Origin of the sequence: Flagellimonas ochracea (assembly GCF_009903685.1) — a bacterium.
GTDB lineage: Bacteria > Bacteroidota > Bacteroidia > Flavobacteriales > Flavobacteriaceae > Flagellimonas > Flagellimonas ochracea.
In genome coordinates this window covers 255,135-312,805 of record NZ_JAAABI010000003.1, presented here as the reverse complement: position 1 = coordinate 312,805, position 57,671 = coordinate 255,135, and the positions used below count along the sequence as shown (strand labels likewise).

At 40.8% G+C, this 57,671-nt stretch carries 59 protein-coding genes (1 of these 59 only partly in view); 37 read left to right on the top strand and 22 right to left on the bottom strand.

Features of this window, described 5'->3' with window-relative positions; genetic code table 11:
* The 3 genes in view from trpB to GTQ34_RS11440 are tightly spaced (at most 49 nt apart) and all read left to right on the top strand, a layout consistent with a single transcriptional unit that may run on beyond the window.
* A protein-coding gene (gene trpB, locus GTQ34_RS11450) for a tryptophan synthase subunit beta (protein ID WP_166523940.1) crosses the window boundary here: on the top strand, positions 1–58 show its final stretch. 1,127 nt of this gene lie to the left of the window's left edge; 58 of the gene's 1,185 nt are visible here — the last part of the coding sequence; the start codon falls outside the window, past its left edge; the stop codon is at positions 56–58.
* 49 nt (positions 59–107) lie between these two features.
* On the top strand, positions 108–869 hold the full coding sequence (gene trpA, locus GTQ34_RS11445; RefSeq protein ID WP_166523939.1) for a tryptophan synthase subunit alpha: 762 nt from the start codon (positions 108–110) through the stop codon (positions 867–869).
* Between the two features lie 22 nt (positions 870–891).
* The gene (locus tag GTQ34_RS11440; RefSeq protein WP_166523938.1) at positions 892–2,388 is read left to right on the top strand and encodes a M20/M25/M40 family metallo-hydrolase; all 1,497 of its coding nucleotides are present in this window, start codon (positions 892–894) and stop codon (positions 2,386–2,388) included.
* Here the strand turns inward: GTQ34_RS11440 and GTQ34_RS11435 are convergent.
* From GTQ34_RS11435 to GTQ34_RS11415, 5 genes are all read right to left on the bottom strand, one after another.
* Complete coding sequence (locus tag GTQ34_RS11435; RefSeq protein ID WP_166523937.1) at positions 2,385–3,074, bottom strand: uracil-DNA glycosylase family protein; 690 nt, start codon at positions 3,072–3,074, stop codon at positions 2,385–2,387. The genes GTQ34_RS11440 and GTQ34_RS11435 overlap by 4 nt on opposite strands.
* Before the next feature lie 41 nt (positions 3,075–3,115).
* Positions 3,116–5,662 carry a phosphoenolpyruvate carboxylase gene (locus tag GTQ34_RS11430; protein ID WP_166523936.1) on the bottom strand — a complete coding sequence of 849 codons (2,547 nt, stop codon included), beginning with the start codon at positions 5,660–5,662 and terminating at the stop codon, positions 3,116–3,118.
* 168 nt (positions 5,663–5,830) lie between these two features.
* The gene (yaaA, locus tag GTQ34_RS11425; RefSeq protein WP_166523935.1) at positions 5,831–6,592 is read right to left on the bottom strand and encodes a peroxide stress protein YaaA; all 762 of its coding nucleotides are present in this window, start codon (positions 6,590–6,592) and stop codon (positions 5,831–5,833) included.
* Between the two features lie 88 nt (positions 6,593–6,680).
* Positions 6,681–7,709: an RluA family pseudouridine synthase gene (locus GTQ34_RS11420; protein WP_166523934.1), complete on the bottom strand. Its 1,029-nt coding sequence runs from the start codon at positions 7,707–7,709 to the stop codon at positions 6,681–6,683.
* A gap of 2 nt (positions 7,710–7,711) precedes the next feature.
* Entirely contained in the window at positions 7,712–8,299 is a 588-nt protein-coding gene (locus GTQ34_RS11415; protein WP_166523933.1) for a PASTA domain-containing protein, read from the bottom strand.
* A 79-nt stretch (positions 8,300–8,378) separates the two neighbouring features.
* On the opposite strand from GTQ34_RS11415, the gene GTQ34_RS11410 reads away from it, so the two are divergent.
* The 5 genes from GTQ34_RS11410 (at position 8,379) to GTQ34_RS11390 (ending at position 14,096) form a co-directional block, all read left to right on the top strand.
* Complete coding sequence (locus tag GTQ34_RS11410; protein ID WP_166523932.1) at positions 8,379–9,350, top strand: D-alanine--D-alanine ligase; 972 nt, start codon at positions 8,379–8,381, stop codon at positions 9,348–9,350.
* 32 nt (positions 9,351–9,382) lie between these two features.
* Positions 9,383–9,841 carry a pantetheine-phosphate adenylyltransferase gene (gene coaD / locus GTQ34_RS11405; protein ID WP_166523931.1) on the top strand — a complete coding sequence of 153 codons (459 nt, stop codon included), beginning with the start codon at positions 9,383–9,385 and terminating at the stop codon, positions 9,839–9,841.
* 162 nt (positions 9,842–10,003) lie between these two features.
* Complete coding sequence (locus GTQ34_RS11400) at positions 10,004–11,845, top strand: PAS domain-containing sensor histidine kinase (protein ID WP_208103881.1); 1,842 nt, start codon at positions 10,004–10,006, stop codon at positions 11,843–11,845.
* Positions 11,832–12,245, top strand: a complete 414-nt coding sequence (locus tag GTQ34_RS11395; protein WP_166523930.1) for a response regulator transcription factor — start codon at positions 11,832–11,834, stop codon at positions 12,243–12,245. Before GTQ34_RS11400 ends, GTQ34_RS11395 begins: the two co-directional genes overlap by 14 nt.
* 75 nt (positions 12,246–12,320) lie before the next feature.
* A complete protein-coding gene (locus GTQ34_RS11390; RefSeq protein WP_235915028.1) occupies positions 12,321–14,096 on the top strand; it encodes a M14 family metallopeptidase in 1,776 nt (591 codons plus the stop codon).
* Here GTQ34_RS11390 and GTQ34_RS11385 read toward each other — a convergent pair.
* A complete protein-coding gene (locus GTQ34_RS11385; protein WP_166523928.1) occupies positions 14,086–14,685 on the bottom strand; it encodes an NUDIX hydrolase in 600 nt (199 codons plus the stop codon). The two genes, GTQ34_RS11390 and GTQ34_RS11385, sit on opposite strands and share 11 nt — an antisense overlap.
* A gap of 7 nt (positions 14,686–14,692) precedes the next feature.
* Here GTQ34_RS11385 and pyrE point away from each other — a divergent pair, with 7 nt between their 5' ends.
* Together pyrE and GTQ34_RS11375 are read left to right on the top strand one after the other, a co-directional pair.
* A complete protein-coding gene (gene pyrE, locus GTQ34_RS11380; protein WP_166523927.1) occupies positions 14,693–15,331 on the top strand; it encodes an orotate phosphoribosyltransferase in 639 nt (212 codons plus the stop codon).
* Between the two features lie 9 nt (positions 15,332–15,340).
* On the top strand, positions 15,341–15,733 hold the full coding sequence (locus tag GTQ34_RS11375) for an SRPBCC family protein (protein ID WP_166523926.1): 393 nt from the start codon (positions 15,341–15,343) through the stop codon (positions 15,731–15,733).
* Between the two features lies 1 nt (position 15,734).
* Here the strand turns inward: GTQ34_RS11375 and GTQ34_RS11370 are convergent, their stop codons facing one another.
* On the bottom strand, positions 15,735–16,478 hold the full coding sequence (locus tag GTQ34_RS11370) for a biotin--[acetyl-CoA-carboxylase] ligase (protein ID WP_166523925.1): 744 nt from the start codon (positions 16,476–16,478) through the stop codon (positions 15,735–15,737).
* Positions 16,479–16,560: 82 nt separating this feature from the next.
* On the opposite strand from GTQ34_RS11370, the gene rsfS reads away from it, so the two are divergent.
* From rsfS to GTQ34_RS11340, 6 genes are read left to right on the top strand one after another with little or no spacing between them, the layout of a single operon-like run.
* Complete coding sequence (rsfS, locus tag GTQ34_RS11365; RefSeq protein ID WP_166523924.1) at positions 16,561–16,938, top strand: ribosome silencing factor; 378 nt, start codon at positions 16,561–16,563, stop codon at positions 16,936–16,938.
* A 5-nt stretch (positions 16,939–16,943) separates the two neighbouring features.
* A complete protein-coding gene (gene ftsH / locus GTQ34_RS11360) occupies positions 16,944–18,884 on the top strand; it encodes an ATP-dependent zinc metalloprotease FtsH (protein WP_166523923.1) in 1,941 nt (646 codons plus the stop codon).
* 50 nt (positions 18,885–18,934) lie between these two features.
* A complete protein-coding gene (locus GTQ34_RS11355; protein ID WP_166523922.1) occupies positions 18,935–19,543 on the top strand; it encodes an LUD domain-containing protein in 609 nt (202 codons plus the stop codon).
* Positions 19,544–19,547: 4 nt separating this feature from the next.
* On the top strand, positions 19,548–20,351 hold the full coding sequence (locus GTQ34_RS11350; RefSeq protein WP_166523921.1) for a phosphatidate cytidylyltransferase: 804 nt from the start codon (positions 19,548–19,550) through the stop codon (positions 20,349–20,351).
* The gene (locus GTQ34_RS11345; RefSeq protein ID WP_166523920.1) at positions 20,341–21,006 is read left to right on the top strand and encodes a phosphatidylserine decarboxylase family protein; all 666 of its coding nucleotides are present in this window, start codon (positions 20,341–20,343) and stop codon (positions 21,004–21,006) included. The genes GTQ34_RS11350 and GTQ34_RS11345 overlap by 11 nt, the downstream gene beginning before the upstream one ends.
* On the top strand, positions 20,999–21,262 hold the full coding sequence (locus GTQ34_RS11340) for an acyl-CoA-binding protein (RefSeq protein ID WP_166523919.1): 264 nt from the start codon (positions 20,999–21,001) through the stop codon (positions 21,260–21,262). Before GTQ34_RS11345 ends, GTQ34_RS11340 begins: the two co-directional genes overlap by 8 nt.
* Here GTQ34_RS11340 and GTQ34_RS11335 read toward each other — a convergent pair.
* Both GTQ34_RS11335 and GTQ34_RS11330 read right to left on the bottom strand, forming a co-directional pair.
* Positions 21,259–22,527 carry a sterol desaturase family protein gene (locus tag GTQ34_RS11335; protein ID WP_166523918.1) on the bottom strand — a complete coding sequence of 423 codons (1,269 nt, stop codon included), beginning with the start codon at positions 22,525–22,527 and terminating at the stop codon, positions 21,259–21,261. The genes GTQ34_RS11340 and GTQ34_RS11335 overlap by 4 nt on opposite strands.
* Before the next feature lie 148 nt (positions 22,528–22,675).
* Positions 22,676–25,306, bottom strand: a complete 2,631-nt coding sequence (locus tag GTQ34_RS11330; RefSeq protein ID WP_166523917.1) for a valine--tRNA ligase — start codon at positions 25,304–25,306, stop codon at positions 22,676–22,678.
* Positions 25,307–25,500: 194 nt separating this feature from the next.
* On the opposite strand from GTQ34_RS11330, the gene GTQ34_RS11325 reads away from it, so the two are divergent.
* Positions 25,501–25,890 carry a DUF1573 domain-containing protein gene (locus GTQ34_RS11325; protein WP_166523916.1) on the top strand — a complete coding sequence of 130 codons (390 nt, stop codon included), beginning with the start codon at positions 25,501–25,503 and terminating at the stop codon, positions 25,888–25,890.
* Between the two features lie 51 nt (positions 25,891–25,941).
* Here GTQ34_RS11325 and GTQ34_RS11320 read toward each other — a convergent pair whose 3' ends face one another.
* A complete protein-coding gene (locus tag GTQ34_RS11320; RefSeq protein WP_313790453.1) occupies positions 25,942–27,282 on the bottom strand; it encodes an aspartyl protease family protein in 1,341 nt (446 codons plus the stop codon).
* Between the two features lie 149 nt (positions 27,283–27,431).
* Here GTQ34_RS11320 and GTQ34_RS11315 point away from each other — a divergent pair, with 149 nt between their 5' ends.
* From GTQ34_RS11315 to GTQ34_RS11275, 9 genes are all read left to right on the top strand, one after another.
* Positions 27,432–28,625, top strand: coding sequence for a pyridoxal phosphate-dependent aminotransferase (locus GTQ34_RS11315; protein WP_166523915.1), 1,194 nt, complete (start codon positions 27,432–27,434; stop codon positions 28,623–28,625).
* The gene (gene murB, locus GTQ34_RS11310) at positions 28,622–29,638 is read left to right on the top strand and encodes a UDP-N-acetylmuramate dehydrogenase (protein ID WP_166523914.1); all 1,017 of its coding nucleotides are present in this window, start codon (positions 28,622–28,624) and stop codon (positions 29,636–29,638) included. Before GTQ34_RS11315 ends, murB begins: the two co-directional genes overlap by 4 nt.
* Positions 29,639–29,833: 195 nt before the next feature.
* Positions 29,834–30,400, top strand: a complete 567-nt coding sequence (locus GTQ34_RS11305; RefSeq protein ID WP_166523913.1) for an RNA polymerase sigma factor — start codon at positions 29,834–29,836, stop codon at positions 30,398–30,400.
* Complete coding sequence (locus GTQ34_RS11300) at positions 30,397–31,155, top strand: anti-sigma factor (RefSeq protein WP_166523912.1); 759 nt, start codon at positions 30,397–30,399, stop codon at positions 31,153–31,155. The genes GTQ34_RS11305 and GTQ34_RS11300 overlap by 4 nt, the downstream gene beginning before the upstream one ends.
* A gap of 76 nt (positions 31,156–31,231) precedes the next feature.
* Positions 31,232–31,441, top strand: coding sequence for a membrane or secreted protein (locus GTQ34_RS11295; RefSeq protein WP_166523911.1), 210 nt, complete (start codon positions 31,232–31,234; stop codon positions 31,439–31,441).
* 32 nt (positions 31,442–31,473) lie between these two features.
* Entirely contained in the window at positions 31,474–32,034 is a 561-nt protein-coding gene (locus tag GTQ34_RS11290; protein WP_166523910.1) for an RNA polymerase sigma factor, read from the top strand.
* A 61-nt stretch (positions 32,035–32,095) separates the two neighbouring features.
* Positions 32,096–32,971 (top strand): lipoyl synthase, encoded by an 876-nt coding sequence (gene lipA / locus GTQ34_RS11285; protein ID WP_166523909.1) that lies wholly within the window; start codon positions 32,096–32,098, stop codon positions 32,969–32,971.
* A 21-nt stretch (positions 32,972–32,992) separates the two neighbouring features.
* Positions 32,993–34,003: a type I glyceraldehyde-3-phosphate dehydrogenase gene (gene gap / locus GTQ34_RS11280; protein ID WP_166523908.1), complete on the top strand. Its 1,011-nt coding sequence runs from the start codon at positions 32,993–32,995 to the stop codon at positions 34,001–34,003.
* 53 nt (positions 34,004–34,056) lie between these two features.
* Entirely contained in the window at positions 34,057–36,225 is a 2,169-nt protein-coding gene (locus GTQ34_RS11275; RefSeq protein ID WP_166523907.1) for a response regulator, read from the top strand.
* Here the strand turns inward: GTQ34_RS11275 and lpxK are convergent.
* Positions 36,222–37,223, bottom strand: coding sequence for a tetraacyldisaccharide 4'-kinase (gene lpxK, locus GTQ34_RS11270; protein ID WP_166523906.1), 1,002 nt, complete (start codon positions 37,221–37,223; stop codon positions 36,222–36,224). The two genes, GTQ34_RS11275 and lpxK, sit on opposite strands and share 4 nt — an antisense overlap.
* Positions 37,224–37,271: 48 nt before the next feature.
* Between lpxK and GTQ34_RS11265 the strand changes: the two genes are divergently transcribed.
* From GTQ34_RS11265 to GTQ34_RS11255, 3 genes are all read left to right on the top strand, one after another.
* On the top strand, positions 37,272–38,366 hold the full coding sequence (locus GTQ34_RS11265; protein ID WP_166523905.1) for a Nif3-like dinuclear metal center hexameric protein: 1,095 nt from the start codon (positions 37,272–37,274) through the stop codon (positions 38,364–38,366).
* Positions 38,367–38,371: 5 nt separating this feature from the next.
* Entirely contained in the window at positions 38,372–39,151 is a 780-nt protein-coding gene (locus GTQ34_RS11260) for a zinc ribbon domain-containing protein (RefSeq protein ID WP_166523904.1), read from the top strand.
* Positions 39,152–39,213: 62 nt separating this feature from the next.
* Entirely contained in the window at positions 39,214–39,600 is a 387-nt protein-coding gene (locus tag GTQ34_RS11255; protein ID WP_166523903.1) for a DUF4174 domain-containing protein, read from the top strand.
* Positions 39,601–39,708: 108 nt separating this feature from the next.
* Here GTQ34_RS11255 and GTQ34_RS11250 read toward each other — a convergent pair whose 3' ends face one another.
* Positions 39,709–41,067, bottom strand: coding sequence for an FAD-dependent oxidoreductase (locus tag GTQ34_RS11250; protein ID WP_166523987.1), 1,359 nt, complete (start codon positions 41,065–41,067; stop codon positions 39,709–39,711).
* A gap of 139 nt (positions 41,068–41,206) precedes the next feature.
* On the opposite strand from GTQ34_RS11250, the gene GTQ34_RS11245 reads away from it, so the two are divergent.
* The 4 genes from GTQ34_RS11245 to GTQ34_RS11230 are packed head-to-tail and all read left to right on the top strand — an operon-like array spanning position 41,207 to position 44,812.
* On the top strand, positions 41,207–41,860 hold the full coding sequence (locus GTQ34_RS11245; RefSeq protein ID WP_166523902.1) for a flavin reductase family protein: 654 nt from the start codon (positions 41,207–41,209) through the stop codon (positions 41,858–41,860).
* Positions 41,841–42,002, top strand: a complete 162-nt coding sequence (locus GTQ34_RS11240; protein WP_166523901.1) for a DUF2256 domain-containing protein — start codon at positions 41,841–41,843, stop codon at positions 42,000–42,002. Before GTQ34_RS11245 ends, GTQ34_RS11240 begins: the two co-directional genes overlap by 20 nt.
* Positions 41,977–43,275, top strand: coding sequence for a DASH family cryptochrome (locus GTQ34_RS11235; RefSeq protein WP_166523900.1), 1,299 nt, complete (start codon positions 41,977–41,979; stop codon positions 43,273–43,275). The genes GTQ34_RS11240 and GTQ34_RS11235 overlap by 26 nt, the downstream gene beginning before the upstream one ends.
* Positions 43,276–43,279: 4 nt before the next feature.
* Positions 43,280–44,812 carry a cryptochrome/photolyase family protein gene (locus tag GTQ34_RS11230; protein ID WP_166523899.1) on the top strand — a complete coding sequence of 511 codons (1,533 nt, stop codon included), beginning with the start codon at positions 43,280–43,282 and terminating at the stop codon, positions 44,810–44,812.
* Positions 44,813–44,952: 140 nt separating this feature from the next.
* Here GTQ34_RS11230 and GTQ34_RS11225 read toward each other — a convergent pair whose 3' ends face one another.
* Positions 44,953–45,501 carry a ClpP family protease gene (locus GTQ34_RS11225; protein ID WP_166523898.1) on the bottom strand — a complete coding sequence of 183 codons (549 nt, stop codon included), beginning with the start codon at positions 45,499–45,501 and terminating at the stop codon, positions 44,953–44,955.
* Between the two features lie 185 nt (positions 45,502–45,686).
* On the opposite strand from GTQ34_RS11225, the gene GTQ34_RS11220 reads away from it, so the two are divergent.
* The gene (locus tag GTQ34_RS11220; RefSeq protein ID WP_313790452.1) at positions 45,687–46,367 is read left to right on the top strand and encodes a hypothetical protein; all 681 of its coding nucleotides are present in this window, start codon (positions 45,687–45,689) and stop codon (positions 46,365–46,367) included.
* 5 nt (positions 46,368–46,372) lie between these two features.
* Here the strand turns inward: GTQ34_RS11220 and GTQ34_RS11215 are convergent, their stop codons facing one another.
* Complete coding sequence (locus GTQ34_RS11215) at positions 46,373–47,518, bottom strand: MFS transporter (RefSeq protein ID WP_166523897.1); 1,146 nt, start codon at positions 47,516–47,518, stop codon at positions 46,373–46,375.
* Positions 47,519–47,643: 125 nt separating this feature from the next.
* Between GTQ34_RS11215 and GTQ34_RS11210 the strand changes: the two genes are divergently transcribed.
* Positions 47,644–48,507, top strand: coding sequence for an AraC family transcriptional regulator (locus tag GTQ34_RS11210; protein ID WP_166523896.1), 864 nt, complete (start codon positions 47,644–47,646; stop codon positions 48,505–48,507).
* Here GTQ34_RS11210 and kynU read toward each other — a convergent pair.
* Both kynU and GTQ34_RS11200 read right to left on the bottom strand, forming a co-directional pair.
* The gene (gene kynU / locus GTQ34_RS11205) at positions 48,492–49,766 is read right to left on the bottom strand and encodes a kynureninase (protein ID WP_166523895.1); all 1,275 of its coding nucleotides are present in this window, start codon (positions 49,764–49,766) and stop codon (positions 48,492–48,494) included. The genes GTQ34_RS11210 and kynU overlap by 16 nt on opposite strands.
* 54 nt (positions 49,767–49,820) lie before the next feature.
* Positions 49,821–50,285, bottom strand: a complete 465-nt coding sequence (locus tag GTQ34_RS11200) for a GNAT family N-acetyltransferase (RefSeq protein ID WP_166523894.1) — start codon at positions 50,283–50,285, stop codon at positions 49,821–49,823.
* A 64-nt stretch (positions 50,286–50,349) separates the two neighbouring features.
* Here GTQ34_RS11200 and GTQ34_RS11195 point away from each other — a divergent pair, with 64 nt between their 5' ends.
* The gene (locus GTQ34_RS11195; RefSeq protein ID WP_166523893.1) at positions 50,350–50,991 is read left to right on the top strand and encodes an O-methyltransferase; all 642 of its coding nucleotides are present in this window, start codon (positions 50,350–50,352) and stop codon (positions 50,989–50,991) included.
* Here GTQ34_RS11195 and GTQ34_RS11190 read toward each other — a convergent pair.
* The 6 genes from GTQ34_RS11190 to GTQ34_RS11165 form a co-directional block, all read right to left on the bottom strand.
* A complete protein-coding gene (locus tag GTQ34_RS11190; RefSeq protein ID WP_166523892.1) occupies positions 50,957–51,529 on the bottom strand; it encodes a phosphatase PAP2 family protein in 573 nt (190 codons plus the stop codon). The genes GTQ34_RS11195 and GTQ34_RS11190 overlap by 35 nt on opposite strands.
* A 2-nt stretch (positions 51,530–51,531) precedes the next feature.
* Positions 51,532–51,810, bottom strand: a complete 279-nt coding sequence (locus tag GTQ34_RS11185; protein WP_166523891.1) for a Sec-independent protein translocase subunit TatA/TatB — start codon at positions 51,808–51,810, stop codon at positions 51,532–51,534.
* 82 nt (positions 51,811–51,892) lie between these two features.
* Positions 51,893–54,205 (bottom strand): M1 family metallopeptidase, encoded by a 2,313-nt coding sequence (locus tag GTQ34_RS11180; protein ID WP_166523890.1) that lies wholly within the window; start codon positions 54,203–54,205, stop codon positions 51,893–51,895.
* 59 nt (positions 54,206–54,264) lie between these two features.
* Positions 54,265–54,798: a DUF6702 family protein gene (locus GTQ34_RS11175; protein WP_235915027.1), complete on the bottom strand. Its 534-nt coding sequence runs from the start codon at positions 54,796–54,798 to the stop codon at positions 54,265–54,267.
* Between the two features lie 107 nt (positions 54,799–54,905).
* Positions 54,906–55,718, bottom strand: a complete 813-nt coding sequence (locus GTQ34_RS11170) for a carboxypeptidase-like regulatory domain-containing protein (protein ID WP_235915026.1) — start codon at positions 55,716–55,718, stop codon at positions 54,906–54,908.
* Positions 55,708–56,448: a carboxypeptidase-like regulatory domain-containing protein gene (locus GTQ34_RS11165; protein ID WP_166523889.1), complete on the bottom strand. Its 741-nt coding sequence runs from the start codon at positions 56,446–56,448 to the stop codon at positions 55,708–55,710. The genes GTQ34_RS11170 and GTQ34_RS11165 overlap by 11 nt, the downstream gene beginning before the upstream one ends.
* A gap of 212 nt (positions 56,449–56,660) precedes the next feature.
* Between GTQ34_RS11165 and GTQ34_RS11160 the strand changes: the two genes are divergently transcribed.
* A partial coding sequence (locus GTQ34_RS11160) for a hypothetical protein (protein WP_417936279.1) occupies positions 56,661–57,671 on the top strand: 1,011 nt, incomplete at its 3' end.

Below are 57,671 nucleotides of genomic sequence, written 5' to 3'. Positions count from 1 at the left end.
CCTTTCTGGACGTGGAGATAAAGATTTACGGAATTATATTGATTATTTCAGACTCTAGACGTTGGATGCCACACCCGTACTCATCCTTACACTATAAATTGTTTTTAATGAACAGAATTAATAAAAAACTGCAAGAAGACAAAAAAATGCTTTCCATCTATTTTACGGCCGGGTATCCGAAATTGAACGATACCGTGCCAATAATTGAGGAATTAGAAAAAAATGGGGTGGACCTCATCGAAATCGGATTGCCGTTCAGTGATCCTTTGGCGGATGGCCCGACCATCCAACAAAGTTCTACAGCAGCATTAAAAAATGGCATGCATACGGAATTGCTCTTCCAACAACTAAAGGGCATTCGAAAAACGGTTTCCGTCCCTTTGATTATTATGGGATATTTTAATCCAGTACTTCAATATGGCGTAGAGGCCTTCTGCAAAAAATGTCAGGAAATTGGGATTGATGGGCTTATCCTGCCAGATTTACCCTTGGATGTCTATCAAGAAGAGTATAAATCCATCTTTGAAAAATATGGGTTGATCAATGTCTTTCTGATTACGCCCCAAACAAGTGAAGCACGCATTAAAGCCATTGACGACGCATCAGAAGGTTTCATTTATATGGTAAGCTCTGCAAGTACGACAGGAGCTAAAGAGGGTTTTGGCCCTGAACAAAAGGCTTATTTTGAGCGTATCACAGAAATGAAACTGAAAAACCCACAAATTGTAGGTTTTGGTATCAGCAACTCCGACACATTTCAACAGGCAACACAGAAAACAAAAGGCGCCATTATTGGATCAGCCTTTATTAAACATTTATCTCAAAAAGGAGTTTCGAAAATTGGTCAGTTTGTAAAGGGAATTCGTTAATTTTCAGTCTCAAATTAATACAATGAAAAAAATCATTCTTCTCTTTTCAATCCTATCTGCTCTTGGAATTTCGGCACAAGAAGATATGGTCCTTAAATCCCAAGTGGCCCATGCCATTACTGAGCTTAGGGAATTTATTGCCATACCTAACGATGCTCTGAATCCTGATGATATTGATGATAATATTTTTTGGCTCAAAAAGAAATTTGGGGAGCGGGGTTTTAACACAGCCGAATTGGAGACAGAAAATCTCCCACTTTTTTTCGCGGCCCTTCCCATTGAGGATGGCAAACCAACGATGCTCATCTATATGCATTTTGATGGACAGTCCGTGGACCCTTCCAAGTGGGACCAGCCCAATCCGTACGATGTAGTGCTCAAAACTCCGGAAGGAGATGGTTTCAAGACCATTTCTTTTGATGAGCTTGATACTGACATCAACTATGACTGGCGACTATTCGGGCGTTCCACTTCGGATGATAAATCGCCTATCATTATGTTGTTGAACACCATAGATTTGTTGAAAAAAGAAGGCAAGGAAATCCCGTTTAACATCAAAGTGATTTTAGATGGAGAGGAAGAAAAAAGTAGCAAACCCTTGCCCAAAGCGGTAAAACAATATCGGGAATTGTTGGAAGCTGATTTTTTGGTCATTGCCGATGGGCCTGTTCATCCTTCTGGAAACCCGACCATACTTTACGGGTGTCGAGGCATTACTACATTGACCTTGACAACGTATGGGCCCATTAAACCGCAACACAGTGGGCATTATGGTAACTATGCCCCAAATCCTGGTTTTCAATTGGCGCAACTTTTGGCCAGCATGAAAGATACGAATGGTAGGGTAACCATTCCGGGCTACTATGATGGAATCACTTTGGATGATTCTGTTCTGGAAGTATTAACAAGTGTTCCTGATAGCCACCAAGCTATTTCCGAAAAATTGCAATTCAAAACAGCAGAAAAAGTCGGCGGTTCTTATCAAGAAGCATTGCAATATCCTTCATTGAACATTCGTGGTTTGGGTTCTGGATGGATTGGTGAAAAGGCAAGAACCATTGTGCCTGAAAGTGCAACGGCCGAATTGGATCTCCGTTTAGTGGTCGAGAGCGACGGAAATCGTTTAAAGCGATTGGTTAAGGACCATATCAAGAAACAGGGATTCCATATTGTGGATCATGTTCCATCCAAAGAGGAACGTATGGCGCACAGCAAAATAGTGACGGTTACCGAAGGTAGTGTTACCGATGCTTTTAGAACTGATTTGAACAATTCCTACGGGAAATTCTTAACGGAAACCTTAAAGAGCACTTTCGAAAAAGAGGTCATTCAGATAAGGACCACGGGAGGTACGGTGCCCATTGCAGCATTTATCAATGAGTTGAAAATTCCAGCCTTTATTGTTCCCATGGTCAATGCGGATAACAATCAGCACAGCCCTAATGAAAATCTAAAGATTGGACAATTGGCATATGGCATCCAAGCTTTTTATGGGATTTTGACCAATTCACCCGATTAAAAAAACTCCCGATACTGCATCACCCTGAAATCAAATGTGTTGAATTCAGGGTTTTTGTTTTTAAGATCCTTGTATAGTTGCAGACTTCCAACGGCTCGATTGGCAGCTCCTGATGGGGCGGTCAAAGACACGGTTTTTACCCTTCTGGGTTTCTCAAATGTGCTCGATGTGGCGGGTAATTCAAATTGATGGATTCTAGGCACCACATTGGATATCACATGTAGTTGCAATCCATGTTCTTTCAACTGTCTCCTAAAAAAATATTCTGGACCGTTCTTACTGTTTCCTCCTGTGAACAATAGGGTTGTGATTTTAGGATATTGCTTCAAGTAGCCTATCAAATCCCGAAGTACCACGTTGTGCATACCCAAATCGGATGCATCGATTTTATGTCGTTCTGCACTGTGGACAATGTCACAAACTCCTATTTTCTGCCTTAATAGAAATCTTTTTCGCTGTTCGGCAGCTTCAATTGTTGTTTCGTATTTAAGTCCAAGGTCAAAAATGTGATCCAGTATGGGCCAAAGCATTCCATTGCAGCTGCCGTAACAAAAATCAACATCTTCTTTTTTCAAGTCTCCGGTAGTAAACCTCGGTGGTGGCAATGTGCCAACAATCACCTTTGTGGCCTCTGGAAATAAAAAGGGAGCATAAGGGTGCGTATGTAAAAATGGTTTTGAAAGCAATACCGATATTTTGGAAATTCAAAAATAGGATTTTTCCATTCCTACGCTGAGTTTCTGCTGGCATTGATGTTTCCATACAACGACCTGGTCACAATTTTTTCATACAAATCTTTGTACTTAGAATTCTGCGTAATATGGTATAATGCGTTCTGTTGGATTACCAAAAGTGGCAGTACAATTTTTTCTCTAATGTTAATGGACTCCCTGGAAACCTCTTCGTCCTCCATCAATATTTTATGCCTTGAAATCTGTAGGAGCATTTTCTTCGACAGTTGGTATTCATCATGCAAAATGTTCCAGAAATCCCCAAATTCGGGGTCATTTTTCATGTAGCTGGTCAAATCAAAATTCGTTTTTGCAAGTGACATCATACTATTATGCATCAACGCACGGAAGAAAGGTACTTCGCGGTACAATTTTTTCACTTCAGCAAGTCTTCCTTGTTCCTTTAACTCATTAATGGCCGTACCCAGTCCGAAATAGCCGGGCACATTTTGCTTGAGCTGACTCCATGATCCCACAAACGAAATAGCACGCAAATCTGAAAGTGTCAATTGACTTTTATTGCCCCTCTTTCCTGGTCTACTGCCAATGTTGGCTCTGGTATAATACTTCAAGGTGCTTCGGTGCTCCAAATAGGGCATGAATTTTTTGTGCTGTTTCAGCCTGTCATATTTTTCGAAACTCAACTCAGAAAGTTCCTCAATAAGTTTTCGCTGTGAGACGGAAATCACATGTTCTTTTCCAAAGAGGTTATTACTCAGACCTGCCGTGAGCAACTGTTCGGAATTGTGCATAAACTGTTCCTTGGTGCCATAAGTGCTTGTTATTGTCTGCCCTTGAATGGTAAGCTGTATTTCATGGTTGGCAACATCTTTGGTCTGGGCGGCATAGAAACGGTGCGTTTTGCCTCCTCCCCTTGCCGGTGGTCCGCCCCTTCCATCAAAGAAAATGGCCTTAATCCCATTTTTTCTGCACACTTTGCTCAAGGTCTCCTTAGTCTTCAGGATTGACCAATTGGCCTTTAGATAGCCTCCGTCCTTGGTTCCATCGGAGAAGCCCAGCATAATGGTATGGGTATCGTCCCTACGCTCCAAATGTTTTCTATAAGATGGGGTATCGAACAACGTTTGCATTACCTCCTCGGCAGCATCCATCCCCTTCATGGTTTCGAAAAGTGGGATGATGTCGAAAGTGATTTCTTCTTCATTCCAACCACACCAGCGGAAAAGTCCAAATACAAAGAGTACGGAATGAATATCTTCGGAATTACTTATGATGTACCTATTGCATCCTTCCTCGCCGTTGCTATCTTGAATTTTCTTCAACTGCTTGATGTTGGTAATCGTGTCCTTTACAATCTCCTCATCAAAGTCAGTCGCATTCAATTGTACGTTTTCTTTCAACAACCATTTGAGAAGTTCCTTTTCTTTGAGCTCATCCAGGGATTCTTTGATTATGCCTTTTTGCTTTAATATGGTCTCCACGGCCAATTTGTGCTTTCGATGGTCTTGACGGATATCCAAGGTGGCAAAATGGGTCTTGAAAATGTGAACTTTGTCTATTAAATTATCTAAACGGTCCAAATAGAGTTCGTGATAATTGGCCTCAAGTTTTTCTCGAATGGCCTCTAATCTTTCTACCATTTCCTGATAGCTTATGGGTGCGTTGGGGTCGAACATCGCCACATAAAGTTTGGTGCTCAACGCCAGTAGTTCTTCTTGCAGCCCTTTGAAGGTCAATTTTTTTCGCAACTCTTTAAGCTCGTTGTAATAACACTTCATTAGGGTAAGACGAAGTTCCTCAGCCACTTTTTGGGTAATATCGGCAGTAACGTAAGGGTTGCCATCTCGGTCGCCACCAGGCCAAAACCCAAGTTTAATCAACCTATAATTATCGAAATCCTTGTTGCGTATATTTCTCTTTACATATTGAAAGAGTTCTCCAACGGCATCGTAGTAAGTATTTCGAAGAATATAAATGATGTTCTTGGCCTCATCCAATGGTGTTGGCTTTTTTGAGTTTACCAGGGAGGTTAGCCCCAATTGCTGCAGGGTAAGGTCAATATCATGGATGCGGTCCTGATCAATGAGTGTTCGCAATTCTGAAATAATGTCAAGAATGGCAGGTGTATAAAACTGTGTTGGATGGGCCGTTAAAACGATGCGTGCGCTAAAACTGGACAATTTCTTGGTTACCTTGTCCCAGTTTTTAGTTCTGTTAACCAGGCCAAAATAGTCTTTAATGGACAGTGAATTGGTGTATTTTTGCAATTTAGGAAAAGCGGCATCTTCCACACTATCATAAAGAACCACTTGGCGTTCCACATATTGGATAAAACGGAACATAAAATCCAACCGTTCACGTTCGTCTTGTATTTCAACCATATTGGTGAAAAAGGCCTCTAAAATCTCCTGTGGATTTTTCCCTGCCGACAATCCTGTTTCACATTGATGAAACAATAACGGAACAAGCATTCCCACATTTTCAACATTCCGGTAAGGTAAGCTCAGAAATAGGCTATTGTATATGTTGAACTTATTGGTCACCGATTTTTTGAACTCTTCTAAACGTCTGGACTCTTGCATCTATGGTACGCTATTTTATTTTTGTTTTGAACAACCAAAGGTCGTTATAAAAGCGAAGCTTTGGGATTTAATTTACGTGTATCACAATTTAAGAGATGGGTTGCATAAACGTAACAACGGAACGTCTTTTTTCGAAAAATGGAAGGATTTTTATGTTTTCCCGAGGATTTATCGAACAAAAACAGGTTGATTTTCCTTTACCGTATGTTCCTTACTGAAAAGGTACCCATCATAGTAAAATCCCTTCACATCGTCAAGGGTGTTCGCATCAGTCTCCAAAATATATCGCACCATGGAACCCCGGGCTTTTTTAGCAAAAAAACTTATCACCTTTAGCTTATCGTTCTTCCAATCCTTAAAAATTGGTGTGATTACCGGAACTTTTAGTTTTTTCTCATCCAAAGCACTAAAATATTCATTGCTTGCCAAGTTGATGAAAAGTTCATCATTCTCCAGTTCTTTGTTCAAATGGTCGGTAAGCTGTTTTTGCCAGAATTCATATAGATTTTTTTTGCGACCTACCTTTAATTGTGTGCCCATCTCCAAGCGATAGGGCTGGATTAAATCCAAAGGTTTTAAAACCCCGTAAAGACCTGACAAAATTCGGAGTGTGTCCTGAAGGCGATCCAATTTTTCCTCGGGAATGGTAAAAGCATCCAAGCCCTGATACACATCTCCATTAAAGGCATAGATTGCCGGTCTTGCATTCTCCGCAGTGAAGGGGGTTGAGAATTTTTGGTTACGATCCCAATTCAATTCAGCCAAATTATCTGAAATGGACATGAGTTTTGACAATGCCTTTGGTTTCTTTTTAGCCAAAATGCTGTTCAGCTTTTTGGACTGTTCCAAAAATTCGGGCTGACTATATTTGGATGTGGGCAGCTCAGTTTCAAAATCAAGTGACTTTGCCGGAGATATAACGATTTTCATGTGTTCTGTTTTCCAGTAAAAATAAGGAGGAATTTATTCTTAAGGAAAGAAGTGCAAAAGGTGTTTTCAATCTTGGGATTGAATTATCTTATTGCGAACTATATTTGGCATAACCCCTCCATTTTTCAATACATTGTGCCATATCTTGGGGAATATCAGAATCAAATCGCATGAATTTCCCCGTTACTGGATGTTCAAACCCCAAAGTTTTGGCATGTAATGCTTGTCTTGGGAGTATTTTAAAGGCATTTTCAACAAACTGCTTGTATTTGGTAAATGTGGTCCCCTTTAAAATCCTATCTCCCCCATAACGCTCATCATTAAATAACGTGTGTCCAATATGTTTCATATGCACCCGAATCTGATGGGTCCTGCCTGTCTCCAGCTTACAAGATACCAAGGTTACATACCCGAACCGTTCCAGCACCTGATAGTGAGTCACTGCCTCTTTTCCCTGTTCGCCCTCTGGGAAGACCATCATTTGAAGACGATTCTTTGGATTTCTGCCAACATGGCCTGTTACTGTTCCCTCATCATCCTCTACATTGCCCCAAACCAGGGCCACGTATTCCCTTTCACTGCTTTTTTCAAAAAACTGCTGGGCCAAATGGCTCATTGTAGCCTCGGTTTTGGCTACCACCAACAAGCCAGATGTGTCTTTATCAATTCGATGCACCAATCCTGGACGCTCTGAACTGTTCCTGGGCAGATTTTCAAAATGATACACCAAGGCATTAATCAATGTGCCCGAATAGTTTCCATGTCCGGGATGCACTACCATTCCGGCCGGTTTGTTCACCACCAACAATGTTTCATCCTCATAAACAATATCCAAGGGAATATTCTCAGGGGTCAAAAGAAATTCATAGGGGGGATGTTCAAACATAACCTTTACCTCATCACCTGCCTTTACTTTGTAATTTTGTTTTACTCTAGATCCATTCACCCAAATATGACCTTGCTTGGCAGCCTGTTGTATTTTATTTCGCGTGGCATTTTCAATGAAGTTCATCAAAAATTTATCCACACGCAGTGGTTCTTGTCCCTTGGAGGCCAAGAAACGGTAATGCTCGAACAGTTCATCCTGTTCTGGCTCTTGGTTTTGAAAGATATCCATGATTACTGGGAATCAGCCTGTACCCGTGCACTTCCTGGGATGGTTCCGTTGCCACAAATGAGCTCAATTTTGGACGTTTTCGGCAATTTATCACCAGGCTTTATGTACTTGCCCTTATGTTTCATGTTGTATACCATGTCCTTTCCCAACTCATCAATATAGGTGACCCGTTGTACATCAAGACCAACCGCCCTTAACATGGAGGTGGCATTGCGCTGGGTAACCTGAATGATATCTGGAACAGTCACTTTCTTATACCCAGATGGGTTTACCGTGAAATAAATTTTTCGATTGGATTTAACTTTGTTACCTGCAGGGGGGTCCTGTTCCAAAATGGAAAATCGTGGATACTCTGGATTGTAGTTCGAAGAGTCTAATATTTGGTATCGCAAACCAGCATCTTCAACGGCATTACGCATTTCCATGACGGACATTTTGGAAAAATCGGGTACTTCCACAAATTCTCCATGGTTGGTGGAACTCTTAAGCCATTTCAAAGCCAAAAACGACAACAGTACCAATGCCAAAAGGGCCAGCCCCAATTGAATCAAGAAAGTCTTGCTTTTCAAAAAACCTAAAAAATGTTTCATGCACGAAGCCTTATGGGAACAAATATAGGAAAGCCAGTCCTTTTTTCTTTACTTTGACAAAGTGATATTCGACAGGCGGATGAAAAAGAACATTGCCATTGTTATGGGCGGTTATTCGAGTGAGTATGATATTTCCATTAAAAGCGGAAATGTGGTCTACCAGCATTTGGACCGAGAAGTTTACCATCCATACCGTATTATCATATCAAAAGAGAAATGGTTTTTTTTGGATGAAAATGGCAAGGAATTTCCCGTGGATCGCTCGGATTTTAGCATACAAGCGACAGAGAAAATCCAATTTGACTGTGTGTTCAATGCCATCCATGGAACTCCTGGGGAAGATGGATTGCTTCAGGCCTATTTTGAGCTCGTGGGTGTTCCGCAAACCTCGTGTAATCACTACCAAGCTGCTCTTTCTTTTAATAAAAGGGATTTATTGAGTGTGCTAAAACCCCATGGCATTCCCTGTGCCACTTCATATTTTTTGGATAAAGGACAAACCATTGACGAAGATGGTATCGTGGACAAAGTAGGGTTGCCCTGTTTTGTCAAGGCCAACCGAGCGGGCAGCAGCTATGGGATATCCAAGGTGTACAAAAAAAAGGAATTAAAAGGGGCCATTGAAAAGGCGTTAACCGAGGACGATCAGGTTTTGATAGAATCTTTCTTAGATGGTGTTGAGGTTTCCGTAGGGGTCATTACGTATCAAGGGCAGGTAAAGGTGCTTCCCATCACCGAAATTGTTTCAGAAAACGATTTTTTTGATTTTGAGGCCAAATATCTTGGAAAATCACAGGAAATTACCCCGGCCAGAATATCCTCAATAAAAGAAGCCAATGTGCGTAAGCTGGCAGCATTTATTTATAAAGTTCTTGGGTTTAAGGGGTACACCCGAAGTGAATTTATCTTTATCGGAGACGAGCCCTATCTTTTGGAAGTAAATACTATACCCGGTCTTACCGAAGAAAGCATATTGCCCAAACAGGCCAAGGCAGCAGGAATCTCTTTAAAGGAATTGTTTTCAAGCGCCATTGAGGAAGCATTGCCGTAGAAAATCTGTATTTTTGGATAAACTGCCAAACCATGAGACGCGCCATTTTTCCCGGATCTTTTGACCCACTGACCTTGGGGCATTATGACATTATCACCAGAGGGATAACGCTTTTTGATGAGCTCCTTATTGCTATAGGGTTAAATGCCGACAAAAAATACATGTTCAGTCTTGAAGAGCGTAAAAAATTCATTGAAGATGCGTTTAAAGATGAACCTAAAATAAAAGTAGTGACCTACGAGGGTCTCACTGTGGATTTTTGCAAAAAGGTGGATGCCAATTTTATCCTCAGGGGATTGCGAAATCCTGCAGATTTTGAGTTTGAAAAGGCCATTGCGCACACTAACAGAAAACTTTCTGAAATTGAGACTGTATTTCTGTTGACCTCATCTGGAAAATCATACATCAGTTCTTCCATTGTTAGAGATGTTATCCGGAACGGCGGCGATTATACAGTATTGGTGCCCGATACCGTGGTGATAAAAAAGTGATTCTTGGCAAAATCCTATTTATCCATTTGGCAAACCTTGTCAAAAGGGATAAAAACAACATATTTCCACCCATTCACAACATTAAATAAGGACGAAAGGCCAATACTTCTATTTTGGTATGAAAATTCTTATAGAATCAAAATAAAAAGTTATCCCCCTGTATTGAAAGCCGCCAAAACCATAACCACAGATTATTTGCTTAAGCAACTGCCCAAAGCAACAGCATTGGTCAATAGAAAACAAATATTGGTTGGAGCTTCAGACTCTTGGTTAAATCTTTTTAGTGAAGACCAAAAGAAGCTAATTGGCAAACATATCCATATGTTATTTGCCTTGCATGAGGACATATCCGAGCGTGCCTTGGATAACCTTTTGTCAAATTTTGAATCAGGCTCTTTGAGGCATAAAACAACTTTGGACGGTACAACCTGTTGGTTCGAGAGCACATTTTCTCCTTGGTTCGATGATAAGGAGAATGTGCTCGGAACCATCATCCAAACCGATGATATCACCAAAATTGTGGAAAATGAACTCGAGCTTGATCGGATCAAAACGCTATTCAAGGAAAAATCGGAAGTGGCCAAGGTGGGTTGTTGGGAATATGATATTGCCACTGAACAGCTTTTTTGGTGCGAAGAAACCAAAAAAATTCACGAAGTTCCCTCCTCTTATCTTCCGAGAGTAAACGAAGGTATCGAGTACTATAAGAAAGGATTTAGCAGGAATAAGATTTCCATGCTGTTTCACAAAGCCCTTGAAGAAGGGACCCCATTCAGTGAAAGATTGGTTATAGTAACTAACAAAGGAAATGAAAAGTGGGTGAAAGCCTCTGGTAAACCGATAACCGAGAATGGTGCTGTGATAAAGCTGTTTGGAACTTTTCAGGACATTCACGAACAGGTCATGACAGAAATTCAACGCGAGGAAAATGAGCGTTTGATGACAACCTTGATCAACCACTTACCCCTTAATGTTTTTGTCAAGGACAAAGATTCAAAGAAAGTATTGGTCAATAAAGCAGAGTGTGATTATGTGGGAAAAACAAAAGAAGAGCTTATCGGTAAAAACGACTTTGACCTTTATGACACAAAAGCGGCCCAAATGTCCAGAGATGAAGACCTGGAAGTGATGCGCACCATGAAGCCATTAATCGGAAAAGAAACCATTGGGACCAAAAAAGATGGCACAGCCACTAATTTTTTAACATCAAAAATTCCTCTGCTGGACTTGGAAGGCAATGTTAATGGGCTTATTGGAATCAGTATGGATATTACCCATCTGAAGAAAAAAGAGGATCAGCTACGGAACTTGATCAACGTGACCTCAATACAGAACAAGAAGTTGATAAATTTCGCCCATATTGTTTCGCACAACCTGCGCTCCCATTCCGCCAACTTTTCCATGTTGTTGCAATTTCTCAAAAAGGAAGACAACGAATCAGAAAAGCGGCAAATATTGAAAATGTTGACGCAGGCCTCAGATAATTTGATGTTGACCCTGGAAGACCTCAATGAAGTGGTCGCCATTAATACCAACATAAATCTGGAGAAAAGCCACTTGAACCTTAATGGTGTGTTGGATAAGGTACTTCAAAACCTAACTGTTTTATTACGGCAGAACAATGTAAAAATTATCAACAACATTCCGAAAGATTCAACTGTATTCTGTGTGCCCTCTTATCTGGAGAGCATTCTTCTAAATCTGGTCACCAACGCGGTAAAATATAAAAGCCAAGAAAGGAAGCCCATAATAAAATTCCATGCAGCCAGATTGAAAAACAAAACGCTTTTAACCATATCTGATAATGGCCTAGGATTGGATTTGAACAAACATGGCGACAAAATTTTTGGCATGTACAAAACCTTTCATAACCGTAAAGACTCAAGAGGTCTCGGGCTATATATCGTAAAGAACCAAATGGAGGCCATGGGCGGAACCATAAGCATTGAGAGCAAAGAAGGTTTTGGGACCACATTCAACGTATATTTCAATGAAGAAGATTAACAGCCTGTTTATCGTCGATGATGACCCTATAACTGTTTTTGGCATTAAAAAAATGTTGAAGTTGGTTGTTGCTTGTGAAGACATTCAAGTTTTTGAAAACGGACAGACCGCTTTGGAAAACATCAAAAAAAGAAAAGAGTTCGGTCAGTCCATTCCAGATATTATTTTTTTGGACATCAATATGCCCATAATGGACGGATGGGACTTTTTAAAAGAATTTGCAACTCTTGATTTTTCAGAAAAAATAATCATAAACATCATCACATCGTCCATAGATCCTTCGGATTATCAACGGTGGGTAGAACTAAAACCAAACTTTCCACACCATATCAACTTCAAGAACAAACCCATTTGCAAAATAGACGATTCAGACCTTGAAATGATAGACATGGCCTCATAACCGCAATATTCCCTATTTTTACTTCAAGAAAGAACATTTATTTTGATGTATTCCCCCATTTATCAACCTACTATCTTGAAATATATTATCCCCCTTTTGTTGTTGCCCCTGTTAATATCCTGCGAAACAACAACTCAAGATGCCACTTCGTCTTACCAAACATTTTATGAAGTTTCGAACAAAAAAGAAACGGCAACCTATGAAGATGCCATAACCTATTACAAAAAACTGGCTCAAGACTTTCCAGAAATAAATATTCAGACTATTGGAGAAACGGATAGTGGGTATCCCTTGCATATGGTCACCTTTAATCCAGATGGTGATTTTAACCTTGATCATGTCCGCCAAGAAAAGGCTATAATACTGATCAACAATGGAATCCACCCTGGTGAAAGTGACGGTATTGATGCCACTATGCTACTCTACCGTGATTTGGCCACAAAAATTTTGGAGCGTCCAAAAAACACCATTTTGGTAACCATACCCATTTACAATGTGGGAGGGGCTCTCAACAGAAATTCCACTACTCGGGTAAACCAAAATGGACCTTCGGAATATGGTTTTCGGGGAAATGCACAGAATTATGACTTAAATCGGGATTTTGTTAAACTCGATTCCAAAAATGCCAAAACCTTCACCCAAATTTTCCATACAGTCAAACCCGATGTTTTTGTGGAAAACCACGTGAGCAATGGTGCTGATTATCAGTATTCCCTGACACACTTGTTCACACAGCACAACAAAATGGGTGGCGAGCTTGGCAAATATCTGAACCAAGAATTTAGACCCAACCTTGAGTCGTCCCTTATGGATAACGGGTGGGACATCACCCCATATGTAAATGTCTTCAATAGACCTCCTGAGTATGGTTTCAGTCAGTTTTTGGACCATCCCCGATATTCCACAGGATATGCCACACTTTGGAACACCCTGGGCCTTATGGTGGAAACACATATGCTCAAACCATACAAGCAACGCGTGGAGGGCACCTATCAATTAATGCATAGCCTAATGGAAGTTGTGGAAGAAGACTATAAAACAATTAAATCCTTGCGCGAGGAGACTTTGAATGATAATCTTGCCCTTTCCGAATATTATTTCAACTGGAAAGTGGACAGTACAAAAACATCCACACTCAACTTTAAAGGTTATGAAGCAGAGCAACTAGAGAGTGATGTCACTGGATGGCCAAGACTGAAATATGATCGTTCCAAACCTTTTACCAAGGAAACGACCTATTACAACTATTTTGTGCCTGTTGATACCGTTCAGATTCCCGAAGCATATATCCTCAAACAAGGATGGCACAAAATTGTGGAACGGTTGGATGCCAATCAGATTGAATACACAGCATTGCAACAGGATACGGTGCTTACCGTGGAATCTTACAGGATAGCCGATTTCGAAACTCGAAAAATGCCCTATGAAGGCCATTACCTGCATTACAACACTACGGTTGAAAAACATATCCGAGATATCAAATTCAGGGTCGGTGACCTTGTCATCCCAACCAATCAACCCGGCATTAGGTATTTATTGGAAACATTGGAGCCCCAAGGTGTGGATTCTTTTTTTAACTGGAACTTTTTTGATACCGTTCTGCAGCGGAAAGAAGGATTTTCACCCTATGTTTTTGAAGATTTGGCATTGAAAATGCTTCAAAAAGATTCGGTATTGCTACAATCGTTTTTGAATAAGAAAGAATCCGATTTTGAGTTCGCACAAAATTGGTATGCGCAATTGGATTGGATTTACCAACATTCCAAATATTTGGAAAGCGCCTACCGTAATTATCCCGTTTATCGTATTGGCAAGGGAAGCGAAGCGGCAGGAATTTTGGTCAAGAGCTAGGCCGATCATCAAACAATATTTTAATGTTGTGGTATGATTTCTTCAACGCCTTTTTGGTTTTTTTTGGACCTTTCCACTTCACCTTCTTGATACCCTCAGACTTTTCTGCCACTAATTTTCCCTTAAACTTAGTGGACATTGCGAACCAATGTGTCTGCTTCAGTCTATATTCCCCATTTCTTCTAAAAATGTGATAAGTGGTTCTTAAAAATTTTTCAATTTTAAGTCCCTTCACCCCGGTTTCCTCCTCAACCTCCCTTATAGCGGCATCTTCAATGGATTCCCCTTTATCAACTTTCCCTTTGGGCAAGTCCCATCTGCCATTCCTAAAAATAAAAAGTATCTTTCCCTTTTTATTGGTTACAAAACCTCCCCCGGCAACCGCAACCGGAATCTTGTGCATGAAAATATCCAATATTTTGTCTTCATCGGGATGATACAAGTATGCCTTTTCAAGCTTTCCCTTGGCCAAAGAATCTATGGCCTTCAAAATGGAATCACCATCCATGGAAAAAAGATGTCCATTGGATTTTTTAGGTCGTTTGTTCGTTAAGATCAGTTGAGATTCATTAACAAAAACTTCATACATTTGCGCAATGGTTTTAGAGAAGGGAACAGCAAAAAAAACTGCCGAACTACTGCTGCAAATTAATGCAATTAAGTTGGAACCCGAAAATCCATTTACGTGGGCTTCTGGCTGGAAATCGCCAATTTATTGCGATAACAGAATTATGCTCTCTTATCCAGAGATAAGGAATTTTGTTCGGGAGGAAATGGCCAAACAAGTGGAAACGCTATACGGAAAACCCGATGTAATCGCTGGGGTCGCCACTGGTGCCATTGGCATTGGAATTTTGGTGGCAGAAGCTCTTGGATTACCCTTCATATATGTGCGGCCTGAGGCAAAGTCCCATGGAAGACAGAACCAAATTGAAGGATATCTTCAAGCTGGTCAGAACGTAGTGGTTATTGAAGATCTCATCAGCACCGGGAAAAGTAGCTTAAATGCAGTAAGGGCACTAAGGGCACAAAATGCCAACGTAAAAGGTATGATTGCCATTTTCACGTACGGATTTCCGATTGCCACTTCCAATTTTGAAGAAGAAGGAGTGGAACTCCACACACTATCCGATTATGAACATTTAATCGAGCAAGCCTCTGAAACTCATTATATCAAAGAATCACAATTACAAACCCTTTTGCAATGGAAGTCGAATCCGCAAGAGTGGAAATAATATAACATAATGCACATCGAAGCCTCTAAAAAGAAAGTAGCCAAAAGCGACAAAGAAGTATTTGAATTTTTAACTGAAATCAAAAACTTTGAAACCCTAATGCCCGACAATATTGACAAATTTGAAGTATTGGATGAAAAAACGTTCAAATTTGCGCTCAAAGGGATGCCGGAAATCGTTTTGCAGCTAAAAGAACAGTACCCCAACGAGAAAGTGGTTCTGGGCGCGGCCAGTGATAAATTGCCATTTACCTTAACTGGTGATATTACGGCCCTTAGTGAAAATGAGAGCGAAGTGGCCCTTAGTTTCGAGGGGCAGTTCAATGCCATGATGGCCATGATGATAAAATCGCCCATAACCAACTTCATGGAGACTCTATCGTCCAATATGGATAAAATCTAGCTTAGTACAATAGTGTAACTTGTTTCAGGTCAAATTCTCTAATTTTGGAATCCTCCAATTCCACTACTAGTTTGCCATTAGGTGCAATTCTTCTTATAAAACCCATAAAAACTGCACCCTCATTGTCCTTGAATGTGGAGGGTTTGTCCTTTCGGAAAAGCAAACGTTCATAAGCCGGCAACATTTGGGTCACCGTTTTTGTTTCAATTTCGCTAAAATGGTGTTTCAGTTGCCTCATGACATCATGCAATAGATCATCCAAATCAAAAGATTTGCCCACCAATGATTTCAAGGAAGATGCCTTTTCCAAATTTTGGAACGAAGTCTGGTTCACATTTAACCCAATACCAATTATCGAATAGCTCACATAACGACCCCTGAGCATGTTTTCTATCAATATACCACATATCTTAGAGGAACCTGACATAATGTCGTTTGGCCATTTCACTTTTAAATTAGGAACTCCGTGTAGCCCAAGAACCTCGCAGATTGTTAACGAAGCACAGATGTTCAAATTAAACTGGTGTTCTACCCTTAGCGCATCAAATTTTTTTAAAAAACTGAATGTTAGGTTTTTACCAGCCTCAGATTGCCATTGCGAACCCATCTGACCTCTACCTTTAAGCTGATTGGGCGTTATGACCACAGTATAATCTTCAAGGGGTTTCGTCACAACCAAATTCTTTAAATACTGGTTCGTGGAGTCCGTGGCATCAAGTTTGATTATTTGAAAGTGTTCTCCCAATGTGGTAGGCTTTATTGATATGTTAAAATCTGGGGCTAAGAAAACAAAAAAAATATAACTTTGTAAAAACTAAAATTTTTGAATGCAGAAAACGAAAGCTAGTGCAGATGAGCTAATTGCCTTAATTTTAGACGGGATAGAGGAAGTTAAAGGGGTAGATGTCAATCTACTTGATCTTAGGGAAATTGAAAATACGGTCTGTGATTACTTCATTATCTGCAATGGTACTTCCAATACGCATGTAAACGCTATCATATCATCCATCCAAAAAACGGTCAGTAAGGCCATCCACGACAAACCTTGGCACATAGAAGGTTCCGAAAATGCGGAATGGGTACTGATGGATTATGTAAATGTCGTGGTACATGTATTTCAAAAACATATTAGGGAATTCTACGACATTGAAGGACTTTGGGGAGATGCCAAGGTCACCATGGTGGAGAGCAGCTACAATTCTTAAAAAAAATGGCAAAAGAAAACAATTCGAATACTCCGAAAAAACCTCGTTTTAGCTCCTGGTGGGTCTATGGTGTGGTCATTGCCTTGATTATTGGCTTCCAATTCTTTGGTGGAAGTAGTTTGTCAAGCACTGAAAAAACTACCACCTCAGAACTGCAAGAGTTTCTGAGAAACGGGGATATTGCTGAAATACTCATTATCACCAATACCAGACAGGCAAAGGTCTTCTTAACGGAAGAAGCTTTACAGAAAGATGTTCATAAGGATGTTGCAGAGAAACCTTTTAATTTCTCAGCAGGGAAAATCCCCCAATATATCTTGGATTATGGTGACCTTCAAAACTTTGAGGACGAAATCAATACCATAAAAAAGGAGAACAACCTAGATACCATCGTTGATTTCGACACAGAATCAAACGTACTCGGTGAACTCCTGCTTTCCTTGCTCCCTTTTGCACTGATCATAGGCATTTGGATTTATCTCATGAGACGGATGTCTGGTGGGGCCGGAGGAGGCGCTGGTGGTCAAATTTTTAACATTGGAAAATCCAAGGCCAAGCTGTTTGACGAAAAAACAGATACTCGCACCTCTTTTAAAGATGTTGCAGGACTGGAAGGAGCCAAAGAGGAAGTACAAGAAATTGTGGAATTCCTCAAAAATCCGGATAAATACACCTCACTCGGGGGCAAAATTCCTAAAGGCGCCTTGTTGGTAGGGCCTCCGGGAACTGGTAAAACACTATTGGCAAAGGCCGTTGCCGGCGAAGCCAAAGTTCCCTTCTTTTCGCTTTCAGGTTCTGATTTTGTGGAAATGTTCGTAGGTGTGGGTGCTTCTAGGGTACGTGACCTGTTCAAACAGGCCAAGGACAAATCCCCTGCCATCATATTTATTGATGAGATTGACGCCATTGGACGAGCTCGGGGAAAAAACAACTTTACAGGCTCCAATGATGAACGTGAAAACACCCTCAATCAACTGTTGACCGAAATGGACGGTTTTGGCACCAATACCAACGTAATTGTGTTGGCGGCGACCAACAGGGCCGATGTGTTGGACAAAGCATTGATGCGTGCCGGTCGATTTGACCGTCAAATCTATGTGGATCTTCCAGACCTTAGAGAGCGAAAAGAAATCTTTGAGGTGCATTTACGCCCAATAAAAACTGCAGAAACGCTAGATTTGGATTTTCTTGCAAAGCAAACACCCGGTTTCTCCGGTGCCGACATTGCGAATGTATGTAACGAAGCAGCCCTGATTGCAGCCAGAAAAGAGAAAAAGGCGGTGGGCAAACAGGATTTTTTGGATGCCGTCGATAGGATTGTCGGTGGACTCGAAAAGAAAAATAAAATCATTACTCCCGAAGAGAAGAAAACCATTGCCTTTCATGAAGCGGGACACGCCACGGTAAGCTGGATGCTGGAGCATGCAGCACCTTTGGTAAAAGTTACCATAGTACCCCGTGGACAATCTCTGGGGGCTGCATGGTATTTACCAGAAGAGCGACTTATTGTACGCCCAGAGCAAATGTTGGACGAAATGTGCGCCACTATGGGGGGAAGGGCCGCCGAAAAGGTCATTTTCAATAAAATTTCGACGGGTGCGCTGAGCGATTTGGAAAAAGTGACCAAACAAGCAAGGGCCATGGTCACCATTTATGGGCTGAATGATAAATTGGGCAATATCACGTATTATGATTCCTCGGGACAGAACGAGTACGGGTTCACCAAACCTTACAGCGAAGAAACGGCCCAAACAATTGATATGGAAATATCAAAAATGATTGAAAAAGAATACCATCGGGCCATTAAATTATTGGAAGCAAATAAAGATAAGCTTACTGAACTGGCAGAAAGGTTATTGGAAAAAGAGGTTATATTTAAAGATGATTTAGAAAAAATCTTTGGCAAAAGACCTTTTGAAAAAGAAGAGTTGGAAACTGCGGAATAATTCACTTCAAATAAGTCGCATTTAATGAATAAAAGTTCTTAAAAACATCAATGGGAATTTTTGGTAAGCTTTTCGGTGGTGGTAAAAGGGTTTCTAAGGAAACTGTGGAGACTCGTGGAGAGCACATGCCTGACCTAAAAATTCCAGTGGATGAGAAGTTTACCATTTACTTCAAAAAAAATGGCGGCAAGTTTATATACTGTGAAGATTTCTCCGAAGTTTCCGAGGCCCTACAGAATATCATTTCCGAGAACAATTGGCAAAACCAGGTTTTCTATTCGTTGGATTTCAGATTGGAAAGTAGATTTGCATCAGAAAACATTTCCTTTACCCAAAATAGGCAGGACAGTGATATCTTTTTCACAACCTGCGAACATCTTATAGCACATAACGGCTCCATTCTGGTCTGCTCCAACCAAATAAAAGAAAAGAAATTGGACGAGCTGCCCTCCAATCTTATTGTATTTGCCACTACGAGCCAACTGGTCGATTCCATCAGTGAAGCATTGAAAGTGATAAAAGAAAAGTACCAGAAGAACATCCCGAACAACATTACCACATTGAAGCACTTTCAGCCCAGCCCCGAAAACAAAAATGATTTCCTTTCCTATGGAAGTGCCTCAAAAAATGTATATCTTTTGCTCCTAGAAGATTACTAACCCCATGAAAGAAATTCTCAGGCGCTCGTTAACAGGCGTCATTTATGTGGTACTCCTTTTGGGGTCTGTTTTTTTAAGTTCAGATGCATTCGATTTTCTTTTTATGGCCTTTGGCCTGGCCTGTCTATATGAATTCAAAAGAATAGTTCGGTTGAAGGGCTATTATATTTTTTTAGCCTATTTGATGCTTTGGTGGGCCTATATTTATCTAGTGGAGGATGAGTTGCCCATCACCCTTTTGATGCTACTGACCCTAGGTGTCAATATGTCCCTGATCACATTTTTATTTTCAAAAAAGCCAAGAAAATTCAGTGATGTTCAAAAATTCGTCATTGGCCTACTCTACATTGGTGGTGGCTGTATTTTCCTTACTATGATTCCTTACGAGCAGGATAGTTTCGCAAAAATCCTGATTATGGGAATTTTTATTTTGATATGGGTGAACGACACTTTTGCCTATTTGGTCGGAAGAACCTTGGGCCGAACTAAACTATATCCTGCAGTTTCCCCAAAAAAAACCATTGAAGGTTCTCTGGGAGGTCTTATTTTTGCATTGCTGACGGCTTACTTTTTGGCAGGCTACGAACCCATATTAACCCTATTTCAATGGATGATACTCGCTGTAGTTATTGTAATTGCAGGTGGTTTGGGAGATTTGTTAGAGTCAAAATTCAAGCGTTTGGCCGGTGTTAAGGACAGTGGTGCCATTTTACCGGGCCATGGAGGGATCTGGGACCGTTTGGATAGTTTGGTGTTCGCAGCACCCTTTGCGTATTTGGTGTTAAATATATTTTCCTATGTTTCATAGAGAGGGGCAAAAAATAATCATTACTACTTTTTTCATTGTAGTTGCAGCGATAATCGTCACCCAATTTTACATTGGGGTGGAATGGATTCGCATAGGCACACAGGTGTTTGCCTTGGTTTTGTTGATACTGATTCTTCAGTTCTTCAGGAATCCAAGAAGATTGGTAACCCCAAATTTCGATGAGATACTGGCCCCCGTGGATGGCAAGGTCGTGGCCATAGAAGAGGTTGATGAACCAGAATATTTCAAGGACCGTCGTAGACAAGTGTCCATCTTCATGTCGCCTATAAACGTACATGTTACCCGATACGCGGCCAGCGGTACCGTGACCTATTCCAAGTACCATCCGGGCAAATATTTGGTGGCATGGCATCCCAAATCGAGCATAGAAAATGAGCGGACCACTGTTGTGATCCATACTCCAAAATTTGGGGAAATTGGATATCGGCAAATTGCAGGTGCAATGGCAAGGCGAATCGTGAACTATGCTGAAGAAGGGGAACAAGTAACCCAAGGACAGGATGCTGGCTTTATTAAATTTGGCTCTAGAGTGGACCTGCTTTTACCTTTAGATTGTAATATCACCGTAAAATTGAATCAAAAAGTGGTGGGAGCGAGAACTTGCATAGCCTCAATTCGGAAAAAGGATGATTGATGAGGAGTTACATAAAAAATTCAGGGAAGCGGTGGACTTTGTAAGTTCTTACACCGAACCCCTGCCTGCAGACCTTTTATTGAAATTATATGCCTACTACAAGATTGCCAATCAGAATTACAACAACCCAGGAAGTAAAACACCTTTGATCAATGCCTTTAAGGCCAATGCACTTATTCAAGCACAAAACATCAACAAGGAAGATGCGATGAGGAGCTATGTGGAATTGGTCAACAATGAAGTAAAGAAGCTTTAGGAAGCCAAATTCGGAGCCACGTAGTTTTTTTCAAAATAGGTGAAGTAGATGCCGCCAAAAATAGTGATAAGGAAGTATATCGCCACCAGATAACTGCCCAAAGCCAAATAAGTGTTGATACCGAACCAATCACCGGTCAAAAAAATCAATACCAATCCTGCGATTCCACGGAATACCTCTATCCAAACCGCATGTTGTTTTCTATCCATCAAACTGGTATAACCATAAATCCCTAAAAAAACAAACCCACCAAAGAACAGGAGGTTATTGAACCCTATTTCGGCATAGTTGAAGAACATGAAAAGTAACAACCCGGTATTGCACAGCAGTTGAAAAATAGCATAGCCCTTCAGACCCAAGGAGGCATCGGGTTTGTACTTGGAAAAATTGTAGACGTCCTCAATTTTGGAAATAGGGTATTTTACCGTTACATCTGAGGGGCGCCAGCCTGTGGGCATAAACCAAATACGAAACTTGTCCCACAAATTCCTTGTCCGCCAGGCATCAACACACAACCTCCAAAAATGTTGAAAATTGATAAGAATAGGGTTCCATGTTGCCGCAGGCTTCAAAACCCCATATTGGGGCGGAACCTCATCCAGTTCTTCTTGAAAGGTTCCAAACCAACGATCCCAAATACAAAGTATTTGCCCCAAATTTTTGTCAATGTACACTGGGTTAATGGCATGATGCACTCTATGTTGGGACGGGGTGACTATAATGTATTCCAGCCATCCCATTTTGCCAATATGCTGTGTATGGTACCAAAATTGGGCAAAAAGATGGATTGGGGCCAATATGGCAATAACTTCATTGGGAATTCCGAGAAAAGCGGCAGGAAGCAGCAATATTGGAAAATAGCCGATTACATTCGAAATGGACTGTCGCAAAGCACAAGCCAAATTAAATTCCTCACTGCTATGATGTATTACGTGTTGATTCCAAAAAATATTGATGTGGTGGCTCAATCTATGATTCCAATATCCGGCAAAATCAATTGTGATGAAGGCTATTAACCAAACAGCCCAGTTGGCCTCTATCTGAATAATTGCCAAGTGTTCAACCAAATAGGGATACGTGACCAAAACCAAAGCCAACCCCAATGAATCCTTCACAATATTGGTAAGTCCAGAGCTTAAACTGCTCACAGTATCCATAACATTGTGCTTTTGGTTCTTCACAAAGTGCCCATAAAGCACTTCAAACAATACCAATGCTACAAAAAAGGGTATGGCGTATAATAAAGCGGTAGCATAAGTTTCCATGTTTCTAAGTTAAAAAAAACTGGATAATCCTATCAATTCAATTGATGAATCAAGGTTTTGGATTGAGCCTTACAGCCACAAACTTCTATGTTAAACTTTCAAAAAGATGATTCCCTATTCATCAAAATCCCTTGAAAACACTTAAGATTTATCCCAAACTGGCCAAACTTTTTTCCAAAGTGTCAATTTTAGCTTCGGCATCGGCAGCTTTTTTCTTTTCCATGGCCACCACTTTTTCGGGGGCATTGTTCACAAAGCGTTCGTTGCTCAATTTCTTTTGCACGGATTGTAAAAATCCACGGGTATAGTTGAGCTCTTCGGTAAGTTTTTGAATTTCTGCTTCAATGTCCACAGCTCCACTTATCGGAATAAAATACTCGTTGCTTTTTACGCGAAATGTCAAGGCACCATCCATACCCATATTTATCACCTCCAACTTGGAAAGATTGCCCAACTTGGTAATAATGGCATTCATTTTTCCAGAAACATTTTCGGAATTCAATACAAATAGCTCCAGTGTCTCTTTCTGAGGGATGTTCTTTTCCTTTCGAATGGTACGTATGCCGGCGATTACTTCAGCTGCAAAATCAAAATCTTTAATTAGGGCAGGGTCGGTATCACCCACCTTTGGCCAATTGGCAACTATCAAGGCTTGTTCAGGAGTGCGTTCTGCCATATGTTGCCATACTTCCTCGGTCAAAAAAGGCATGAAAGGGTGCAACAGCTTCAGGTTATCTTCAAACAGTTTTATGACGGCATCAAAAGTAGTTTTGTCAATTGGCTTTTGATAGGCAGGCTTCACAATTTCCAACAACCAGGAACAGAAATCGTCCCAAACCAATTTATAAATTGCCATTAGCGCATCTGAAATGCGATACTTTGAAAAATGGTCATCAATTTCGGTCAATGTTTGGTTCAGTTTGGCCTGATACCACCCGAGTCCAATCTTAGCTGCTTCAGGCTGAGGTAAATCGGCCACTTCCCACCCTTTCACCAATCGAAAGGCATTCCATACTTTATTGGCAAAATTAGCTCCCTGTTGACAAAGTGATTCGTCGAACATAATGTCGTTGCCCGCTGACGAACTCAACAGAAGACCCACGCGAACGCCGTCGGCTCCAAAATCCTTAATCAGTTTTAAGGCATCGGGTGAGTTACCCAATTGTTTGGACATTTTACGCCGTTGTTTGTCCCGTACCAATCCAGTGAAATATACATTTTCAAAAGGACGTTGTCCCCGATATTCGTAGCCAGCCATAATCATTCTGGCGACCCAAAAGAAAATAATGTCCGGTGCAGTGACCAAATCACTGGTTGGATAGTAGTAGTTTACCTCCTCATTATCTGGTTCCAGAATGCCTCCAAAAACACTTATGGGCCATAACCAAGAGGAAAACCAAGTATCCAACACGTCTTGGTCCTGCTTCAGATCGTTTAGCTCCAAGTTGGAATTTTTGGATTTAGCTCTGGCCAGATCCAAGGCTTGTTGAGGTGTCTCCGCAACTACAAAGTCCTCCTTGCCATCACCATAATAATAGGCAGGGATCTGCTGTCCCCACCACAATTGTCGGGAAATATTCCAATCCCGTATGCCTTCCATCCAATGGCGATACGTATTTTCAAACTTTTTAGGGTAAAATTTGATGTCCGCTGTCTTTAACACCCCTTCAAGGGCAGGTTTTGCCAACCTGTCCATTTTAAGAAACCACTGATCTGATAAACGTGGCTCTATTACTGCCTTGGTACGTTCAGAAGTTCCCACTTTGTTGGTGTATGGCTCCGTTTTCACCAAAAACTTCTTTTCCTCTAGTTCTTTGACTATTTCATTGCGTGCAACAAAACGGTCCTTTCCCTCGTAGTGGAGGCCGTTGGCATTCAACGTGGCATCTTCATTAAAGATATCTATGATTTCCAAGTTATACTTATCCCCCAAATTCTTGTCATTTTCATCATGGGCTGGGGTAACTTTAAGGCAACCAGTTCCGAACTCTACGTCCACATATTCGTCCTGGATAATTGGAATCGCCCTGTTGCAGAGTGGGACTATTGCTTTTTTACCTTTTAAATGCTGATACCTTTCATCATTAGGGTTGATGCATATGGCAGTATCTCCTAAAATAGTTTCTGGTCGGGTCGTGGCAATCACTACTTTTTCTTCCGAGTCTTCTATAGGATAGGCCAAATAATACAGCTCCCCTTGCCTTTCTTCATGAATGACCTCTTCGTCTGAAAGGGTCGTTTTGGCTTCAGGATCCCAATTTACCATCCGAAAACCTCTATAAATCAATCCCTTTTCATATAAATCAACAAAAACCTTTATCACAGAGGCAGACATATCATCATCCATGGTGAATTTAGTGCGGTCCCAATCGCAGGAACAACCCAATTTTTTTAGTTGTTGAAGAATTACCCCACCATATTCATTGGTCCAATCCCAGGCATGTTCAAGAAATTCATCCCTGGTCAAATCGGCTTTGTCCACCCCATTCTCCTTCAACTTGGCCACCACTTTGGCTTCCGTGGCTATGGAAGCATGGTCCATTCCGGGTACCCAGCATGCATTTTTGCCCAAAAGCCTTGCTCTACGAATCAATACATCTTGAAGAGTATTGTTCAGCATATGCCCCATATGGAGCACTCCGGTAACATTTGGAGGCGGAATCACGATGGTATAGGGTTCCCTTTGATCTGGTTTAGAACTAAAATACTGGTGCTTGGTCCAATAGGAATACCAATGTTCTTCTACCCTTTGAGGTTCATATTTTGATGGAATGTCCATTTTTCGGTATAGTTTTTGTCGTTTGGAACCGGATAGGTCTTTTTGAGGAGATGCTTCATGTTAATTTGCACTTTTCTTCACTTGAGGGCCAATCCAGAAATACGAAACAAAAATAAGTAACGTTATTACATAACAAAAGAATTTTGGATGTAGGTGGGAAAACATTTACATTTGAGGTTCACCCAAAACTATAAATGATGAAAAGAACTGTACTCATGTTATTCGTCGGGCTGCTCTCTTTGGGGATTTATGCCCAAGATGCAACAGCGAAAATCGAGTTTAAAAGTGAAACAATCGACTACGGAGAAATTTCCAAGGGAAGTGATGGAATCCGTGTTTTTGAGTTTACCAATACCGGTACCGCACCTTTGGTAATTAGCAATGTAAGGTCCAGTTGTGGCTGCACTATACCAAAAAAGCCAGAAGAACCGATTTTGCCTGGAAAAACAGGTCAAATTGAGGTTAAGTATGATACCAACAGGATTGGTCCTATACGAAAAGCCATTACAGTGACTTCCAATGCGGACACGCCTACTAAGGTGTTAAAAATAAAAGGAACGGTAAAGGCAGAAGGCGCTAAATAAGAAATAAGAATATTAATAGATAAAAAAAAAGCCCCATAAAATGGGGCTTTTTTAATCATCATCAAATACTTTCTTAAGGACAAATGTGAAGAGCATGTCCTTGTTATAGCGCTCTATTAGTACTTTTATTCGCTTGCCTTCTTTCTCGTTAAGCATTTTTAGGACTTCCTGCAGCTTGTAACGGTATATTCTTTTACCGTTCACAGCAAGGATGACATCCCCCTCTTGCAATCCGGCCTCTGCGGCTGGGCTTCCAGCTCTAATACCCGATACAATAATTTCAGGTACCAAGCTTAATCGAGTCTTATTCTCCAATAATATCTGGACATTTCCAAAGGTGGATTCATCATCGCGCACCACACCTCTGGAATCTGCTATTCTTTCTGCAATATAGCGCAAGCCATTGTGCTGTAAATCAATGCCAGCCAAGTTATAGTGAAAAGGATCTCTGAAATTATTATTTTTCCTTAACGTAACCTGTTCTCTTGGATAGTCGAAGACAATGTTGAACCGCTTCAAGATTTCACCCCCTACACTTCCGTTACGGTCCCCAAGATTTTTTGCAAATCCGAAGGACTCTTGATAAGGAAAGGCAGCCTTGGCATCCTTGAGCTCAAAATCTCCTATGCGAACACCGTTCACTTTGGCGCGTTTACCAAAAATATCGCCACTTAACCCTCGACCCAAATAATCCTCATAGTTTTTTTCAGGAATCTCAAGCCCCTTTTCCGGTTCATGAAACAGCCAAAGTGCATCTCCACTACCCGTATCCACCAAAAGTTTAACCGGTATATTTTCAGAATCTTTTATCAATACGGTTCCTTCCACGTACGCTTTTCTATTTTGTATGGACAATGGAAGGGTCTGTGACCTTTTATGCGGAGCATGGTCATATAATTCTGGATTATGAAGCTTTATATATTGAGAACCGTAGTTAATCTCCACTATAAAATCCCGAAATAGCTCATACCCCAAGATTCCATGGACAGGAATGCCCAGGGAAGTTGAAAAATTAATTTCCTTATCCAAAACCACGAACAAATCCTGATCATAATTCTTGGCCTTGCCTAAAGCAAATTTATTACCAGAAGAGCTCAGGGCCTTCATAGGTTCTCCGTCCCCCAACCCCCGAATGGTCACTTCAGAAACATTGTTAATCTGCAAAGAATCCTGGTCTGAAAGATTGAAGAGTAAAGGTCTACTTACACCAGAGTCCAATACAAAGGTTAAATCCGCCCCATTGATTTCAACGGGTATGACTATCAAATTGCTGATAAGTTCAAAATTGATCTTTTGAAACTTTTGATTTTCAGGCAAACGAAAACCTTGTGCTGAAATCGAAAATGGTATCAGCATTAAAAGAAGTGCAATAAAATGTAGCTTTTTTTTCAATTTGCTTACTTCTAACAGGTTATCTATCTTAAATATACAAAATAATCAAAGAGCACTGCTTATTTTTAACATTCCCCTAACCTGCTAAATAATGGTAGAATCTGTTGTTTTCGAGTTCAGGTTTTACCATTTTTGCTTAAATTTTCCATATGCCAAGTATCTCAGAAAAAGGAAGGCGAATGCCTGCCTCACCCATACGAAAATTGGTCCCTTATGCTGAAGCAGCTAAAAAAAGGGGTGTTGAGGTTATCCATCTCAACATTGGGCAACCCGACATCAAAACTCCCAAAATAGCTCTGGATGCGGTAAAAAACAACACTATCGAGGTCCTTGCCTATAGTATGACCGAAGGTTCCGAAGCGTACAGAAACAAAATAGCGGTATACTATGCAAAAAATGACATCCATGTTTCTGCTGATGATATCATCGTCACTACTGGAGGTTCTGAAGCACTTTCCTTTGCCATGGGAACCCTTATGGATAAAGACGATGAAATAATTATTCCTGAGCCTTTTTATGCCAATTACAATGGTTTTGCCACCGCAATGGGGATTAATGTGGTACCCATTGAGTCTAAACTCGAGAATAATTTTGCGCTACCGCCCATTGCGAACTTTGAAAAACTGATTACCCCAAAAACCAAAGCGGTGCTTATTTGCAATCCCGGTAACCCAACGGGATATCTTTATAGCCAGGAGGAAATAAAACAATTGGCGGAACTGGTAAAAAAGCATGATCTTTTCCTCATTGCCGACGAGGTGTACCGAGAGTTCACCTATGATGGAAGGCAGCATTACTCCATTTTACAAGAAAAGGAACTGGAGGAATATGCCATTATTGTAGACTCCGTCTCCAAAAGATATAGTATGTGCGGGGCACGAATTGGGTGTTTGGTCTCCAAAAACCAGAATGTCATAAAAACAGCTTTAAAATTTGCGCAGGCACGGCTGTCTCCCCCAACCTTGGCACAAATAGCCAGTGAAGCCGCTCTGGACACGCCACAGAGTTATTTTGATGATGTTATTGAAGAATACATGTCCCGAAGGGACATTCTGGTTTCAGAACTTCAAAAGTTGGACGGGGTTAAAGTAGCCGTTCCCCAAGGTGCTTTTTATTGTGTGGTTGAACTCCCCATTAAAGATGCGGATGAATTTGCCCAATGGATGTTGGAGAAGTTTGAAATGGAAGGCAGCACCGTAATGGTAGCTCCGGCTGCAGGATTCTACGCTACCCCAGGTTTGGGTGAAAACCAGATACGAATTGCCTATGTCCTAGAGAAAGAAAAACTAATTAAGGCTGTATTTTTATTGGGCGAGGCCCTTAAACAGTACCTCAGCCAGTGAACATCCAAGAGAACATATCCTTAAAACCGTATAATACGTTTGGTATTGATGTTAATGCAAAATTTTTTGTGGAAATCACTGGCCTGGTGCAATTACAAAAAGTGCTTGAGCTCAAGGCCTACCCCAAAAAATTTGTTATAAGTGGCGGTAGCAATCTATTGCTGACCAAAGATATTGATGCATTGGTGATGCACATCAACCTAAAGGGCAAGACCATTGTAGAGGAGGATGAGTATTCCGTTGAAGTGAAGGCCATGGCCGGAGAAAATTGGCATGAATTGGTGATGTGGTGTTTGGAAAACGGATATGGTGGATTGGAAAACCTTTCGCTGATTCCTGGAAACACAGGAACGGCCCCTATTCAAAATATTGGTGCTTATGGTGTTGAGCTTAAAGATGTATTTGTAAGCTGTGCTGCCATGGAGATAGCTTCAAGAGAATTGGTTTCGTTTGATTTGGAAGCATGCAAGTTCGGATATCGTGATTCCATTTTTAAGAAGGAAGCAAAAAATAAATATATCATTACGTCAGTTAACCTTAAATTGACCAAGAAGAACCACATTTTGAATACGGGATATGGCGCCATTGAAGAGGAACTCAAAAAGCAGGGCATCGTTTACCCTAAAATAAGGGATATTTCCAACGCTGTCATAGCCATAAGACAAAGCAAATTACCCGACCCCAAAGACTTGGGGAATAGTGGTAGTTTTTTCAAAAATCCGGTTATAGCCAGAAAAAGATTGGATAAAATTTTGAAGCGTCATCCAGACATGCCCCATTATGAAGTAGGTAAGGACTATTTTAAAGTTCCGGCAGGGTGGTTGATTGAGCAATGTGGATTTAAGGGAAAAAGGGTTGGTGATGCCGGTGTACATGAAAAACAGGCGCTTGTACTTGTAAATTATGGCAATGCAACAGGTAAGGAAGTGTTGGATTTAGCACATAAAATTCAACAAGAAGTGATTGAAAAATTTGGCATAACTATTGAACCAGAGGTGAATGTCATAAAATAACCCCCGCATTGAAACAATAACGGGGGTTATACCAAACCAAACTAACCAAACTTATAAACTCTTACGACAAAGCGTCCATTTACGCATTTATTAAATGTTTCAATAATGCTTTTTAAGCCGTAACGTTGTAGTATATACGATTTAAACCTTATTTTAGATTTTGCCCCCTATAAATTTTACCTTAAGTAGCCCAAAATGAGCACACTAATTGAGAGACATATTGTTTCGCTCCTTGCAGAAAAGGACGATAAGGCAATTTCTTTACTTTATGAAAATTATGGGGACACCTTGTTCGGTGTGGCATACAAAGTAGTAAAAGATGAAGAGTTGGCTCAAGATGTGCTTCAGGAAAGCTTTATTAAAATCTGGAAAAAAGCAGATACCTACGATGCCTCCAAGGCCAAATTGTTCACTTGGTTATTTCGGATTACAAGGAACACGGCCATCGATAAATTACGAAGCCTCAACAATAAAGCAGATAAAGAAGTCCAAATCGATGCTTCTAACGTATATAATGTTGGAGTAGAAAGCATAAAGCCGGAACATCTGGATATTCAAAAAAATCTGGATAAAATAGAATCCAAGTATAGAATTGTTCTGGAGGCTCTTTTTTTTGAAGGAATGACACAGCAGGAGGCAAGTGATGAATTGGACATTCCCTTGGGAACAATAAAATCTAGACTTAAAATTGGGTTGAGAGAGCTTGGAAAGATATATGGCGCTGCAATGAGTCTACTTTTTATAATACTAACGATGCCATGAAAGAAAAAGTAAAACAGTTTTTAGATTCGGACATCCTTGAGAAATACCTCTTGGAAGATACCAACAAAGAGGAAACTGCCAAAGCAGAGCGATATATAACTATGTATCCCGAAGTAAGGGAGGTCTATAATGAACTTCAGGACAATTTGGAGGCTTTCGCCAAAATATATGCGAAGAAAACCCCAGAAGGGTTAAAAGAAATCATACTGCATAGTGCCAGAAAAGAAAAAGTGGCCAACAGAAAGCTCCTTCGTTACGCAGTGGCCGCAAGTGTGGCCATTATGCTGTTTGCCGGTTCCTCCTATTTCTTCTGGAATCAGAACAAGACCCTACAACAAGAAAACACTCTTGTCACCAATAAAATCAAATATTTGGAGGATAACATGAAGGATCAGTTGGCCGATATGAGAAACCAATTCATCGTTCTTAATAATCCAGATACAAAAAAATATGCCTTGAGGGGAAAAAGAGAAGGAAAAGAATTGAAAGCGGTCGCCTACATCAATCCCGTAAAAAAGCTTTCCTATATCAACGTGAGCAACGTTCCTAATCTACCCGAAAACAAATGCTTTCAAATGTGGGCCGAAGTCAACGGAGAGTTAGTGAATTTGGGCGTCATCAAACAATTTGATGATAAGGATAAATTACTGGCACTACCCTATGCGGACAATGCCATAGGCTACATTACTGTGGAGCCGGAAGGAGGCAACTCGGCCCCAACAGTGGAGAATATCGTGGCCAACATCAACTACTAGGCATTACCCTTAAAGTATCCTTAAACCGCGTTCTCTTTTATTGGGGTATTTCGTACCTTTGCACAAAAGTTGGAACATGAAGTTAGCATTTTTGACCATTGGAATCTTGGCATTGGCTTTTGCCGGCATTGCCATAAAAATTTGGTCTAAAAAAGATGGTAAATTTGCCGGAACCTGTGCGAGCCAAAGCCCATATCTTAACAAACAAGGAGAAGCATGTGGATTTTGCGGAAAACTTCCCGACGAGCAAGATTGTAAAAAGGACTCTATTCCCGAGCTTCAATAAATTCTTGCCAACCTAGGTAGAAAATAACATTTTTGGGAAACACTGATACTTCAATCAAAGAAACCATACAAAAGGCGAAACAAGGAAATCAAATTGCCTTTAGCACGCTGTTGGATACCTATTGGAATGAAGTTTATGCCTTTCAGCTGTTGAGAACAAGAAATGAGAATGACGCCGAGGACATTACCATCCGAACGTTTTCCAATGCATTTGACAAGATACAGAGCTATGATGAAGCCTACGAGTTTAAAACCTGGCTGATCACGATATCGAAAAATCTGCACGTTGACCTTATCAGAAAAAGAAAAAGAAGCCCCATAGATGGTATGGATACCCAAGAAGATGCGGTGCGGAAAGTGCTTGATGAAACCCCAACTGTGGAAGACAGGCTGATCACCGAGCAAAATCTTGCTAATTTGTTGCAAGACATCAAAAAATTGAAACCCCACTACCAAAAAGTGATCAACCTGCGTTATTTCAACGAAATGTCCTATGCCGACATTGCAAAAGAACTTAACGAACCAGTCAATAACATCAAGGTAAAACTGCTAAGAGCCAAAAAGCTGTTGGCGGAAATCATCAAGAAGAAGTGACCCTGCTTCAAACCCCAACTTTCCTTGCCAGTTTCTTATCTTTGCAAACCAAATTGAGTTTATGAGCACCAGTGTAGCAGAAAACGTTATACCACCCAAAGGAAAACCAAAATGGTTACGGGTCAAGCTTCCAACAGGAAAAAAATACACCCAGCTTAGGGGATTGGTGGAAAAATATGACCTCCACACCATTTGTACCTCTGGTAGCTGTCCCAATATGGGAGAATGCTGGGGAGAAGGGACCGCCACCTTTATGATTCTGGGAAACATTTGTACCCGTTCCTGCGGATTTTGCGGTGTAAGAACCGGAAGACCAGAAAATGTGGATTGGGCAGAGCCTGAAAAAGTGGCTCGCTCCATCAAAATAATGGGTATTAAACATGCCGTACTTACTTCGGTAGATAGGGACGACTTGAAGGACATGGGGTCGATTATCTGGGCCGAAACCGTGAAAGCGGTGCGACGCATGAACCCAGAAACCACTTTGGAAACCTTAATTCCCGATTTTCAAGGAATAGAAACCCATTTAGACCGGATTTTACAGGTGGCTCCCGAAGTTATTTCACACAACATGGAAACGGTAAGAAGACTTACCCGAGAAGTTCGCATACAGGCTAAGTACGACCGTAGCTTGGGCGTTTTGGACTATTTAAAGAAAAATGGCGCTAACAGAACAAAATCTGGAATAATGCTGGGATTGGGCGAACAAGAAGAAGAAGTTATCGCCACTATGGAAGATTTAAGAAGTGTAAATGTTGACGTGGTAACCATAGGTCAATATCTACAACCCTCCAAAAAGCACCTTCCTGTCAAGCAGTTTATCCTGCCCGAGCAGTTTAAAAAATACGAGGAAATTGGGCTAAAAATGGGATTTAGGCATGTGGAAAGTGGTGCTTTGGTACGTTCTTCGTACAAAGCCCACAAACATATCCACTAGGAACATACCGATTGCCAAGAAATGAAAAAAATCAATATTGGAATAAACGGGTTTGGTCGTATCGGAAGAACGCTTTTTAAGCTACTTCATGGACATCCCCATATTTCCGTTGTTCTGATTAACGACCTCGCCGATGCCAAAACCTTGGCACACCTTTTAAAATATGACAGCATACATGGCCCATTTGGTGCATCGATTAGCGCAGAAACCGATGCCATAGTGGTGGACGGGCAAAAAATTAACGTAACCAATCATAGCCACCCAAAACAAATTGATTGGGAAGATTTTCAGGTGGAAATTGTCGTGGAGGCCACTGGAAAGTTCAAAAAAAGTGAGGATTTGGAATACCACCTCAAAAATGGAAGTAAAAAAGTAATACTCTCGGTTCCACCAGAGGATGAATCCATTAAAATGGTGGTATTGGGCGTAAATGAAGAAAGCATTGAAGCAAGCGATACCATCATCTCCAACGCCTCATGTACTACCAACAATGCCGCTCCAATGATAAAAGTAATCAACGAACTGTGTGGCATTGAACAAGCCTACATTACCACCATACATTCCTTTACTGCAGACCAACGCCTGCATGATGCACCGCATCGTGATTTACGAAGGGCCAGGGCGGCAACACAATCCATAATTCCTACAACCACGGGAGCAGCCAAGGCCCTGACCAAAATTTTTCCCGATTTATCACAAGTAATTGGAGGATGTGGCATTCGAGTACCAGTACCCAACGGATCATTGACCGATATTACCTTCAACGTTAAGAAAGAGACCTCGATTGAGGAAATAAACGCTACCTTTAAGCATTACGCTGAAAATCAACTGGAAAAAATCTTAAACTACACGGAAGACCCCATTGTTTCCATTGATATAAACAATAGTTGTCATTCTTGTACGTTTGATTCTTTGATGACCTCCGTTATTGGAAAAATGGTAAAAGTCATCGGTTGGTACGACAATGAAACTGGTTATTGTTCCAGAATAGTTGATTTAATGGCTTTGCTTATAAAGAAAAAATACATTTGACCTCAAGTTTACCACACAAAAGTATAGGTGCCCTTGCACCGTTTCTACTGTGCATGTTAGCATGCATACAAATTTCCTTTGGTCAAAACAATATCAATACCACAGCAAAGGCGCAGTCCATTTTTGACGAATTTACCGAGTACAGGCATCAAAACAAGATTGATAAGGCCTTGGAAAAATTGGATGAAGCTGCTGAAATTGCCGAAGACAGTGAAGATGCCAAATTATTATTGGACACCTATCATCAATATGCCAGATTGTTTCTGGAAGAAGGTGACAGGGAAACGGCAATCTTTTATTGGGATCGGGCCAGTATTCTGTTGAAGGATATCTCATATTCCTACGGTCAGGCTTTCCACCTTTATCTAGATGCCGCTCTACGCTTTGATGAAGGCAACAATTTTCAATCGTTAAAGGCCTTGGAAGAATCAAGGATGCTGAGCAATAACAGGAATCTGAGCAACAACATATTGCTTTTGGAAGCCTACATCTATACCAATATTGAAAAGTATGAAGACGCGATAAAAAACCTTCATGCACTTATCGTGAACTCAGATGATAAGGAACGGCCCTACCTTGCTACACGGGCCAATATACAATTAGCCAAAATCAGTCTAGGCCTTGGTGATTTGGACGAGGGCATCATCCATTCCAAGGCGGCCCTTGAATTGGCACAAAAACATGGATTTGCAAAACAGATAAGAACCGCCAACGAACAGCTTTCAATAATCTATGAAAAAACAGGCAGTTACGACCAATCTTTGTTTTACATAAAGGCTCTCGAGAAAATAAAAGATTCCATTTTTAATATTGAAAAAACCAAACTTGAGGCCAAAACAGCTGATCGAATACGATTTGAGCATCAAATGAACGAAATAAACAAGCTCACGGCCAGAAATGAGGAGTTGAGCGAATCCAAGAACCGTTCAGAAATCACGGCCATACTCACTTCAGCTTTTCTAACCATAATTTCCCTGTTGGCTGTTTCACTCTTTAGAAACAATCAGATAAAGCTTAAGACCAACGATTTATTATACACTAAAAATAAGGAATTGGAGTTGGCAAGGGATTCCGCAGTATCAGCCATGGAAGCCAAAACCAACTTTTTGTCCACGGTAACCCACGAATTGAGAACTCCGTTGTATGCTGTTACTGGACTGACCCACTTGTTATTGGAAGAGAATCCGGCTGAACACCAAAAAGAACATCTTAAATCCCTAAAATTCTCTGGAGAATACTTGCTGAACTTCATTAATGATATTCTCCAAATCAACAAAATTGATGCCGACAAACTAGAGCCGCTTAGTGTTGAGTTTAAATTGCACAAGGTACTCACCGATGTAGTAGATTCTTTGCAGCAAAATGCGAACGAGAACAAAACCAAGCTCATATTGGATTATGACCCCAATATTCCCCAGCATCTATTGGGAGACCCAATAAAGATTTCACAAATATTCATGAATCTTGTTGGGAACGCACTTAAGTTCACAAAAAATGGAAAGGTCGAGGTCATTGCCAAAATGTTGGACAAGAAAGAAGACCAAGTAAAACTATACTTTGAGGTAAAAGATAATGGTATCGGAATCTCTGAAGATCAACAGAAAAATATCTTCGATAGTTTTGAACAAGGCTCCATACAGATTAACCGTGAGTATGGTGGAACGGGCCTTGGTCTTACCATCGTAAAAAGCTTATTGGGAATCTTTGGTAGTACCATCCATCTGGAAAGCGAACTGGGAGAAGGAAGCTCATTTTTCTTTGAGTTGGATTTAAAATGTGATGCCGATGCTCAAGAAGAAGAAGTTGCCTTTGAACTAAATCCTGAGGAATTTGAGTTTAAGGGTCTGCATGTATTGGTAGTGGAGGATAACAAGATCAATCAGGTAATCACCAAGAAAATGCTTACCAAAAAGGAAATTACCTGCGATATTGCCAACAATGGCAACGAAGCCATTGACCTGGCCAAGACCAATACCTACGATGCCATTTTAATGGATATACACATGCCAGGGATAAGCGGTGAGGAAGCTACCCGCCAGATACGCAAGTTCGACCAAGATATTCCCATTATCGCATTAACGGCCATTTCTTTGGATGATAGCTTGGACAGCTTCTATCAGGCTGGCTGTAATGATGTGGTAACCAAACCCTTCAAACCCGAAGTCTTTTATCAAAAAATCGGGGAGAATATCTTCAGAAAAAAAATGGAAGGTTCGGTTTAGAGTATTTCCTTAATACTGCTTTCCAAGATTGCCCTGTCCTTATCGGTATCAAAACGATGCGCAATTTCCAAGTAATACAGGTTTTGCAATCTGCCCATTAATCGAACGTAATCTTTTTCTGTGGTCAATACTATTTCATAATTGTTGAAGGATTCAATGTCCCTTTCCGAAAAATCATGATGATCCCTAAACTTAAAATGTTTAAAATCCAGACCCTTTGACTTTAGAAACTTTACCAAAGGTTCTGGACGTGCTATTCCAGTTACCAAAGCAATGTTGGCATTCTTTAATGCAGAAAGAGGAAGTTGTTCGGAACCACTTGACTTTACCACCTCAGCATAGGCCAGATGGGCAAAGAGTACTTTCTGGCGGGGTTTTGGATTGAATTTTTTTGTGATTTCCTTGCGTTTGGTCGTTGATATGTTCTCAGGAGACTTGGTCACAATAATCAAATCGGCTCGGCTGGCCTCCCGTTTACTATCCCTTAGATCCCCCGTGGGCAGATACCAATCATCCTCATAAAGTGAATCAAAAGCAGTCAACAAGATAGAAAAACGTGGCTTGACTTGTCTATGCTGAAAAGCATCATCCAACAAAATAATATCTGGTTGGACCTTGGATTCTAGTTGGGTTATCCCGTTACGTCTGTCCGCATCAACAGCAACAATTACGTTTGGGAATTTCCGATACAACTGAAACGGTTCATCACCTAAATCGTGAACTGTATGATAGGACTTTGCCAATACAAACCCTTTGGATTTACGCTTGTAACCCCTACTCAGTATAGCAACTTTGTTTTCCCCCAACATCCTAACCAAAAATTCAATCATGGGGGTTTTGCCCGTGCCGCCGACGCTGAGATTGCCAACGCAAATCAAAGGAGTGTCAAAAGTAACTGAACGAAGTACTCCCGAATCAAACAAAAAATTTCTAATATGAACGACCAATCCATAGATGATGGAAATGGGAAATGCCAATAAACGAAGTAATCGTTGCATGGCGCGAAATTATAATATTTTATCTTTAGCCCTGGTAATAAATAATAGATGACTGTAAAGGAAGTAAGCGCACTATGGGAAGAGCTGGCTCCCCTGGCCCATGCGGAGAGCTTTGACAACGTTGGGTTGTTGGTCGGTGACCCCAACATGCATGTTAATGGAATACTTGTAACCCTGGACACCCTCGAAAGTGTGGTAGATGAGGCGATTGAAAAAAAATGCAATCTTATCGTAAGCTTTCACCCCATCATCTTTAAGGGACTCAAAAAGCTGACGGGGAGTAATTATGTGGAACGAGTTGTCATTAAGGCCATTGCGAACAACATAGCCATTTATAGCATGCACACCGCTCTGGACAACAGTATGATCGGCGTAAACTCCAAGATTTGCGAGGTTTTGGATATCAAAGACCCTAAAATACTCATTCCAAAAGAGCGAACCATTAAAAAACTGACCACTTATGCTCCCTTAGTGGAAGCAGAAAAGGTAAAACAAGCCCTTTTTGATGCAGGTGCAGGGGAGCTAGGAAATTATAGCAATTGTAGTTTCAGCACGGAGGGCATAGGAAGTTTTAAAGCCAGCGAAAAAGCTAATCCAAGTGTTGGAAAAGTGGGCGCGGTACACTTAGAAAAAGAAGTACAGATCAATATGATTTTTTCTTTTGAAAGAGAACAAGATATTTTGAACGCGCTCTTCACCTCCCATCCTTACGAAGAAGTCGCCTATGAAGTTTTGGTCCTAGAAAACACCAACCAAGACCTGGGCATGGGTATGGTGGGCACACTTGAAAATGAAATGGACGAAGCGGACTTTTTGAATCAGGTTAAGGCAAGAATGAACGCTGGAATCATCAGGCACTCCAGATTGTTGGGCAAAAAGGTAAAACGAGTTGCTGTTTTGGGGGGAAGTGGAGCTTTCGCCATCGCAGCTGCCAAAAGCTCAAAAGCAGACGTATTCATTACCGCAGACGTGAAATACCATCAGTTTTTTGAGGCTGAAGGAAATATTGTGATTGCTGATATTGGGCATTTTGAAACTGAGCAGTTTACTAAAGATTTATTGGTTGATTATCTTACAAAAAAAATTCCTAATTTTGCAATCTCTTTATCGGAGAGCAATACAAATCCCATCAAGTATTTATAAAACATATGGCGAAAAAAAAGGAAAGCACTGTAGAGCAAAAGTTGAGAGCATTGTATGATTTGCAACTTATTGATTCCAGGGTTGATGAAATTAGAAATGTAAGAGGAGAACTTCCCTTGGAAGTGCAAGACTTGGAAGATGAAGTGCAGGGGCTTAAAACCCGAATTGACAAATTGAAGACGGATGTGGAGACCATCAATTTCGAAATTGCAGCCAAGAAAAACTTAATTGAGGAATCAAAAGCACTTATTAAAAAATACTCCGAACAACAAAAGAATGTAAGAAACAGCCGTGAGTTCAATTCGTTGACCAAAGAGGTGGAGTTCCAAGAATTGGAAATTCAATTGGCTGAAAAAAACATTAAGGAGTTCAAAGCCCAGATTGAGCAAAAGAAAGAGGTTATTACTGAAACCAAAGAAAAATTAACCGAAAGAGAAGGACACCTAAAGCATAAGAAAGGGGAATTGGATGCCATTTTGGCCGAAACCGAAAAAGAAGAAAAGGCACTTCTTAAAAAATCAGAAGAATTTGAGCAACAGATAGAAGAACGCTTAGTAAATGCCTACAAGCGCATTCGCCATAACGTTAAGAACGGTTTGGCGGTGGTTCCAGTGGAAAGGGGTGCTTCTGGAGGTTCTTTCTTCACTATTCCTCCCCAGGTGCAAGTTGAGATTGCTTCACGCAAAAAAATAATTACAGACGAACATAGCGGTAGAATTCTAGTTGATCCCATGTTGGCAGAGGAAGAACAGGATAAAATGCAGAAAATGTTTTCCAAACTATAAACTGGTCTTCGAAAAGTATAAGAGCCATCCGATCGGATGGCTTTTTTTGTATCTTTTATGTAATGAGAAAAATATTTTTAATACTTATAATTTTTGTTGTCATACCCATGAATGCCCAAAATCTATCCGATTATCGTTGGAAAAAGAGACTGGTCCTTTTGGTCAGTTTTGATTTTGAGTCCAGTCTGGTTAAATCACAAATTCAATGCCTTGAAAAAACTTCTATAGAGCTGAAAGAACGAGATATGCTTATGTTAAAATTATATCCAACGGATCAAAAACTCACCGTTTTCAATATTGGAAATAATTTTGAAGGGGTTTTGCTCATAGGAAAAGACGGTGGTCTAAAAGCTCGTTATCCCTACGTAGTGAAACCCAATACCCTTTTTGAGCTGGTTGACAGTATGCCCATGCGAAAATCGGAAATGCGGAAAAAGAAAGGGCGTTAAATACACCGAAAGAGTTGCTCTTATACTTAAATACTGCTGTGGAAACAAAAAACAGAAATATTTGTCATTTCTCAATCGTCGCTGTGCGCCTCATTTCAAAATGACAATCTAATGTCCTTCAATATTATTTAAAAGCCCCAATAATTTTTTCTCTACTGCCTCAGAATCCCATTGCTCCTCAATATTGGGCATTTGCATAATCTGCTGCATAATTTCTTCTTGTCTATCACCAATTGCCAAAGCCTCTGCATAAGGCCTCTCCGAAAATGTCACCCTACTGTAGACCGGTATCCATTTATCAGGATGTCTTTGTGCAAATCGTTTTTCAATTTTCTTCTGAAGCAAAAATTTGGGGTCAGCCGTTTTACTGCTCATCTCAACAAAGTTCCTGTAGCTAAGTTCTGCAATGGCATCTGCATTGGGTTTACGTTGCTCTTGGTATAGCTTAAATATGGTGTCCCAGTCATCTCCATGAGTCTCCATAAGTTGGTTGAGCATAAAAATATCCTCAAAACCTGCATTCATACCTTGTCCATAAAAGGGTACTATAGCATGCGCCGAATCCCCGACCAAGGCCACTTTGTTCCAGTAGGTCCACGGATAGCATTTCATAGTGACCATGGCACTAGTTGGGTTTTTAAAAAAATCACTGGTCAAATTTTCGATTTCCTTCCTAACATTTGGAAAATATGTTTTGAAGAATCCCGTTGCCTCGGCCTTATTGGTGATTTTTTCAAAAGAGACCTCTCCTTCAAACGGAAGGAAGAGCGTACAGGTAAAGCTACCATCGATATTGGGCATGGCTATGAGCATAAACCTGCCCCTTGGCCAAATATGAAACGAATTCTTGTTCAATTTGTGGGTCCCATCGGGGTTTGCCGGAATGGTCAACTCCTTATATCCGACATCCAAAAAATCCTGGGAATAATCAAATCTACTCCTTCGTTGCATTTTGTGCCTGACCCTAGAAAAGGCTCCGTCACAGCCAAAAATAATGTCAAATTGATATTCCTTCCACTCACTTTTTTCTGATTCTCCAGTGAATATCTTCGCATCGGGCAAGCTAACATCCCAAACTTTCTCATTAAATCGGAATTTGGCACCCGCCTCTTCCGCAAAATCAATCATTTTTTTGTTGAGTATTCCCCGGGAAATGGACCAAATGGCCTCTCCTTCCTTTCCGTATTTCTGGAAATAAACAGGCTTCTCATTCACATGCATGGCCCTTTTGTCCAAAGGAATGGCAATTTCCTTGATGCGTTCTTCCAAGCCCACTTTGCGCAACGACTTCCATCCCCTATTGCTCATCGCCAAATTGATAGATCTTCCTGAAAACTCAATGGTCCTAATATCTGGCCTACGATCAAACACAGTAATCGTATGTCCTAATTTCCGTAAATAAATGGCTAAAAGCGAACCCACCAATCCAGAACCGATGATCGCTATATTTTTAGAGGTCTGTGTCATAAATGCCCCCAGGGCTCTTTCTTGTTGAACATCAAAAATAAGCAATTTGAAAATTGGCGATAATCCCCTCTAAAAAACAAAAAAAAGGTTAAACATTCATTTTTTGTTTATTCTTTTTGTATTTTTATTAAACAAATATATGAAGTACTTTACCAAAGCAGACTTGGAACATCTGCCGTCACGTCAGCGATCTCATTTGATCAATTCAATTTCGGGCTATAAGTCGGCCCATTTAATTGGCTCCTCTTCACTTTCAGGGAGTACCAATCTGGCTGTTTTCAATTCCGTTTTCCATTTGGGCAGTAGCCCTGCACTTCTCGGTTTTATTTTAAGGCCTTTAACCGTGGAAAGGCACACATATGACAATCTAAAGGCAACCTCAAGTTATACCTTGAATGCGATAACAAAAGAAATGTATCGAGAGGCACATCATACCTCAGCAAAATATCCTGTGAACATATCTGAATTTTCAATTACCTCTTTTGAGGAAACCTACAAGGATGGCTTTTCAACTCCCTACGTGAAGCAGAGCCCGGTTCAAATAGGATGTCGCTATGTGAACGAGTACACTATCAAGGAAAATGGATGTATTATGGTAGTAGGTGCAGTTGAGCACATTTATGTGGCTTCCGAACTCTTGCACCAAGACCATTGGGTACACCTAGATCGGGCCAACATCATGTCTATAATAGGTCTTGATGGCTATGCATTGCCAAAAATACTGGATCGTTTGGAGTATGCACGCCCCAACCAAAAGTCAAAATCCCTTTTGAATGGCCCACAAAAAGATTAACCTTCCCACTAAAATATGTGTTGTCTGTAAAAGGCCATTTTCTTGGAGAAAAAAATGGGAAAGCAATTGGGATGAAGTGAAATATTGCAGTGAAGGTTGCAGAAAATCAAAACAAAATGCAAAACAACCTGATTTGGTTTAGGAACGATTTAAGAGTATCTGACAATCATAGTATAATGAAAGCCTTTAAGGGCGATAAGGTCATAGCTGTCTATTTCTTTGATCCCAGACATTATGAAACAAGTACTTTTGGCTTCAAGAAAACCGAAAAATTCAGGGCTAAGTTTCTTTTACAAACGGTTACCCAACTTCGAGGAAACCTCCAAAGACTTAATATCACTCTCTTTGTATATCACGCCAAACCCGAAGCGATTCTTCCAAACTTGGTTAGTGACCATCAAATTGATACCATTTTTCTCCAAAAAGAATGGACCAGTGAAGAAATCAAGGTCCTGCATGAAGTTAGAAAAAATTTAGGCTCGAAAATTTCATTCGTAGAGACTTTTGGCCAGTTTTTGTTCCATCCAGAGGATATACCATACCCCACCTATCAAACCATCCCCAATGTTTTTACGCATTTCCGAAAAAAATGTGAGAAAGTGATTGCCGTTCGACCTACGCTTCCCGCAATTCAGCCCAAAGGGAAATATAACCTTGTTGAGAACGACACGGTGCTTCCTTCTTTAAAAGAATTGGGACTTGAAGATTTTGAAACCGACAGCAGAAGTGCCTTTCCCTTTAAAGGGGGAGAAAATGAAGCGAAGAAACGGCTTGAAAACTACTTTTGGGAGACCAAAAAATTGGCTTTCTACAAACGGACCCGTAACGGACTGATTGGGACGGATTACAGTTCCAAATTTTCTCCATGGCTTGCCAATGGGAGCATCTCCCCTAGAACTATCTACTGGGAAGTAAAAAAATTTGAGGACCAAATTGAAAAAAACAAGGATACTTACTGGTTGATTTTTGAACTTATCTGGCGTGATTTTTTCAAATACATTTCCCTTAAATATGGAAATCAAATATTTAGGATTGAGGGTATTCTGGACAAAATATACTCATGGGGCAGTGATGAAAAAACAAAAAATGCATGGATTGGAGCTCAAACTGAAGACCCTTTTGTGAATGCCAACATGGAAGAGTTAAGGTTTACTGGTTGGATGAGCAATCGTGGACGACAAAACGTCGCCAGTTATTGGTCCAAGCATTTAGAGCAGGACTGGAGGATTGGTGCAGCCTACTTCGAATCCTTGCTTTTGGATTATGATGTGCACAGCAACTGGGGAAATTGGATGTACAACAGTGGTGTTGGCAACGACCCAAGAAATAGAAAGTTTAACACAAGACGACAAGCAGAAATGTACGACCCAAACGGTAAATTTCAGAAGCTTTGGCTACAACCCACTTTATTTTGATTTTATGAAAACGCTTAGACTGATACTTGGTGATCAACTCAACATCAACCATAGCTGGTTTAATGAGGTAGATGAAAATGTGTACTACCTAATGGCAGAGATGCGGCAAGAAACCGACTATGTGAAACACCATATACAGAAAGTGGTCGGTTTCTTTTTGGCCATTCGAAATTTTGCTTCAAACCTCGAAAAGAAAGGCCATCAAGTGCACTATTTTAAAATTGGTGACTCGGAAAATGCACATGAACTGGAAAAAATAATCACAAGATATGTTGACGAAAACAACATCGAAAAATTTGAATACCAATTACCTGATGAATACCGATTGGATGAACAGCTAAAAAAAATCTGCAAGGCGCTGGATATAACTTCCGAAGCCTTTGATACAGAGCACTTTTATACAACACGCATGGAGCTTCGTAATTTTTTCAAGGAAAAAAAACAGTTGCTGATGGAAAATTTCTATCGTATGATGCGCAAGAAGCATGAAATCCTGGTACAAAATGGACAACCGGAGGGTGGCCAATGGAACTTTGATCAGAGTAACCGCAAAAAATGGAAAGGTTCTCCAGAAATACCAAATGAACTGCGTTTTGACCGTAATGTGACCACTCTGGTCACAGAAATTGAAGAAGCAGGTGTAAAGACCTTTGGAGCGATTGATCCCAAAAAATATCCCTGGCCAACAACCCGAGAAGAATGTTTATCACTTTTGGATTTTTTCTGTAACCATCTTCTGAAATATTTTGGGGACTATCAAGATGCCTTTCATACCGATGAAAGATTTCTCTTCCACTCTAGACTCTCCTTCGCCATGAATACCAAAATGATATCCCCAAAAGAAGTTGTGGATGGAGTTTTGGAATTTTTTTATGCCAACCAGGACGATATCCACATTTCACAAGTAGAGGGATTCATCAGACAAATCCTTGGGTGGCGTGAATATATGCGTGGCGTTTATTGGAAAGAGATGCCGGGCTACGCCGAATTGAACGGGCTGGAAAATAAAAACCCACTGCCTGAGTTCTTTTGGACGGGCAAAACTCAGATGAACTGTCTTAAACAATCCATATCGCAGAGTTTGGAAGAAGCTTATGCCCATCACATACAGCGCCTGATGATCATCGGAAACTTTGCTCTCCTAACCCAAACAGACCCTAGCGAAGTGGATGCGTGGTATCTTGGCGTATACATCGATGCCATCGAATGGGTAGAAATTACAAACACCCGTGGCATGAGTCAATATGCAGATGGGGGAATTATTGCCACCAAACCTTATGTGAGCAGCGCCAACTACATAAATAAAATGGGAAATTATTGTAAAGGGTGCAAGTACCACATTTCAAAGAAAACAGAAGAAAACGCCTGTCCTTTTAACGCCCTATATTGGAACTTTTTAGAAGAAAAAAGAGCGTTCTTTGAGGATAATCATCGTATGTCCATGATGCTAAGTTTACTCGATAAAAAAGACAAAAAAGAATTGGAAGAAATACAGAAACGAGCTCGGGAGATCATTGAACACCCTGATGAGTTTTAACTTTTAACATCTCTTTAAAATCTTCTGGCACCGGTTTTGCCGTAAATATTATAAATATTCCGCTTCGGCGTCCATATATATTAAAAGTCCTTCACAAGTTTTTGTGAAGGACTTTCCTTTTTATGACCAGAGGCCAGCGTTTATTTTAGGATATCGTCCACAATACCATATTCAATGGATTCTTCGGCGCCCATCCAAAAATCACGATCAAAATCCTTCATTACCTTATCAAAGGATTGTCCGCAATTATCGGCCAGTATTTTGGCTCCAAGCTCCTTGGTTTTTATAATTTCCCTGGCTTGTATCTCAATATTAGAGGCCTGTCCTTGAGCTCCTCCACTAGGTTGATGAATCATGACCCGAGCATGTGGCTGAATAAATCGTCTTCCTTTTTCACCTACCGATAAGAGAATGGAACCCATGGAAGCAGCAAGACCTGAACAAACTGTGGAAACAGGACTTTTTATCTGTTTGATGGTATCATAGATGGCAAATCCCGAAGTTACATAGCCACCAGGACTATTGATGATCAATTGAATTTCCTTATTGTTGATAAGGTCTAGATAGAGTAAGCGGTCAATTACATGTTTCGCGGAATCATCATCCACCATGCCCCACAAAAAGACTTTGCGCTCTTCCAACAATCTTTCCCCAATCAAGTCTTGTACTTTTCCTTTTTTTGAACTCATTTTTATTATTTGTTGAACGTGTCAAAAATAATCAAATTCCGAGGAAGTCATCCCACAAATGCACACTTTGCAGGAATTAAATGAAGACCACAATCAAATGTCCGTATCAAATAGTGTAAATGGAAAAAGTGAAGCTTTGAATGATTCAATTCATCCTTTGGGCATTATCTTTGGAAAAAAACACCGTGAAAAACAATATAAGTGCAGCTTTTGTAATGGTTTTCCTCTTCTTGAGCTGCAAGAACCCTCAAAAAAATTCCAATTCCCAAGAAAATATCCCCTTGAGTATTCCGGAGAAAATAGCTCTTGCACATGGTTATAATCAATGGGATGCTGTTTCTGAAATCAAGTTTACATTTAATGTGGATAGGGATTCCACACATTTTGAACGAACTTGGATTTGGAAACCGAAGGAAAACAGCATCACTGCCATTTCACAAAACGACACCTTGATTTACAACCGAAATGCCATGGACAGCATTGCCCACAAAGTGAATGCTGGTTTTATAAATGACCGGTATTGGCTGCTGGCCCCTTTTAATTTAATTTGGGATTCAGGCAACTATAGCTTCGAGCATTCGGTGGACCAAAAGGCTCCGATAAGTGATGCAAAAATGCAAAAATTGACCATCGTATATACCAATGAAGGTGGATATACACCTGGTGATGCCTACGATTTCTATTTTAGCGATGACTTTTTAATTCGCGAATGGACATTTAGAAAAGGGAACCAAGAAGAGCCCTCTTTGTCAACAACATGGGAAAAATATGGAGATTTCGAAGGACTAAAACTTCCCCAAGACCATCGAAAAATTGAAGCTGATTACAGTTTAAACTTCACGGATTTAGTCATTAAAATGGAATGATTGTGCTACCGGCGTGAACGAAGAAAAAAAGTGACTGCAAGCACAAAAAAAGCAGCACCCAAAAGGGCATAAAAACTGAGGGATAGTGAAGAGCTTTCGGCCAGAAATCCCAAAATCACAGGACCTACTAAAAACCCGGTGTATCCGGTGCCTGCGATAAAGGAAACCCCCTGGGAGGAATCCACCCCTCTAACGTTCCCGCCTATTCGGAACAATTCAGGGACCATGACCGAAAAGCCCAAGCCGTTCAAAGCAAAACCAAAAATCGCCAACAGGGTGTGCTCAGATAGCACTAAACCATAGCCTAAAATAGCCACAATTGCTCCCACAGTTACTATTTTAACTGAACCCAGGCGTTCGCTGATACCGTCACCTAAAAATCTTCCTAGTGTCATAGCAAAGGAAAAAGCCAAAAATCCTGACCCGATAAATGCTTCTGGAGCCTTAGTGATTTCCTGAAGGTAAAGACCACTCCAATCCACAATGGCACCTTCGCTGGCCATCGCTATAAAACCAATGATTCCCAACAGCAGCAGTGGCTTGAAAAGCCCAAAACTAAAAGGTTCTTTCTCTACCGGAGCCGCTACAATATGAATATAATTTCTATAGAAAATAACATTGATAAGCAATACAACAGCTACAGTAATTCCCATGTGCAATAAAGGACTTCCAATAAAGGGAATTAGAAAGCTGCCCAACCCAACCAAAATACCTCCCAAGCTGAAGAAACCATGCGCAGCAGACATGAAATTCTTTTTATCTTCCTTTTCAATTTCGGTAACCAAGGTATTCATCGAAATATCAGTAATGCCATTGGCCATTCCAAAAAAGAAAAGACTTGCCATTAAAACATGGTAATTGGGAGCCATAAGAGGAAAAAGTGCGGTTACGCTGCATAAAAGCACCCCAAACCAAGTTGCCTTACCAACCCCAAGCTTATTTATAATCTTTGGTGCCAATGGAAAAATGGTGAACACGCCAAGGGATAGGCAAAAGAGGGCGATACCCAAATCGGCTTTGCCAATTTCCAATCTTTCTTTAACACTCGGGATATAAATTGCCCATGTTCCAAACCAAATATTCAGGCTTGTAAATACCCAGGCCGGGGCAAAGTATCGTGCTTTGGAAAAAATTAGCAGCAATGATCTCATACGGAAAAAATATCAAAGCAAATTAACCACACTAAACTCACACTGTTTAGCACATAATATGCCAATTACAAAACATTTCATTCCTTTTGATAACAAAAAATATCCATATATGTTATTTTTGACCTATGAAACCTATGTTTGAGTCCATAAATCTAAGTGCAAATACTTCGTTAAAGGTCGAGACCTATGAAAATGGGGATTATTGTGAATCGGCAGGTTGGCACATTCATCCTGAATACGAGCTGGTCTATGTAAAAAATGGAACTGGACAATTGAACATTGGTCCAAAGAAAATACCCTACACCAATGGCGTATTGGTTTTTCTGGCAGGAAACATTCCCCATGGAGATTTTGGCAATAAAGACCATGATGACAACCTCGAAATCGTCATCCAATTTGGAAAGGACTTTTTTGAAGAAAAATTGAAAGTGTTTCCCGAGTTTTCCGAAATCCAGAAACTGGTAAAAAAATCTGAACAAGTCCTAATTTTTGATAAACAGACACATCAAATGGTATGGAAAGATTTCCAAAGTTTTAGGGAGATTGACTCCACACAGCGACTTATCAAATTGCTCTCCATTCTTTTTCAGCTATCAAAGGGTGGAGGTTACACCCCTCTTTTTGAGAATCTACCCATGGACAATTATCGAAAAGAGGAAATTGAACGACTAGAAGAAATTTTTGAATACATCAATAAAAACCACGACGGCAAAGTCTCGGTGGAAGTGATTTCTTCACAATTGGGACTTACGCCCAATTCTTTTAGTCGCTTTTTCAAAAAAATGACTCAACGGCGCTTTCTGGATTTTGTAAACGAATTTCGAACGAGCAAAGCAGTAGAATTCTTTAACGGAGGGGAAACCACCATTACGGGTGTGATGTATCAATGTGGTTTTAATGATCCCTCTTACTTTTCAAAACAGTTCAAAAAGTATCAAGGATGTACTCCATCCCAATATCTCAAATCAAGATATCAAGCGGATTTTTGAAGAATTCCCTGTTTCAAAATCTGCCCAAAATTAAACATATCGGTAAAGGAACAATAGAATGGTGCTGGAGCCAATCGAATAACATTGGGTTCTCTCCAGTCCACAATAACACCTTCTTTCATCAAATAGTCAAAAATTGCCCTGCCCTCACCATGTAAGAAAACCGAAAGTTGGCAACCTCGTTCTTCGGGTGTAATGATTTCAAAAGTGCTTTCCACTTCTTTGTCCACTTCATATAGCACAAACTCCAGAAAAGCCGTGAGGTTTTGTTGTTTTTGAATCAAGGCCTGCATACCCACCTCATCAAACAATTCCAAAGAAGCGAGATAGGGAGCCAGTGACAATATGGGCGGATTGCTCAGCTGCCATGCGTCCGCCGTTTCTATCGGGTCAAATTCTGGTTGCATCAAAAAGCGAGTTTCTTTTTTGGTGCCCCACCATCCCTCAAATCTGGGGATATCCTTTTTACCCAAATGTTTTTGACGCACAAAAATCCCCGAAGCATTGCCAGGACCACTGTTCATGTATTTGTAGCTACACCAGGCGGCAAAATCAACGCCCCAATCGTGCAGTTTCAGGTCAACATTCCCGACAGCATGGGCCAAATCCCATCCCACAAAAGCGCCAACCGATTTTCCGGCTTGGGTTATGGTTTTCATGTTGAACACTTGTCCATTATAGTAATTGACCCCGCCAATCAGTACCAAGGCCAATTCGTCACCGACCTCTTTGATTTTATGGACCACATCTTCTGTTCTCCAATAATGTTCTCCGGGTCGTTTTTTTACCTCTACAATGGCATCCTTTGGGTCCAAACCATGATATTTAACCTGACTTTGCAACATATACTGGTCAGATGGAAAAGCCTTTTCTTCACATAGAATTTTATAGCGCTTATTAGTCGGTCTGTAGAAGGACACCATCAGAAGATGTAGGTTGACCGTAAGGGTATTCATTACCGAAATCTCTTCTGGATGGGCGCCCACAACCTTGCCAAGTCCCTCCGCCAAACGCTCATGATAGTCCCACCAAGGTTTATCCGCATAAAAATGGCCTTCCACTGCCAATTCCCTCCAATCTTTCATGACATCGTCCACAAACTTTTGTGTACACTTTGGCTGAAGTCCTAAAGAATTTCCAGTGAAATAAATGACATCTTTTCCGTTTACTTGCGGATAGTGAAATTCTTTTCGGTATTTAGACAGTGGGTCGGCTGCATCCAACTCCTGCGCACACTCCAAGGTATTTTGGAAAGTCATTTTCTAATGGTTTCATCAAAAATACAACTTGTAAGGGTATTTGTTGGAACAATCTTAGTCCAAACGCATTTCAATAATATGTTTTTTGAATCCCACTTTTTCATAAGCTTTAATTGCTGGAAGATTGTCATTGTAAACGGTTAACCTAATTTCTTCAAGTCCTTGTCCATCGGACCATTCTTTTAATTGTTCCACAATTGAAGCATTTATACCAAACCCCCTAAATTTGGGATCAGTGAACATAAAACCCAGATAGGCATAGTACTCGTGGTCAAGATAGTGCCTTGCCCTCTTTTTAATGGCGTAGCCAGAGGCCACCGGTTTTCCATCCACCTCGGCAACGAGTACACATGCATTTTCATCAAGTATCATTTTTCCGAGGTCATAGTATTGTACCGGGTCCTCCCGTATCGTAGGGTCAAAAGGGCGTTCAGCTTTTATTATTTCTTGTTCAAAGGAGAGCAAGACTGGTAAATCTTCGTTGGTGGCTTTGCGAACCAGTACATTTTTGTGTGTCATGGCGTTAATCACTAAAAGTAAAAACCAATGTAGTTCTTTTCCATATTTTTGCGAAAATTATTACATGCATTTTCTGTCTCCCATACTGGAAAATTATATTGCCGACCATTCTCAGGCGGAACCAGAGTTGCTGACAGTGTTGACCCGGGAAACCCATTTGAAGGTAATACAACCCAGAATGATCACGGGACATCATCAAGGAAGGGTATTGAGCCTGTTATCGAAAATCATTGCTCCTAAATACATTCTTGAAATTGGCACCTATACAGGTTATTCTGCCCTTTGTCTCGCAGAAGGTCTTAAATCCGATGGGGAACTTCACACAATTGAAGTGAATGAAGAGCTGCACCAAATACAAAGAACCTTTTTTGACCGAAGTGGTTTCGGAAAACAAATTGTGCAACATGTAGGGGATGCCCTTGACATTGTTCCAAGTCTAGACCTTTGCTTTGATTTGGTATTTATTGATGCGCAAAAGGTGAACTACGACGCTTACTTTGAATCAGCGATTCAAAAGACCAAATCTGGAAGCATCATTCTTTCAGATAATGTATTATGGTCGGGTAAGGTGGTAGAACCGGTAGCCCAATCGGATAAGGCGACAAAGGCGTTGCTTGAATTTAATAAAAAATTGGTAGAAGACCCAAGGGTTGAAACCGTGATACTACCCATTAGGGACGGGCTGACTTTGAGTAGGGTAAAATAACTCTGTTGTGCAATTTGTAGAACACCACTGCCGAACACACACCAACCAAGGCCCCCATAATTAAATCGGACGGGTAATGTACACCCACGTAAATTCTGCTGAGTGCGAAAAGCACTGGCCAAATAAAAAATACCAAAGCCCAAGCAGCTTTCTTGCGTAAAAACAAATAGACTAAAAGGGTGAGGGAAAAAGAGCTAGAGGCATGCCCCGAAAAAAAGCTATAATCCACCGGGGTATGCAAAATACGAATCAGGGTATTAATTTCTTCTGAGTTATTAGGTCGTAAACGTGCCACCGATAATTTGGTAAAATGTGTTAGGGCCAGTATAAAAACAAGCAAGCCCAAAACGGTCAAAACCTTATAAGTTGCCTCTCGTTGGGGGAATTTTAAATAGATGACTACAATAAATAGGATAAATAGGGGAATCCAAGTGTAAATGTTGGTAACGATGGACCAAAACATATCGTAGGTCTCTATGCCTAGGTTGTTGAGATAGATGAACATATCCCGATCCCATTCGAGCAGTTTTTTCCACATGATTATTTGGTGCTCCTTTTTACTGCTCCTGTCACCTCATCCACATTCTTCTTAACCTCATTCAGCTCGTTTCTGATGTCTTTGGTGAAGTCGGTATCAATGCCTTGTTTTTCAGCGCTTTTTTGTATTTCTCGCTTAATATCATCTGTGGCGTCCCTCAATTGGCGCATACCTTTGCCGAGTCCTTTGGCTATTCCCGGAATTTTATCGGCACCAAAAACCATAACCACAATAAAGAGGATAAAAAAGATTTCGGCACCACTGATAAATAGAGCAATCATAACACAAATATAATGAGAAGTTGGGTTGAAAATAAAAAAGCCCCATGAAATCACAGGGCCTTTAACACTTGTCAATAGTGGATTATCCCTTTATGTTTTCCTTGAATTGTTCAAAATCAGATTTCTCATCCTTGGATGGCCAAGCATTGTTTGTGGTATCAATATCCGCCGTTTCCAATTTAGGGTCTACAACAATGCCCACCAACTCCTTCTGGGAGGATAGCACACGGCTTACTTCAGCATCATTCTTTCTCCAAATTTCAGGAGGATACGTGACATTTTCTTTGGAGCCGTCCGCATAGGTATATTCCACAATCAATGGCATGGGAATACCTCCGGGCTTTTCAAAAGTGATTTCGTAAAAATATTTGGGCTCCTTAACCTGGGCCCTTTCAGCTTCGGTCATGTTGTCCATCATAAACTCCTTTAGATTTTGGGAAGTTTCTGTTGGGGATTTTCCCTTCAATTCAGGGTCAAAATCTTCACTTTCTTCCTCGGCCAAATAAACCAGCGGAGGTAAATCAGCTTCCGTCAGGTTCCTATCTGCCATATACTTTTCCATTTCTTTGGTAGGTTTATTACTGACATAATATTTCTTTACGCCTTTTACGCCAATATCCACGTAGTCAGTAGTGTAGAACCATCCTCTCCAGTACCAATCCAAATCCACAGCAGAGGCGTCTTCCATGGTACGGAAAAAATCCTCAGGTGTGGGATGCTTGAATTTCCAACGCTGGGCATAGGTTTTAAAGGCATGGTCAAACAATTCTTCTCCCATAACAGTTTCCCTAAGAATGTTCAACGCAGTAGCGGGCTTACCATAAGCATTAGGGCCCAATTGATACACATTTTCAGGATTGGACATTATAGGGGATAAAAAGTTTTGATCTCCGCTCATATAGGGAACAATTTTGTATGGTTCCCCCCTGCGCGAAGGATATTTTTCGTTGGGGGCAATTACCTCCGGATAGTTCTTTCCAAATTCCTGTTCAGCCAAATATTGCATGAAAGTGTCCAATCCTTCATCCATCCAGCCCCATTGGCGTTCATCAGAGTTGACGATCATTGGGAAGAAATTATGACCCACTTCATGAATGATAACACTGATCATTCCAAACTTGGTCCTATCGGAATAGGTGCCATCCTTGTTGGGGCGCCCGTAGTTCCAGCAAATCATTGGATACTCCATTCCTTGGTTTTTCGCATGAACCGAAATCGCTTTGTGATAAGGATAGTCAAACGTGTGTTTTGAATACGTCTTTAGTGTCTGTACAACCGCCTTTGTGGACTGCTCTTCCCAAAGTGGGTTCCCCTCTTTTGGATAAAGGGAAACAGCCATGACGTCTTTACCGCCAATTTTTACGGCTTGCATGTCCCAAATAAATTTACGCGAAGTGGCAAAACCATAATCACGAACATTGGTTGCCCTAAATTTCCATGTTTTCTTCTTTTCGGAAAAACCTTTTTCAGCAGCTTCCGCATCTTCTTGGGTAACAATGAGTACAGGTTTGTCGTAGGACTTTTTGGCCTCTTTGTAGCGTTTCATCATTTCTTTGGAAAAGACCTCATCCCTATTCTGAAGTACACCCGTTGCATCCAATACATGGTCTGCTGGGACGGTGATGTTCACCTCATAGTTTCCGAAAGGAAGTGCAAACTCTCCGCTTCCCCAAAACTGATGGTTTTGCCATCCTTCCACATCGCTATATACGGCCATTCTGGGAAAGAATTGGGCAATGACGTAGGCCCGATTGCCATCTTCCGGAAAATACTCGTAACCTGAGCGGGCCCGATTTACAGTATGATCTGGAATGTTGTACCACCATTTGATGGAAAAAGAAATCTTTTCGCCACTTTTAAGCGGTTGCGGAATATTTACCCGCATCATGGTTTGATTGATGGTATAGGACAACGGCTTGCCGTTGGCGTCTTTTACAAATTCAATATTAAATCCTCCATCAAAAGGTTCTGTGACAAACGTTTGGGCAAAATTACCGGCTGTGTAGGCAATGTTTACCCCATCACCATTTCTAAGTGGAGATTTTGAATCCTTTGCCCTTACATTCTGATCCAACTGCACCCAAAGAAACTCTAAATCTTCAGGGGCATTGTTATGATAGGTAATGGTTTCTTCACCATAGATTCTGGCATTTTTGTCATCCAACTCTATGTCCATTACATAATCAGCTTGTTGTTGATAATAATCAGGGCCGGGTGCCCCAGAAGCTGATCTATAAGTGTTGGGAGTGGCAAACTCCTCGTACATTTGTTTGAATTTACTCTGGTTGTAATGGCCAGGCAGTCTCTCCGGTTTGGCATCACCCTCTTCTTGGGCGATGGCAAGGGCTCCGATAAGAAACAATATCGAGGCAAAACAATACTTGATTCTGTTCATATTTTATTGATTTTAAAGCGGCTTAAATTAGTTTTTTTTAACCAATTGTTAAGATGTTGTTACAAGTTTAACATTCCTTTATTATTCTCTCTTACAAGCACAAAACTCTTTTTGTTTCCCTTCCATTTTACGTGGACAATATTCTGCTGTTCATCAAACAAATCTGTCAATACTTCATTCTGTACGACCATTGTTTTGACAATCTCCAAATCCACATTTTCTATTTCCATGTAAAAAACCACGACATCATTTTCGTACTTTTTCCCCAGAAAGACATAGGGTACGGTCTCTCCATCCAATTCCACCAAAAACTTCGTTTTGAGATATTTCTCAATGTAAAAATTAGCGGTTTCTGATTCCTCAGGGGTTGCCAAGGAGGTTTTTACACCGTAGCGTTCCATGAGGACATTTTCCAAATCATCTATGAAAACACGACTGGTAATCTGAAACGAATTGTTTTTCTCGGAATAGACCACATTGGTGACACTCACGTAGAACTTGTGTGCTGCGGTAAACGAAAGCAATAGTATTGCGGAAAGTAAAAACGCTATTGTTTGGGCTTTCTTCAACTTCATTTGTATAGTAGACCCCATGTGTTGAATTATGTTACACTTTTTTTGCCAATTTGTTTCGATCGGCTATTAAATTCATACTATGCTCGTCTTTGCTGTGATTGCAAAGCTCATGCCAAATAAAAGCATCAGTCCAGTCCATTTTCTCTTCTGTAAAGTCTGCTCTTTTGTACCATAAGGTCCCATATTTTCAGTTTGTCCTTGGAATCCACAGTGTTTTGAAATGTTTCGTCCACTTCGCAGAAATACATAAAGTCGTCTATCTTCTCCATCGGAATCTTTAATACTGTCAGAAAAAGTGAATCGGCATAAAATTCTTGGACACGTTGTGTTCTGGCATATTTGCGGTCCACCTTCACTCGGTTCTTCAACATTTTGGTGCGGCCCGTAATCGCATTAATCAGCGGATTTAGGGAAACAGCGCCCCCGGCACCTCCTACTCCCCCCCCTCCTATGACACGCATTGCAGAAGCTTCCTGCAACTTACGCTCACTCTGTGTGATTATCTTCACATCGGCATTGGGTAAGTTCAGCGCCTCGGCACTTACATCTTTTTCCAAAGTGAGCTTGTCCAAATCCTGATTCAAATCTCCGGATAAGTCGTACGGTTTCACCACCACTTCTCGCAACTCATTGACAAATTCCTCCAATCGGACCGTAAAAAAGTTGGTGTTCCATAAAACCTGATTCACAGGAAGTACCTTTCGCCTGTATTGAACGGCTGAAAAAACGAGCGTGTCGTTCAGTTGGGCATTAATGGAAAAAATCCCGTCAATATCTGTGATAACTGCTCTTTTTGAAGATATGTTCTGCACCACAACACCAATCACATCACCGTCAGAAGAAATAACTTGACCACGCAGTTCTTTAGACTGGATGTCTTGGCCCATAACGCAAACACCCATCAAAAGCAATAGTGAAAAAAGAAACTTACTCCTCATTCAATGTGTCACGATAGGCTTTGCTTTGAGTCACCAAAAAATCAATCAACTGAAATTCATTCTCTTTTCGCAACAAGGCCTGTGAGGGTACTTTGTCATCGCAATACAGCAAAAAAGCATCTATTTTATCTTGGGGAAGCCTCAAGTCTACCACAAAAAACTCATCATCATACACGTAACGCAACACTTCGCTGACTTTTAGTGGTGGACGCTCTTCACCTCTAACTTTCTGTGGTTTAAAAAGTGCCTTGAATATATTTACAAAGTTAATGCCGTCCCGCATGCCACGAACGGTCCTTGACTCTGCAATGTTTTCCACTTCGGTTCCTCGGTCTATTTCATATTCATACTGCTTAAAGCTCTCATTCTCCACCTGAAGAAATCGTTCCTGATTTTCGGGGGTGACCACCACCTCATCCAATTCCCTTATTTTTTCATCCACTTCGACCACCAACCTATTCTTTCTTAAAATCTCGTCGGTAACGGTGACCACCTCCAACTGGTAGTTGATGGCTGTGAAGACCAATTGATCTCCTTCTTTGACCAAAATGAGGAATTCCCCATTTTCATCCGTAATAGTTGCCGTTTCCGTGGTAGAGTTTACCACCACTTCGTTGGGCACATTACCCCCCTTGTACAGTACCCTTCCCCTAAGCATTTGTCGTTCTTCTTGTGCAAACATCAACGTAGATGATAGAAACAGGAGTGCGATCAGTATTGATTTCTTCATAAAAAGTCCTTTGGAACAAGTTAAAGAAAACCTTTGAAGCGCAGATAAAAAAATAAATCGATTCTAATTTTTTGTTAATTCTGGCGAAACACACCTAAATCAGCACCTTGCTATTCAACTGTGAACTTCGTATTTGGACGGTATTTGTTAGCAAAATCCGGTCATAATCTTAGTTTTGCCTCAACGTTTGGAAACCTCAAATAACAAACACCGTGAAAACGCAACTCAGCTTTTTGATCATTGCCCTACTTGTGATCAACACACTTACTGGACAGATTAAAATTGGTGACAATCCACAAAACATTCACCCAGCCTCCGTATTGGAGTTGGAAAGCCCTTCTAGGGTTTTGGTGATTACCCGTGTAACCGATGCCCAAATGAACACCATCAATCCCCTACGGGGCGCGTTGGTCTATAATACCGACCAAGAATGTATCCATTACTTCGATGGAACAGAATGGATAAATATTTGTGAAGCTTTCGACAACTCCTTTACCGTAAGCACGAACGCGGTATTCAATCCATTTTCTAGGGATAGCACGGTGGTAGTGACACAAACGGATACCAATTATAATTTTGAGGTCAATCAGATTACTGGTGATAATATTGTGGACACCTCGATAAACGGAGCCAATGAAATTCAACAAGGATCCATAACCGGTCTCCAACTTTCCGATGCCACGATCACTTTTAACAAACTTGCAGATGGAGGAAATACTGGAGATCTTCTGCGCTGGAACGGTGCACAATGGGTGCTGGAAAATGAAGGGGTCATAAACATTACGGAAAAGGATAGTATTGTAGGTAACGAAGTATTGGATGCCACTCCAGGAGGTGCATTGGTACGAACAGGAGATGGAAATGAAATTATTCCTTATACCCTTGATGTTCGCACTGGTGGAATTGACAATGTCCGTTTGGACAAACCCAATATCCCCTTAAGCGGTTTTGGTGCTGCTGCTGCTAACGTGGATATGGGAGGTTTTCAAATTAACAATCTGCAAGATCCAACGCTTGCTCAGGATGCAGCCACAAAAATCTATGTGGATCAGGAAATAGCTAGCTCTGATGCTGCCGATGGAGATATTGATAGCAACAACGAGATACAGGACCTTGATCTGAACACAAACACACTTTCGCTTTCAGGCGACCCCACTACCGTTGACCTGTCCCCCTACCTTGATGACACCACATTGGACGAGGCGGCCGTGGACGCCTTCGTT

Excerpts from the sequence above, each read along its gene's own strand:
- GTQ34_RS11410 (WP_166523932.1), top strand. The coding sequence starts at position 8,379 with ATGAAAAAGAACATTGCCATTGTTATGGGCGGTTATTCGAGTGAGTAT.
- GTQ34_RS11295 (WP_166523911.1), top strand. The coding sequence starts at position 31,232 with ATGAAGTTAGCATTTTTGACCATTGGAATCTTGGCATTGGCTTTTGCC.
- GTQ34_RS11345 (WP_166523920.1), top strand. The coding sequence starts at position 20,341 with ATGTTTCATAGAGAGGGGCAAAAAATAATCATTACTACTTTTTTCATT.
- GTQ34_RS11430 (WP_166523936.1), bottom strand. The coding sequence starts at position 5,662 with ATGCAAGAGTCCAGACGTTTAGAAGAGTTCAAAAAATCGGTGACCAAT.
- GTQ34_RS11375 (WP_166523926.1), top strand. The coding sequence starts at position 15,341 with ATGCACATCGAAGCCTCTAAAAAGAAAGTAGCCAAAAGCGACAAAGAA.
- GTQ34_RS11185 (WP_166523891.1), bottom strand. The coding sequence starts at position 51,810 with ATGATTGCTCTATTTATCAGTGGTGCCGAAATCTTTTTTATCCTCTTT.
- GTQ34_RS11245 (WP_166523902.1), top strand. The coding sequence starts at position 41,207 with ATGAAGTACTTTACCAAAGCAGACTTGGAACATCTGCCGTCACGTCAG.
- GTQ34_RS11260 (WP_166523904.1), top strand. The coding sequence starts at position 38,372 with ATGGCGAAAAAAAAGGAAAGCACTGTAGAGCAAAAGTTGAGAGCATTG.
- rsfS (WP_166523924.1), top strand. The coding sequence starts at position 16,561 with ATGCAGAAAACGAAAGCTAGTGCAGATGAGCTAATTGCCTTAATTTTA.
- GTQ34_RS11240 (WP_166523901.1), top strand. The coding sequence starts at position 41,841 with ATGGCCCACAAAAAGATTAACCTTCCCACTAAAATATGTGTTGTCTGT.
- GTQ34_RS11300 (WP_166523912.1), top strand. The coding sequence starts at position 30,397 with ATGAAAGAAAAAGTAAAACAGTTTTTAGATTCGGACATCCTTGAGAAA.
- gap (WP_166523908.1), top strand. The coding sequence starts at position 32,993 with ATGAAAAAAATCAATATTGGAATAAACGGGTTTGGTCGTATCGGAAGA.
- GTQ34_RS11175 (WP_235915027.1), bottom strand. The coding sequence starts at position 54,798 with ATGGGGTCTACTATACAAATGAAGTTGAAGAAAGCCCAAACAATAGCG.
- GTQ34_RS11180 (WP_166523890.1), bottom strand. The coding sequence starts at position 54,205 with ATGAACAGAATCAAGTATTGTTTTGCCTCGATATTGTTTCTTATCGGA.
- GTQ34_RS11315 (WP_166523915.1), top strand. The coding sequence starts at position 27,432 with ATGCCAAGTATCTCAGAAAAAGGAAGGCGAATGCCTGCCTCACCCATA.
- lipA (WP_166523909.1), top strand. The coding sequence starts at position 32,096 with ATGAGCACCAGTGTAGCAGAAAACGTTATACCACCCAAAGGAAAACCA.
- GTQ34_RS11355 (WP_166523922.1), top strand. The coding sequence starts at position 18,935 with ATGGGAATTTTTGGTAAGCTTTTCGGTGGTGGTAAAAGGGTTTCTAAG.
- GTQ34_RS11210 (WP_166523896.1), top strand. The coding sequence starts at position 47,644 with ATGAAACCTATGTTTGAGTCCATAAATCTAAGTGCAAATACTTCGTTA.
- GTQ34_RS11265 (WP_166523905.1), top strand. The coding sequence starts at position 37,272 with ATGACTGTAAAGGAAGTAAGCGCACTATGGGAAGAGCTGGCTCCCCTG.
- coaD (WP_166523931.1), top strand. The coding sequence starts at position 9,383 with ATGAGACGCGCCATTTTTCCCGGATCTTTTGACCCACTGACCTTGGGG.
- GTQ34_RS11190 (WP_166523892.1), bottom strand. The coding sequence starts at position 51,529 with ATGTGGAAAAAACTGCTCGAATGGGATCGGGATATGTTCATCTATCTC.
- GTQ34_RS11195 (WP_166523893.1), top strand. The coding sequence starts at position 50,350 with ATGCATTTTCTGTCTCCCATACTGGAAAATTATATTGCCGACCATTCT.
- GTQ34_RS11275 (WP_166523907.1), top strand. The coding sequence starts at position 34,057 with ATGTTAGCATGCATACAAATTTCCTTTGGTCAAAACAATATCAATACC.
- GTQ34_RS11420 (WP_166523934.1), bottom strand. The coding sequence starts at position 7,709 with ATGGATATCTTTCAAAACCAAGAGCCAGAACAGGATGAACTGTTCGAG.
- kynU (WP_166523895.1), bottom strand. The coding sequence starts at position 49,766 with ATGACTTTCCAAAATACCTTGGAGTGTGCGCAGGAGTTGGATGCAGCC.
- yaaA (WP_166523935.1), bottom strand. The coding sequence starts at position 6,592 with ATGAAAATCGTTATATCTCCGGCAAAGTCACTTGATTTTGAAACTGAG.
- GTQ34_RS11340 (WP_166523919.1), top strand. The coding sequence starts at position 20,999 with ATGATTGATGAGGAGTTACATAAAAAATTCAGGGAAGCGGTGGACTTT.
- GTQ34_RS11165 (WP_166523889.1), bottom strand. The coding sequence starts at position 56,448 with ATGAAGAAATCAATACTGATCGCACTCCTGTTTCTATCATCTACGTTG.
- GTQ34_RS11350 (WP_166523921.1), top strand. The coding sequence starts at position 19,548 with ATGAAAGAAATTCTCAGGCGCTCGTTAACAGGCGTCATTTATGTGGTA.
- lpxK (WP_166523906.1), bottom strand. The coding sequence starts at position 37,223 with ATGCAACGATTACTTCGTTTATTGGCATTTCCCATTTCCATCATCTAT.
- ftsH (WP_166523923.1), top strand. The coding sequence starts at position 16,944 with ATGGCAAAAGAAAACAATTCGAATACTCCGAAAAAACCTCGTTTTAGC.
- GTQ34_RS11225 (WP_166523898.1), bottom strand. The coding sequence starts at position 45,501 with ATGAGTTCAAAAAAAGGAAAAGTACAAGACTTGATTGGGGAAAGATTG.
- GTQ34_RS11235 (WP_166523900.1), top strand. The coding sequence starts at position 41,977 with ATGCAAAACAACCTGATTTGGTTTAGGAACGATTTAAGAGTATCTGAC.
- trpA (WP_166523939.1), top strand. The coding sequence starts at position 108 with ATGAACAGAATTAATAAAAAACTGCAAGAAGACAAAAAAATGCTTTCC.
- GTQ34_RS11305 (WP_166523913.1), top strand. The coding sequence starts at position 29,834 with ATGAGCACACTAATTGAGAGACATATTGTTTCGCTCCTTGCAGAAAAG.
- GTQ34_RS11395 (WP_166523930.1), top strand. The coding sequence starts at position 11,832 with ATGAAGAAGATTAACAGCCTGTTTATCGTCGATGATGACCCTATAACT.
- GTQ34_RS11335 (WP_166523918.1), bottom strand. The coding sequence starts at position 22,527 with ATGGAAACTTATGCTACCGCTTTATTATACGCCATACCCTTTTTTGTA.
- GTQ34_RS11170 (WP_235915026.1), bottom strand. The coding sequence starts at position 55,718 with ATGAGGAGTAAGTTTCTTTTTTCACTATTGCTTTTGATGGGTGTTTGC.
- GTQ34_RS11330 (WP_166523917.1), bottom strand. The coding sequence starts at position 25,306 with ATGGACATTCCATCAAAATATGAACCTCAAAGGGTAGAAGAACATTGG.
- GTQ34_RS11415 (WP_166523933.1), bottom strand. The coding sequence starts at position 8,299 with ATGAAACATTTTTTAGGTTTTTTGAAAAGCAAGACTTTCTTGATTCAA.
- GTQ34_RS11200 (WP_166523894.1), bottom strand. The coding sequence starts at position 50,285 with ATGACACACAAAAATGTACTGGTTCGCAAAGCCACCAACGAAGATTTA.
- GTQ34_RS11325 (WP_166523916.1), top strand. The coding sequence starts at position 25,501 with ATGATGAAAAGAACTGTACTCATGTTATTCGTCGGGCTGCTCTCTTTG.
- GTQ34_RS11440 (WP_166523938.1), top strand. The coding sequence starts at position 892 with ATGAAAAAAATCATTCTTCTCTTTTCAATCCTATCTGCTCTTGGAATT.
- GTQ34_RS11215 (WP_166523897.1), bottom strand. The coding sequence starts at position 47,518 with ATGAGATCATTGCTGCTAATTTTTTCCAAAGCACGATACTTTGCCCCG.
- GTQ34_RS11250 (WP_166523987.1), bottom strand. The coding sequence starts at position 41,067 with ATGACACAGACCTCTAAAAATATAGCGATCATCGGTTCTGGATTGGTG.
- pyrE (WP_166523927.1), top strand. The coding sequence starts at position 14,693 with ATGGTTTTAGAGAAGGGAACAGCAAAAAAAACTGCCGAACTACTGCTG.
- GTQ34_RS11230 (WP_166523899.1), top strand. The coding sequence starts at position 43,280 with ATGAAAACGCTTAGACTGATACTTGGTGATCAACTCAACATCAACCAT.
- GTQ34_RS11385 (WP_166523928.1), bottom strand. The coding sequence starts at position 14,685 with ATGTATGAAGTTTTTGTTAATGAATCTCAACTGATCTTAACGAACAAA.
- GTQ34_RS11255 (WP_166523903.1), top strand. The coding sequence starts at position 39,214 with ATGAGAAAAATATTTTTAATACTTATAATTTTTGTTGTCATACCCATG.